Origin of the sequence: Pseudomonas sp. BW16M2, from assembly GCF_014268865.1 — a bacterium.
GTDB classification, from domain to species: domain Bacteria; phylum Pseudomonadota; class Gammaproteobacteria; order Pseudomonadales; family Pseudomonadaceae; genus Aquipseudomonas; species Aquipseudomonas peradeniyensis.
Map to the genome: position 1 here is coordinate 110,961 of NZ_JABWRI010000010.1, position 56,486 is coordinate 167,446.

Below are 56,486 nucleotides of genomic sequence, written 5' to 3' on the forward strand. Positions count from 1 at the left end.
ACTTGAATCAGGACCGCTCGAGCGCGCTCACCAGGTCATGGAACGCTTCACGGTTGGAGTCATTCAAGCCCATGAGGATCTTGTGCGCCTCCAGCACCTTGGAACGCACCACGCTCTCGTCCTGATCCTGGGACGGCAGGTCGGTCAGGCATTCCGGGCACGGCACCGGGCGGTCGACGATGTTGAACACCTGGTCGAAGCCCATGGACTGCAGCAGGCGGGAAATGTCCGGGTTGGTGGTGACCACGGTCGGCAGCAGGCCGACTTTCTGCCGGGACAGGATCGACAGCTTGGCCAGCAGGCCGAGGGTGGTGCTGTCGATGCTCTCGGTTTCGGTCAGGTCGATGACGATGGCCGAGAAGTTCAGCGCGGTGAAGATCTTCTCGATCGTCGCATCCAGCGCCGAACACAGGGTCAGGCGCACTTCACCGACAAATTTCAGAACGAAGGTCCCGCTCTGCTCGGCGAACTGGATTCTACCAGTACTCATTCAAGGTTCCTGCTCAACACCAATAGGGCGATATCATCCGGCATCTCCCCAAGCGTAGCCAATTCGAATCGTTGGCGCAGCCCCTCCAGGCTACCACCCGCCGCCTTGACGATTTCCGGCAAGGCCGCTTCCTTATCTTTGAGTGTGTCCCCGGGCAAAAGGTCCAGAATGCCATCGGACATCAGGGTGAGGCTGAACTGCGGTGGCAGCTCCAGCACCTGGTCCTGGTAGCTGGCCTCGTCGAACAACCCCACCGGCAGGCCGCGGCCTTCCAGGTAGCGGGCCTGGCCCGGGGTGTACAGCACCGGCAGCGGCAAGTGGCCGCCGACGCTGTAGGTGAGCAGGCCGGTGTCCTCGTCGATGACGCCACCGACCATGGTCACATGCTTGCCCAGCTTGCAGTTGATCAGCCCGCGGTTGATGTGGCTGAGCACCTGCGAAGGCTTGAACTCGCGCATCTTGCCGCCACGCTTGAATTCGAACAGCAGGCGCGTGGTCATGAACTTGAGCAGCACCGTGACGAACGCCGACGAGGCGCCGTGGCCGGAGACGTCCGCCAGGTAGAAGGCAATGCGCCTGTCATCCACGCGGAAGTAGTCGGCGAAATCGCCCGACAGGTACAGCGATGGGATGATCTGGTGCTCAAAGGCGAACTCGCCGGCCACCCAGGGGTTTTCCGGGAGCATGTTCATCTGCACCTGGCGACCGGCGGTCTGGTCCTCCTGCAGCAGGTGCAGGCTGGCCTCCAGCTCGCGGTTGGCGGCTTCGAGCTTCTCCCGGTAGCGTTGGTTTTCCAGCACCAGGCGCGAGCGGTCGAGCGCGCGGCGCACCGAGTGCTCGAGCACGGCCAGGTCTTCCAGGGGCTTGATCAGGTAGTCCGCCGCGCCCAGGCGCAGGGCTTCGACCGCGTCGCTCATGACGCCGGCACCGGACACCACGATCACCGGCAGCTGCGGCGCGCGCTCGCTGATCCGGCGGATCAGTTCGAGGCCGCCCATCTGCGGCATGCGCAGATCGCAGATCACGAGGTCGGGCTGGTGTGCTTCGAAGACCTGGAGGCCCTGCTGGCCGTTGCCGGCCTGGAGGACGCTGAAGCCGCTGTCTTCCAGATAGGCGGCGAGACTGGCACGGACCACCTCGTCGTCATCGATGATCAGCAGCGTTGCACTGGGTTTCTGCATGTGGGCGAACGGCGCCAGATTTGGGTTGGCGTAGCGGCTGTGAAGGACCGACAGACGGCTACTGGAATGCTCTCTAGCCACTCTCTATTTGAGTTGTAGGACAAGAAGACTGGTCCGGCAAATAGCGAGGTGCCCTGTAAGGCGCTGACGGTACTCCCATCCGCCTGGCGTTTCAAGCATGGCAAGGAAGACTTCCGCGCACTTTACAGGGCAAATCACCCGGCGTTATAAGAAAGCACATCGGCGCAACCTGACGAAAGGATGCAAGCATGTCCCAGCCTCCCGTGGATTACAGCGAAAAACGCGATTTCATACGCATGCGCATTGAAACCGAGGTCAGCCTGCTGCACGCCGGCCAGGTGATCAGCGCCGTGTGCATCGACCTCTCCAGCAGCGGCATGCAGGTCCAGGCACCGCAGCGGTTCAAGGTGGGCGACCAGCTCGAGGTGCGCATCGACTCCGACCATGCCGCCCTTGCCGGCTTGCATGCCAGCACCGAAGTGGTGTGGATCGCCGACCAGCCCGGCGGCGCGCAGAAGTTCGGCCTGCGCATCCTGGCCATGCATTGAACTGTTACGAAAAAGGCGACCCGAAGGTCGCCTTTTTCGTGAGCCGGTCGATCAGAAGTCGTCTTCGACCTGGCCGTCCTTGACCTTGAACTCGCGGTTCTGCAGGTAGGCGTTGCGCAGGAAGATGTACTTGTCGCCCTGGATCAGTTTCTCTGCCGACAGCAGGCTGGCGCGGGTGTCGATCACGTCCACTGCCATGAGCGAGTTGCGAGTCGGCACATGGTCGATGTAGCGGTAGGGTTCGGTGTAGGTGTCCGGGTACTTGGCCAGGCCGTCACGCACGGTGCTCGGGCCAAGGAACGGAATGACCACGTACGGCCCGCTGGGCACGCCCCAGTAGCCGAGGGTCTGGCCGAAGTCCTCGTCGTTGCGCTGCAGGCCCATCTTGGTGCCGACATCGAAGAAGCCGCCCAGGCCGAAGGTGGTGTTGACGATCAGCCGCGCCGTGTCGATGCCCGCCGCTCGAGGCTTGAGCTGCAGCACGTTGTTGGCCAGGTTGGTGACGTCGCCCAGGTTGCGGAAGACGTTGTGGATGCCATCTTCGAGGAACTGCGGGGTGACGTACTGGTAACCCTGGGCCAGCGGCTTGAGGGCATAGGTGTCGAGGACATCGTTGAACCTGAAGATCGGTCGGTTGACCGACTCCCACGGATCCTCCTCGGTGGCCGCCTGGGTGGCTGCCACGGGCGCCAGCAGCAAGCTGGCGCAGACACAGGCCTGGGTGACTCGCTCGATCACTCCGGCACCGATCCTACGCATAGATGTTTCTCCATCGGATTTCACGGCGGCAACGGCCTTTGGCGCGCTGCTCGATAGGGCGCAAGTATACTGGCTTGCTGGCTGAACGGTAGTTTTACATATCTCTGTCAAGATTTCGTGAACAACTGTAGTCGTCATCCCTTGGTCACAATCGCCGGTTAGCCTGCGGGGTATTTAGGGACGTTGCCATGCAAGACGCACCCGCCTTCACCGCCGTGCTGTTCGGACTGCGCGGCTGCCTGGTCCAGGCAACCGACGACGGCCCCCTGCCCGCCCCCGGCGCCCTCGATTCCCTTCACCATCTGCGCTCGCAGGCGGTGCCGTGCATCTGGCTCGACGAACTCAGCGCCAACCAGGGCAAGCGCCTGAGCAGCGTGCTGCCCGACTGGCTGCCGGGCCATCTGGTCAATGGCTGCAAGTGGCCGGCGCCCAACGCCTGCTGGCAGGCGCTGATGAGCCTCGACAGCCAGCGCCTGGAAGGCTGCGTGCTGGTCAGCGGCGAGCCGCGGCTGCTGCAGGCCGGGCTCAACGCCGGCCTGTGGACGGTGGGTCTGGCGGCCTGCGACCTGGGCTCCAGCCAATGGCAGGCCATGACCCGGCAGGAACAGGAGCGCACCCGTGGCAAGGCGACCCTGGCGCTGTTCGGCCTGGGCGTGCACTCGGTGATCGATCACCTGGAATCCCTCGACACGTGCCTGGCGGACATCGCCCAGCGCCGGCACAAGGGCGAGAAACCCTGATACATCCCCGTTGATGCGGGTCATGCAAAGCTGCGGCAGGTGGATTACGCTAGAAGGCAGGCCAGAACCTTTACCGTGTCGCCGAGGTCCATGGCTTGCCAAGTCATTGATGGAGAACGAACAATGCCTGCCCGCGAACTGCAAGAGCAACTCGATAGCCTGCGCGAGCAACTGGACCGCAATCCACCGCTCTCGCTGGAAGAGCGCGACCACCTGCATGAACTGATGCAGCAGATCGAAGCCCAGATCAAACTCGAAGAAGCGACCAAGGACAACAACCTGGTCGATGGGGTCAATACCGCCGTCGAACGCTTCGAGGCCGATCACCCGGACCTTACCGCCATCCTGCGCAATATCGCCAATCACCTGCACAGCATGGGAATCTGAACCGAATGGGGCCGCAAACGCGGCCCCATGACATTACTGACGCACCAGTCGCAGATTCTGCGGGCTGATCGCCCCGGTGCTGCGGTACGGGTTGATATCCAGCCCGCCACGACGCACATACCGCGCATACACCGTCAGGTGCTCAGGCTTGAGCAGGTTCTTCAGGTCCAGGTAGATCCGCTCCACGCATTGTTCGTGGAAATCGGCATGCTGGCGGAAGCTGATCAGGTAGGTCAGCAGGCTGGCATGATCCAGCGCCTGCCCCTTGTACTCCACCACCACGCTACCCCAGTCCGGCTGGCCGGTGACCGGGCAGTTGGATTTGAGCAGGTGGCTGTGCACCGTCTCTTCCACCACGCGCTCCGACGAGCAACGCAGCAGCTCCGGTTGCGGCTGCTCGTAGTTGCTGATGTTCACATCCAGCGCGTCGATGCACTGGCCCGGCAGCGCGGTCACGCCCTGCCCCTCGACCTCGGCCAGGGTGCTGACCTTGACCGCGACAGGCTTGCCGGCTGCGGCGGACAGGTCCTGCACCAGGCACGCCTGCAACGCCTCCAGCGACTCGAACACCGTCTGGTTCAGCGAGTTGAGGTACAGCTTGAAGGACTTGGACTCGATGATGTTCGGCGAATCGCACGGGATGGCGAACTCACCGATGGCCACTACCGGCTTGCCCGAAGGCAGCAGCCAGGACAGCTCGAAGCAGTTCCAGAAATCCACGCCCTGCCACGGCAGCGCGTCGCCGCTCACACCCAGCTCGGCCCATTTGGCCAGGCGGGGAATCGGGAACAGCAGCGCGGGGGTGTAGGTGGCGATGTATTCGCTGGACTTGCCCAGCGGGGAATGTTCGGCGGCGGGATGCATGGAAACTGACCTGAAGGTTCGAAATTGCCCCTAGTCTACCGGTTTTGCACCCCGCCTTGGAGCCGTTGTCACTCGATGGTCAGCGGCCCGACCATGCCTGCCTGATAGTGGCCCGGCACGTTGCAGGCGAACTCGATGGGCGCCGACTTGCGGAAGGTCCAGGTCAGTTCGGCGCGCTGGCCGGGCTGTACCAGCACGGTGTTGCCGCCGCCATGGCCGTGGCCAGCGCCCATCTGGCCGTGATCCATCTGACCATGGTCCATGCCTTCGTGGTTCATGCCGGCGGTGAACATCTTGCCCTGCATGGCGATCATTTCCTTCTGGTGCTCGGCGTGCATGGCCTTGTCGCCCAGGTTGAACTCGTGGGGCAGCTTGCCTTGGTTGACCAGCACGAAGCGCACGGTCTCGCCGGCCTTGACCTTGATGCTCTTGGGTTCGAAGGCGATGTCCTTGAGCACCACCTCGACGGTGCGGGTGGCCTTGGCCGCCTCGGCCGGCTCGCCGAAGGCGAAGGATTTGCCGCTGTCGGCGAAGCTCGGCAGGCTGACCAGTGCGAGGGCGGCGGCGATAAACAGGTGTTTCATGGGTGACTCCGGGTCGTTCTGGGAGAATGAGGCCATTCTCGAAAAGGCTGGCTGGCAGCTGGCTGACAGGAAGATTACAACTTTGTCAGCTTGGGCAGGCCGCCGGATCGTCACGTATCATTTCGGCATCACCTTGGCCCTAACCGTTGGTAAACACATGAAACTGCTGATCGTCGAAGACCAGGCCAAGACCGGCCAGTACCTGAGCCAGGGCCTGAGCGAAGCCGGCTTCGCCACTGAGCTTGCCAACGACGGCGACACTGGCCAGCACCTGGCCCTGACCGGCGACCACGACCTGCTGATCCTCGATGTGATGCTGCCGGGGCGCAACGGCTGGCAGATCCTCCAGGCCGTGCGCCAGGCCGGGCTGGACACGCCGGTGCTGTTCCTCACCGCCCGCGATGCCGTCGAGGACCGTGTCCACGGCCTGGAGCTGGGCGCCGACGATTATCTGGTCAAACCATTCGCCTTCTCCGAACTGCTGGCCCGGGTACGCAGCCTGCTGCGCCGGGGCGCCAGCGCCAGCCAGGACACCTGCCTGAGCCTGGCCGACCTGCGCCTGGACCTGATCCGCCGCCGCGCCGAGCGGGCCGGCCAGCGCGTCGACCTGACCGCCAAGGAATTCGCCCTGCTCGAACTGCTGCTGCGCCGCCAGGGCGAGGTGCTGCCCAAGTCGCTGATCGCCTCGCAGGTGTGGGACATGAACTTCGACAGCGACACCAACGTCATCGAGGTGGCCATCCGCCGCCTGCGCCTGAAGATCGACGACACCCACACCACCAAGCTGATCCATACCGTGCGCGGCATGGGCTACGTGCTCGAGGAGCGCCAGGACTGATGCGCCGCCTGTCCCTCGGCAGCCGCCTGGCGCTGCTGTTCGCCGCCTGCACCGCCAGTGTCTCGCTGGGCGCCGGCCTGCTGTTCAGCCGCGCCAGCGAGCAGCATTTCGTCGAACTCGACCAGCAGCTGCTCAGCGGCCGCCTGTCACTGATGCGCAGCCTGCTCGACGGCGTCACCAGCCCCGAGCAACTGGCCACGCGCCTGCCAGGGCTGCTCAACGAGCTGAGCCACCAGTCCGACCTGGCCTTGCGCGTGCGCGCGGTCGACGGCACCACCTGGTTCGCCAGCCGCAGCGACCTGCCCGACGCCCCGGACCAACCCGGCCTGGCCACCCTGCATACCCAGGGCATCGACTACCGCGGGCTAAGCCTGCCGCTGGACGAAGCCCGACCTGCCTCGCCGCAGCTGACCCTGTTCCTCGACATCACCCATCACCAGCACTTCCTGCAAGGCATGCAGCGCCTGATCTGGCTCACGGTCGGCCTCAGCGCGCTGGTCACCGCGCTGCTGGGTGCCTGGGCCGTGCGCCGTGGCCTGAAGCCGCTGCGGCGGATGGGCAAGGTCGCCGCCAGCGTCAACGCCCGCTCGCTGACCACCCGCCTGCCGGCCGCCGAGATGCCCGAAGAGCTGGCCGAACTGGCCGGCACGGTCAATGCCATGCTGCAGCGCCTGGACGACGCCTTCCAGCGCCTGTCGGCATTCTCCGCCGACATCGCCCACGAGTTGCGCACGCCGCTGTCCAACCTGCTGACCCACACCCAGGTCACCCTCACCCGCCCGCGCAGCCTCGAGGAGTACCGCGAGGCCCTGCATGGCAACCTTGAAGAGTTGCAATGGATGGCCCAGCTGGTCAACGACATGCTCTACCTGGCCAAGGCCGACCATGGCCTGCTGATGCCCAATAGTCAGGCGCTGGACCTGGCGACCGAGGTCGATGCGCTGCTGGAGTATTACGCGCCGCTGGCCGAGGAGGCTGAAGTCAGGCTGTCTCGCGAGGGCCAGGCGCATGTCGAAGGCGACCGGCACATGCTGCGCCGCGCCTTGTCGAACCTGCTGGACAACGCCCTGCGCTTCACCCCGGCGGGCGGCGAGATCCGTGTGAGCCTTGCGCCGGGGTTGCGCATCGAGGTGGCCAACAGTGGCCCGGCGATCGCCCCGCAACTGCTGGAGCGGCTGTTCGACCGTTTCTATCGGGCAGACCCGGCGCGCCAGGAAGGCAGCAGTGAACATGCAGGGCTCGGGCTGGCCATCACCCGCTCGATCGTGCAGGCCCACGGCGGGAAGATTCGGGCGGAGTGCGAAGGTGGGTGGACGCGGTTCGTGATCGAGTTGCCTGCATAAGGGGCTGCTGCGCAGCCCATCGCCGGCAAGCCGGCTCCCACAGGGATAGCGCAAGGCTTGAGATCTAAGCGGGCGGGGTGGGAGCCGGCTTGTCGTGGCGACGAACCGCGGCGAAAGGGGCGCAAAGCGCCCCCGGTGTTGCCATGCCTTACTCGTAACGCAACGCCATCGCCGGTTCGATCTGCGAGGCGCGATACGCAGGGTAGATGGTCGCCAGGAAGCTCATCACCAGCCCGGCCACGCAGATGATCGCCACGTCGCCCCACTGCAGCTCCGACGGCAGGCTGCTGATGAAGTAGATGTCGGAGGTGAAGATGTGCTGGCCGCTGACCCGCTCGATCCAGCCGACCACCGCGCTGACGTTCAGCGCCAGGAGCACGCCGAGCACACCGCCGATCAAGGTGCCGACGATGCCGATCAGGCTGCCCTGGACCATGAACGTGCCCATGATCTGCGCCGGCGTCGCGCCGATGGTGCGCAGGATGGCGATATCCGCGCCCTTGTCGTTCACCACCATCACCAGGGTGGCGATGATGTTGAACGCGGCCACGGCGATGATCATCATCAGCAGCAGGCCAATCATGGTCTTTTCCATCTTCATGGCGCTGAACAGGCTGCCCTGGGTATGCGACCAGTCATCGGCACGGTAGCCTTCACCCAGCCCGGCGGCGATGGCCTTGGACACCTGCGGCGCGGCGTACAGGTCGTGCAGTTTCAGACGCACGCCCTGCACCTGGCCCGGCGCCCAGCGCTGCATCTCGCCGGCGTCGGCGATATGGATATAGGCCTGGGAGCCATCCAGTTCGGCGCCGACCTTGAAGATGCCGACCACGGTCAGGCGCTGCATGCGCGGGGTGATGCCCCCCGGCTCCTTGCTGATCTCCGGGACGATCAGGGTCAGCTTGTCGCCGGTGTTCAGGCGAAAGCGTCGCGCCGTCAGTTCACCGATGACCACGCCGTACTCGCCCGGCACCAGGTCCTGCAGGCTGCCCTGGACGATATGCTGGGTGACGATGGAGACCTTGCCCTCCTCGGCCGGGTCGATGCCGGCAACCTGGATCGGCTGCATCGCCCCCTTGTACGAGAGCATGCCCTCCATCTCGGTGATCGGCGCCGCGGCCATCACCGCCGGATTGCCTTCGGCGGTGCTGGCGACCTTGCGCCAGTCGTCCAGCGGCTGCGCGCCGAGGATCGCGGCATGGGGCACCAGGCCGAGCACGCGCGAGCTCATCTCGCGCTGGAAGCCGTTCATCACCGACAGCACCGTGATCATCGCCAGCACGCCAAGCGACAGCCCGATCATCGAGGTCATGGAGATGAACGAGATGAAGTGGTTGCGACGCTTGGCACGGGTGTAGCGAGCACCGATGAACAAGGACAAGGGTCTGAACATGAACAGGGATACCCAATCTAAGTGTGAACCGGAGCGCCTCAAGGCGCCCCGCGCAAGCGATTTAGATCGCCACCAGGCGCCCGTCTTCCAGGCTCAGCACGCGGTCCATCTGGCGCGCCAGGTTGAGGTCGTGGGTCACCACCAGGAAGGCGGTCTGCGAATGCGTGGACAGCTCTCGCATCAATTCCTGGATACCCATGGCCGTATGGTGGTCGAGGTTGCCGGTGGGCTCGTCGAGCATCACCAGGCCCGGACGATTGACCAGGGCGCGGGCGATCGCCACGCGCTGGCGCTCGCCACCGGACAGCTCGGCGGGTTTGTGATTCAACCGATGCCCCAGGCCGACGCGCTTGAGCAGCGCCTCGGCGCGCTCGCGGGCCTCGGTGATCGGCGTCTTGCCGATCAGCAGCGGCATGCAGGCGTTTTCCAGGGCGGTGAACTCCGCCAGCAGGTGGTGGAACTGGTAGACGAAGCCCAGGGCGCGGTTGCGCAGCAGGCCACGGGCCCGCTCGCCCAGCGCCGACAGCTCCTCGCCGGCCAGCCAGACGCTGCCCTGGGTCGGCGTGTCGAGGCCGCCGAGCAGGTTGAGCAAGGTACTCTTGCCCGAGCCCGAGCTGCCGACGATGGCCACCCGCTCGCCCGGGTGCAGCTCGAGGTTCAACCCCGACAGGACCTGGACCGACTCCGGGCCTTCCTCGTAGCTCTTGCCCAGGTTGCGGCAGCTCAACACGGCTTTATCACTCATGCGCGACTCACTCATAACGTAGCGCCTCCGCCGGCTGGGTGCGCGAGGCGCGCCAGGCCGGATACAGGGTGGCGAAGAAACTCAGGACCAGCGCCGCACCACAGACCATGTACACGTCCTGGGCCTGGATCTGCGACGGCAGGTAATCGATGAAGTACACGTCGGCATTGAGGAACTTGTGCCCGATCAGGGTCTCGATGCCGGCGATGGCCGCACTCACGTTGAGCGCGCCGAGGATGCCCAGCACCGCGCCGATCAGCGTGCCGACCACGCCGATCACCGTGCCCTGGACCATGAAGATGGCCATGATCTGCCCGGGCGTGGCGCCCAGGGTGCGCAGGATGGCGATGTCGCCGCGCTTGTCGTTGACCACCATCACCAGGGTGGAAATGATGTTGAATGCCGCCACCGCGACGATCAGCAGCAACAGCAGGCCGATCATGGATTTCTCCATGCGGATCGCCTGGTACAGGTTGCCGTGGGTGCGGGTCCAGTCACGCGGGTAGAACTCCTGCTCGCCCAGTTGCTGGGCGATGGCCCAGGCGGCACGCGGGGCCTGGAACAGGTCGTCGAACTTCAGGCGCACGCCCTGGACCTGGTCGGCCTTCCAGCGGTGCAGGCGTGACAGGTCGGCGATGTTGGTCAGGCCCAGGTAGCCGTCGATCTCGCCGGCGCCGACATGGAAGGTGCCGACCACGGTGAAGCGCTTCATGCGCGGGAACATCCCCGCCGGGGTGACGCTGACCTCGGGGGCGACGAAGGTCAGCTTGTCGCCGATACCCACGCCCAGCTTCTGCGCGGCCTTGTCGCCGATCATGATGCCCCACTCGCCCGGGGCCAGCTTGTCGAGGCTGCCGTCGAGGACGAACTTGTCGATGATCGACACCTCGCGCTCGCGGGTCGGATCGATGCCGTTGAGCAGCACCTTCTGCACCTTGCCTTCATGGGTCAGCAGGCCCTGCATCTGGGTGAACGGCGCGACCGCCAGCACCTGCGGATTCTGCTTTACTTTAGAGGCGAGGGCCTGCCAGTCGTTGATCGGCTGGCCGGTCTCCAGCGTGGCGTGGGGGATCATCCCCAGCACGCGGGTACGCATCTCGTGGTCGAACCCGTTCATCACCGAGAGCACCACGATCATCACCACCACGCCCAGGGCGAGGCCGATCATCGAGGTGAGCGAAATGAACGAGACGAAGTGATTGCGGCGCTTGGCACGGGTGTAGCGCGTACCAATGAATACGAATAGAGGTCTGAACATGTCGGGGCTTGTTCGGATGAAAGGGAACGTCCTTGTGGCGAGGCGCCTACGGCGGCTTTACACTCGGACCACCGCCGTAACCTTGGGTTCGCCATGACGACATTAGACGAAGAAGATCGCCGCGAATACTACCGCATCGAAGATCGGATCGCACTTCAAATCAGCCCCCTCAGCGCGGCCGAAGCCCTTGAAACAGAACTGTTGCAGGATGATTCAGAGCTGTTCAACCTGCTCAGCGAGCTGCACCTTTCGGACTTCGAGTCGCAGCACCTGCTGCGCCAGCTGAGCGAGAAGGACCGCACCCTGGCCGCCTTCCTGCGCGCCCAGAACAAACGCCTCGACCTGCTCAGCGCCGTGGTCGCCCAGAGCCTGATCGGCGAGATCGGCCAGCCGCAAGCGGTGATCATCTCCGAAGGCGGCATCGAGTTCGCCCAGGCGCAGAAGATCGCCCCCGGCACCCGGGTCAAGGTGAAGATGGTGCTGATGCCCCGCGCCCACGGCCTGCTGCTGCGTGGCCGAGTCACCCACTGCGACCCGCGCCCCGACGGCGACTTCGAGGTCGGTACCGAATTCATCGACATGACCGACGCCCAGCGCCAGCTGCTGGCCCGCTACATCCTGCAGCGCCAGCAACAGCAACGACGCCAGGCGCTGGAACAGAACGATCCCGCTTCCTGAAGCCCTTTTCTCTGATTTGAAGGAACGAACGTGACCTTGATCTATGGCCACCGCGGCGCCAAGGGCGAAGCGCCCGAGAATACCCTGCAGAGTTTCCGCCAGTGCCTGTCCCATGGCGTGGACCGCTGCGAACTCGACCTGCACCTGTCGGCCGACAACGAGCTGATGGTGATCCACGACCCGACCCTCAAGCGCACCACCGGCCGGCGCGGCAAGGTGGTCGAGCACACGGCGGCCGAGCTGGTCACCTACGACGCGCGCAAGGGCGGCCCGGGGCATGTGCAGCCCTGCCCCATCCCGCGGCTCGAGGAATTGTTCGAGAAGTGCCCGTTCGAGCACTGGCAGCTGGAGGTCAAGAGCGCCTCGCGCACCCGCGCCGCCAGCACCGTGCTGGCGATCCGCGAACTTGCCCAGCAATACGGGCTGCTGGACAAGGTCACCATCACCTCGAGCTCACGGGAAGTACTGGGCGCCGCCCAGGAGCTGGTGCCCGACATCAAGCGCGGACTGGTTGCCGAGTACGCCTGGCTCGACCCGCTGAAGGTCGCGCAGAACTACGAGTGCGAGATGCTGGCGTTGAACTGGACGCTGTGCACCCCCGAGCGCCTGATCAAGGCGCAGCGCCAGGGCCTGCACGTGTCGGTATGGACGGTCAACGAACCGGCGCTGATGCGCCGGCTCGCCGACTTTGGCGTGGACAGCCTGATTACAGACTTTCCCGGTTTGGCCAGGACCACCCTCGGGTAGGGCTGAAATCGGTCTCCCCGACCGGCTCAGGCCACCGGTCGGAGCCGCTCAAAAAAGCCGGTTCAGACCATCGTAGGCAGCTACCCGGTAGGCCTCGGCCATGGTCGGGTAGTTGAAGGTGGTGTTGACGAAGTACTTCAGGTTGTTCTGCTCGCCCGGCTGGTTCATCACCGCCTGGCCGATGTGGACGATCTCCGAGGCCTGGTAGCCGAAGCAGTGCACGCCGAGGACCTCGAGGGTTTCGCGGTGGAACAGGATCTTCAGCATGCCTTGCGGCTCGCCGGCGATCTGCGCGCGGGCCATGCTCTTGAAGAAGGCCTTGCCCACTTCGTAGGGCACCTTGGCCTGGGTCAGTTCCTGCTCGTTCTTGCCGATCGAGCTGATCTCCGGAATGGTGTAGATGCCGGTCGGCACGTCGTTGACGAAACGCCAGCTGCCGTTGTCGACGATGCTGCCGGCGGCCGAGCGGCCCTGGTCGTGGGCGGCGCTGGCCAGGCTCGGCCAGCCGATCACGTCACCGGCGCCATAGATGTTCGGCACGCTGGTGCGATAGGTCTCGTCGACCTCGATCTGGCCACGGCTGTTGACCTTGATGCCGATGTTCTCCAGGCCCAGCTTGTCGGTGTTGCCGGTACGGCCGTTGCACCAGAGCAAGGCGTCGGCCTTGATCTTCTTGCCCGACTTCAGGTGCAGGATCACCCCGTTGTCCAGGCCTTCGACGCGGTCGTATTCCTCGTTGTGGCGCACGGTGATGTTGTTGTTGCTGAAGTGGTAGCTCAGCGCCTGGGAGATTTCCGAGTCGAGGAAGCTCAGCAGCTGGCCGCGGTTGTCGACCAGCTCGACCAGCACACCCAGACCGCTGAAGATCGAGGCGTACTCGCAACCGATCACCCCGGCGCCGTAGACGATCAGCTTGCGCGGGGTGTGGCTCAGGCTGAGGATGGTGTCGCTGTCGTAGACGCGCGGGTGGTGGAAGTCGATGTCGGCCGGACGGTACGGGCGCGAGCCGGTGGCGATGATGATGTGCTTGGCGTTGAGCTTCTCGACCACGCCGTTGGGGCAGACCACTTCGACGGTCTGCTCGTCGGCGAAGCTGCCGGTGCCGACGAACACATCGACGCGGTTGCGCGCGTAGTAGCCGGTGCGCGAGGCAACCTGCTTGCTGATGACCTTCTCGGCGCTCTTGAGCACGTCGGGGAAGGAGAACCAGCGCGGCTCGCCGATGGCGCGGAACATCGGATTGGTGTTGAACTGCATGATCTGCCGCACGGAGTGACGCAGCGCCTTGGACGGGATGGTGCCCAGGTGGGTGCAGTTGCCGCCGACCTGGCGACGGCTGTCGACCATGGCCACCTTGCGCCCTGCTTTGGCGGCGTTCATTGCCGCGCCTTCTCCGGCCGGACCGGAACCCAGCACCACTACGTCGTAGTTGTAGACAGCCATGCGTACTCCTTCAGAACTGGCCCGCCGGCCGGATGGCCGCGGGGCGCGATCATGTCGCCGGGGCGCCATGAGAAAATTCGGGTGCAGTCTAATCAAGCGTGAACGCCGCGCACATTAACCCTTGGTCGCGTCGTAGGCCATTATTGCCTGCACTACATGTCGTTTCGCCGTATCCGTGGCGTTGATCATCCGTGGCTTGCCTTTCACTCGCCTTTCACCACCCGCGCGAAAGCCGGCGTGGAACGGGAGACGAAGCCACCCTCGCCCCGGGTCACCAGCACCGCGGCGATGCCGTGGGCGATGGCGAAATCCCAGCCCTGCTGCGGCCCGAGGATCAGCAGCAGGGTCGAGTAGCCGTCGGCCTGCAGCGCCGAGGCGTCGAGCACCGTCACCGCCGCCAGGTCGTGCTCGACCGGGCGCCCGAGACGGGCGTCGAAGGTGTGCGAATAGCGCCGGCCATTGTCCTCGAAATAATGCCGATAGTCACCCGAGGTCGACACGGCCATGTCCTCCACGTCGATGACCTGGCGGGCGATCTGGCGGTCCTCGCGCGGCAACTCCAGGGCCACCCGCCAGGCACTGCCGTCGGGCTTGCGGCCCACGGCCTTGAGCTCGCCGGTGGCTTCGGCGAGAAACGCCTCGATACCCATGCCGCGCAGGCGCTTGGCGATCAGGTCGACGGCGTGGCCGGCGGCGATGCTGTTGAAATCCAGTTCGATGGGGGCGTCCTTGCACAGGGCCTCGCCCTCGATGCGCAGGTGGCGGTAGCCCACGCGCTGGCGAGCACGGGCCAGCGCCTGCGGGTCGGGCACGTGCATCTCGCGGGCCTGGGGGCCGAAGCCCCAGAGGTCGAGCAGCGGCTCGACGGTAAGGTCGAAGGCGCCCTGACTCTGCTCGGCCAGGTGCTGACCGAAGCTGGCCAGCTCGAACAGGTCGGCGTCGATGGGCAGGCACTGGTTGGCCGCAAGCTGGTTGAAACGGCTGACGGTGGAGTCGCCGCGGTAGGTGGAGTAGCGGGCATCGATGGCCTGGAGGATGGCCTCGACCTCGGCCTGGACCTGCTCGGGCGCCGGACCGCCGGGTTGGCGCACGTACTGGATGCTGTAGCTGCTGCCCATGGTCGGGCCGCCGAAGCGCTCGAGGGTGGGGGTTGGCTCACAGGCGGACATCAGGATGAGGATGAAGATTAAAAGCGCGCGCAATCTTTAGATCTCAAGTGTCAGGACCGGCCCTATCGCGGGGCAAGCCCGCTCCCACGCTGGTGATGCTTGTCGCTCAATTTCCTGCGCGGCTGCACTGCCGGCTCACTACTTACTAAAATCGCACATCTGCCGGCGTGGGAGCGGGCTTGACCCGCGATAGGGCCATCGAATCCTGCAAAAAAAACGGGAACCCGAAGGTTCCCGTTTTTTCAACGCATTACAAGCGGATCAGCGTGGAAACGCTGGCGGGTTCACACCGGCCATGTCTTCCATCACGCGCACCACCTGGCAGCTGTAACCGAATTCGTTGTCGTACCAGACGTACAGGACAACGCGGTTGTCGTTGCAGATGGTCGCCTCGGCGTCGACCACACCGGCGTGGCGCGAGCCGACGAAGTCGGTGGACACCACTTCCTGGGAGCTGACGTAGTCGATCTGCTTGTGCAGTTCCGAGTGCATGGCGGTCTGGCGCAGGTACTCGTTCAGCTCTACGCGGGTGGTGGCCTTCTCGAGGTTCAGGTTGAGGATGGCCATCGACACGTTCGGCGTCGGCACACGGATGGCATTGCCGGTCAGCTTGCCCTTGAGCACCGGCAGGGCCTTGGCGGCGGCGGTGGCGGCACCGGTCTCGGTGATGACCATGTTCAGCGGCGCGGCGCGGCCACGACGGCTGCCCTTGTGGAAGTTGTCGATCAGGTTCTGGTCGTTGGTGAACGAGTGAACGGTTTCGACGTGGCCGTTGACGATGCCGTACTGGTCGTTGATGGCCTTGAGCACCGGCACGATGGCGTTGGTGGTGCAGGACGCCGCCGAGATGATCTTGTCATCGGCGCTGATGTCGCCGTGGTTGATGCCGTGCACGATGTTCTTCAGCGCGCCCTTGCCAGGTGCGGTGAGGATCACGCGGGCAGCGCCCGGGCAGGCCAGGTGCTGGCCGAGGCCGTCGGCGTCACGCCATACGCCGGTGTTGTCGACGATCAGCGCATCATGGATGCCGTACTGGGTGTAGTCGACTTCGCTCGGGCTCTTGGCGTAGATCACCTGGATCAGGTTGCCGTTGGCGGTGATGGTGTTGTTGGCTTCATCGATGACGATGGTGCCGTCGAACGGACCGTGCACCGAGTCGCGGCGCAGCAGGCTGGCGCGCTTGACCAGGTCGTTCTCGGCGCCCTTGCGCACGACGATGGCGCGCAGGCGCAGGCCGTCGCCGCCACCGGTCTTCTCGATGAGGATGCGCGCCAGCAGGCGGCCGATGCGGCCGAAGCCGTACAGGACGACGTCGGTGCCCTTGCGTGCGGAAGCGTTCTGCTGACCCACGACGTCGGCCAGTTCGTCACGAACGAACTGCTCGGCGCTGCGGCCGTTGCCTTCGACCTTGAACTTGTTGGCCAGCTTGCCCAGGTCCACCGAGGCGGCGCCCAGCTTCAGCTCGCTCATGGCCTTGAGCAGGGGGAACGTCTCGTGGACGGACAGCTCGGTCTCGTCGGTCTGACGGTGACGGGCAAAGCGGTGGGCTTTGAGGATCGAGATAACCGAACGGTTGATCAGGCTGCGGCCATAGATCGAGCTCACCACGTTGTTGTTGCGGTAGAGCTGACCGATAAGCGGGATCATCGCTTCAGCCAGGGCTTCACGATCGATCCACTCACCAAGACACTGGTCGGGCTTCTGAGTCACGGTAACCTTCCACATGTAGGGGAACAAAAAAGGGGCTACATTATGACGCCCCTCGGCGTATCGGGCAATGAGCGCCTGTCGCCGACGCCAGACCCCGTCGTCATGCCCTCGCGAGCCTGACAGCGAGCCCCGTCACCGGTACAATCGACCTCTTTGCCGCAACGCTTGGAGTCCGATCTCCCGTGTCAGTTCTGCGCCTACCGCAAATGTCGGCCACGGCCGGCAAACAAACCTGGGGCAACCTGCCCGGCGCCGCCTTGAGCCTGGCCATCGCCGAGGCGGCCAGTACCGCCGGTCGCTTCACCTTGCTGCTGACCGCCGACAGCCAGGCGGCCGATCGCCTCGAGCAGGAGCTGCGCTTCTTCGCGCCGGCGCTGCCGGTGCTGCCGTTCCCCGATTGGGAAACCCTGCCCTACGACCTGTTCTCGCCGCACCAGGACATCATCTCCCAGCGCATCGCCAGCCTCTACCGGCTGCCGGAGCTGGACCACGGCATCCTCGTCGTGCCGATCACCACCGCCCTGCACCGCCTGGCCCCCACGCGCTTCCTGCTGGGCAGCAGCCTGGTGCTGGACGTCGGCCAGAAGATCGACGTCGAGCAGATGCGCACGCGCCTCGAGGCCAGCGGCTACCGCTGCGTCGACACGGTCTACGAGCATGGCGAGTTCGCCGTGCGCGGCGCGCTGATCGACCTGTTCCCCATGGGCAGCAAGCAGCCGTACCGCATCGACCTGTTCGACGACGAGATCGAGACCCTGCGCACCTTCGACCCGGAGTCGCAGCGCTCGATCGACAAGGTCGACTCGATCCGCCTGCTGCCGGCGCGCGAGTTCCCCATGCAGAAGGACGAGGTGACGCGCTTCAAGGCGCGCTTCCGCGAACGCTTCGACGTGGATTTTCGCCGCAGCGCGATCTTCCAGGACCTGACCAGCGGCATCATCCCCGCCGGCATCGAGTACTACCTGCCGCTGTTCTTCGAAGAGACCGCCACCCTGTTCGACTACCTGCCGACGGACACTCAGGTGTTCTCCCTGCCGGGCGTGGAGCAGGCCGCCGAGCACTTCTGGAACGACGTGCGCGGGCGCTATGAAGAGCGCCGCGGCGACCTCAGCCGGCCGCTGCTGCCGCCGGCCGAGCTATTCATGCCGGTGGAGGACTGCTTCGCCCGCCTCAAGCAATGGCCGCGGGTGGTGATCGGCGCCGACGACGTCGAGCCCGGCGTCGGCCGCGAGCGCTTCCCGGCCCGCGCCCTGCCCAACCTGGCCATCGAGGCCAAGGCCAACCAGCCGCTGGCGGAGCTGTCGAGCTTCCTCGACCAGTTCCCCGGTCGCGTGCTGTTCACGGCGGAATCGGCGGGCCGGCGCGAAGTGCTGCTGGAACTGCTCGAACGCCTGAAGCTGCGCCCGCACACCGTCGACGGCTGGGCCGACTTCGTCAGCGGCGGCGAACGCCTGGCGATCACCATCGCGCCGCTGGACGACGGCCTGCTGCTGGACGACCCCAGCCTGGCCCTGGTCGCCGAAAGCCCGCTGTTCGGCCAGCGCGTGATGCAGCGCCGACGCCGCGAGAAGCGCGGCGAGGCGGCCAACGACGCGGTGATCAAGAACCTCACCGAGCTGCGCGAAGGCGCGCCGGTGGTGCACATCGACCACGGCGTGGGCCGCTACCTGGGCCTGGCGACCCTGGAAATCGACGGCCAGGCCGCCGAGTTCCTCACCCTCGAATACGCCGAGGGCGCCAAGCTCTACGTGCCGGTGGCCAACCTGCACCTGATCGCCCGCTACACCGGCAGCGACGACGCCCTGGCGCCGCTGCACCGACTGGGCTCCGAAGCCTGGCAGAAAGCCAAGCGCAAGGCCGCCGAACAGGTGCGCGACGTCGCCGCCGAGCTGCTCGACATCTATGCCCGCCGCGCCGCGCGCAAAGGCTACGCCTTCGCCGACCCGGCCGCCGACTATGCCACCTTCAGCGCCGGCTTCCCGTTCGAGGAAACCCCCGACCAGCAGGCCGCCATCGAGGCGGTACGCGCCGACATGCTCGCCGGCCAGCCGATGGATCGCCTGGTCTGTGGCGATGTCGGCTTCGGCAAGACCGAGGTGGCCATGCGCGCCGCCTTCATCGCCGTGCACGGCGGGCGCCAGGTCGCATTGCTGGTACCCACCACCCTGCTCGCCCAGCAGCACTACAACAGCTTCCGCGACCGCTTCGCCGACTGGCCGGTGAAGGTCGAGGTGATGAGCCGCTTCAAGTCGGCCAAGGAAGTCGCCAGCGCCGCGGCGGAACTGGCCGAAGGCAAGATCGACATCCTCATCGGCACCCACAAGCTGCTGCAGGACGACGTGCGCTTCAAGGACCTGGGCCTGGCCATCATCGACGAGGAACACCGCTTCGGCGTGCGTCAGAAGGAACAGCTCAAGGCGCTGCGCAGCGAGGTGGACATCCTCACCCTGACCGCCACGCCGATTCCGCGCACGCTGAACATGGCGGTGTCGGGCATGCGCGACCTGTCGATCATCGCCACCCCGCCGGCCAGGCGCCTGTCGGTGCGCACCTTCGTCATGGAACAGAACAAGAGCACGGTCAAGGAGGCGCTGCTGCGCGAACTGCTGCGCGGCGGCCAGGTGTACTACCTGCACAACGACGTCAAGACCATCGAGAAGTGCGCCGCCGAACTGGCCGAACTGGTGCCCGAGGCGCGCATCGGCATCGGCCACGGGCAGATGCGCGAGCGCGAACTCGAACAGGTGATGAGCGACTTCTACCACAAGCGCTTCAACGTGCTGATCGCCTCGACCATCATCGAGACCGGCATCGACGTGCCCAGCGCCAACACCATCGTCATCGAGCGCGCCGACAAGTTCGGCCTGGCCCAGCTGCACCAGCTGCGCGGCCGGGTCGGGCGCAGTCACCACCAGGCCTACGCCTACCTGCTGACGCCGCCGCGCCAGCAGATCAGCGCCGATGCCGAGAAACGCCTGGAGGCCATCGCCAACACCCAGGATCTGGGCGCGGGCTTCGTCCTGGCCACCAACGACCTGGAAATCCGCGGCGCCGGCGAGCTGCTCGGCGAAGGCCAGAGCGGGCAGATCCAGGCGGTCGGTTTCACCCTGTACATGGAAATGCTCGAGCGCGCGGTCAAGGCCATCCGCAAGGGCGCCCAGCCGAACCTCGAGCAGCCGCTCGGCGGCGGCCCGGAGATCAACCTGCGCCTGCCGGCGCTGATCCCCGAGGACTACCTGCCCGACGTGCATGCGCGCCTGATCCTCTACAAGCGCATCGCCTCGGCGGCCGACGAAGAGGGCCTCAAGGACCTGCAGGTGGAAATGATCGACCGCTTCGGCCTGCTGCCCGAGCCGACCAAGAACCTGATGCGCCTGACCCTGCTCAAGCTGCAGGCGGAAAAGCTCGGCATCAAGAAAGTCGACGCCGGCCCCAACGGCGGCAAGCTGGAGTTCGAGGCCGAGACCCCGGTCGACCCGCTGACCCTGATCAAGCTGATCCAGGGCCAGCCCAAACGCTACAAGTTCGAAGGCGCGACCCAGTTCCGCTTCCTGGTACCGATGGAACGCCCCGAAGAACGTTTCAACACCCTGGAAGCGCTGTTCGAGCGCCTCACCCCACAAAATCCATAAGGAAGCTTCATGCGTGCCATCCGTTGCCTGACCCTGCTGCTGGCCCTGCTCGCGCCAGCTGCCTTCGCCGCAGGCCCCTACCAGGTGGAAATGATCCTGGTGCGGCAGAACGCCGTGCCGGCGATCACCAGCCCGTTCGCCCCGGAAGACTGGAGCGCCGGCGCACCGCGCCTGGAAAAGGGCGCCGAGCGCCCGACCGGCCTGGGCGACGAAGTCACCCGCCTGCAGGCCACCGCCGACTACACCGTGCTGCTGCACAAGGCCTGGCAGCAGGACGGTGATACCGTCGCCGTGAGCGCCGGTGACGAGCAGTTTGGGCACTTCCCCATCGAAGGCAACCTGAGCATCAGGGAAGATCGCTTCATCGCCGTCGATGCCAACTTCTGGGTCAACCAGCTCGACGGCAACGGCAGCGTGATGCAGAGCGAACAGCTCAAGCAGAGCAACAGCAACATGAAGGCCGGCCAGCTGACCTTCTTCGATGGCGGGCACCTGGCGCTGCTGCTCAGGGTTTCGCCGGCCGGCATGCGCAAGATCCCGCTGCCGGATCCGGAAATGATGGAGCAGTGAAACCGTGAACGCCGATGTGCAGAAGCTGGCGGCCGAGAACCCGAGCTGGAAGCGCGATTTTTCCGCGGCCACCCTGCAACGTGGCGAACGCTACGCCGAACAGGGCCTGGTGCAGATCCAGTCCCACGGCGACTCGCGCATCGCGTCCACCTGCCACGGCAGCGGCGGCAATGTCTACCGCCAGCGGATCATCATCACTGCCGGCCCCTCCGGGCAGTGCCATGTGCGCGGCGACTGCACCTGTCCGGTCGGCACCAACTGCAAGCACTGCGCCGCAGCGCTCTATACCCTGGCCAACAGCTACGGACACGTCGCGGCCAACGGCGACCAGCTGCCCCATCACCTGCAGCACTGGCTGCAGGGGCTGGAGCCGCCCACATCCCGACAGGGCGACGCCGAAGACAAACGCGGCCGCATGGTCTGCTACCAGCTGGCGCTCAACGACGACCACAGCAGTTGCGCATTGCGCGTGCGCAAGGGCACCCGGGAAGAGCACGGCATTCGCTACAGCCGCATCCAGTCGCTGTACGAACTGCTCTACGAGCCGCCGAAGTTCGTCAAGGAAGATGACCTGCGCATCCTTCGTCAGCTCTCGGCGCAGACCGCGCCCTACGGCCACGAGCGCGGCTATGCGCTCAAGGGGCTCGAGGGCGGCGAGTTGCTGCAGCGGGCGCTGGACACCGGACGTCTGATGTTCATCGAAGACCTGCCCCTGCTGACCCAGGGCGCGCCTCGCCAGGCGGACTTCCGCTGGGTGCGCCTGGACAGCGGCGACTATAGGGGCATGTGGTACAACGGCGAGCAACCACTCAATTGCGTGCTGCCGCTGGTGCCGCTGTACTACTTCGACATCGTCACCCATGAGGTCGGCAGCGTTTCCCACGACCTGGATCCGCACACCGCCCTGCAGCTGTCCCTTGCTCCCGATGTACCGGAACACCTCATCGTGCCCCTCAGCCACAAGCTCAACGCCCTCAATCATCACCTGCCGACGCCCACCACCGTGCAGCAGGAGCAGCTCGACGACATCCAGCCGACCCCGCACCTGACCCTCGGCAGCCTCGAATTCAGCGCCTACACGCCCAAGACCGGACGCATGCAACGGCAGATGCAGCACCGCGCCGCGCTGGCGTTCGACTACGACGGCCTGCGCGCCAGTGGCGGCGACGACAAGCCGCTGAGCCGCCTGGTGGGCAGCACCAGCCAGCGCATCCGCCGCCAGCCCCAGGCCGAGCAGACCCTGCGCAAGGCATTGCGCGAGTATGGCTTCAAGCCCGCCACCCGCCAGAGCAAGGCCCTGCCCGACAGCGCCGGCGAGATGCTCCAGCTGCCTGACGACGAAGCCTGGCTGCGTTTCGCCCGCGAAGGTCTGCCACGCCTGCGTGAAGCGGGCTGGGCCATCGATGTGCACCGCGACTTCGCCTTCAACCTGCACGAGGTCGACGACTGGTACGCCACCATCGATGAAGCACCGGGCCACGAGTGGTTCGACCTGGAACTGGGCATCGTCGTCGAGGGCCAGCGCCACAGCCTGCTGCCGATCGTCCTGCAGCTGCTGCGCGCCAGCCCCGAGCTGCTGCGCCCCAGCGAACTGGCGCGGCGCAGTGACGATGAACACCTGCTGATCGACCTCAACCGCGCCCGCCACGACAGCCCGGCGCTGCGTGTCGCCCTGCCCTACGGGCGGATCAAGGCGGTGATGGGCACCTTGGGCGAGTTGTACCTGCACGACGACGCCAGCGGCCCGAGCCTGCGCCTGGAACGCGCCGACGCCGCGCGCCTGAACGACATCGACCATCTGCCGCTGCAATGGCAAGGCGGCAGCCATGTCCGCGATCTGGGCCGGCGCCTGCGCGACGCCCGCGACCTGCAGGTGGTGCCGCCCAAGGGCCTGAACGCCACCCTGCGCCCCTACCAGCAGCAAGGCCTGAATTGGCTGCAGGCCCTGCGCGAAATGGGCACCGGCGGCATCCTCGGCGACGACATGGGCCTGGGCAAGACCCTGCAGACCCTGGCCCACCTGCTGCTGGAAAAGGAAGCCGGGCGCCTGGCCCACCCGGCACTGGCGGTGATGCCCACCAGCCTGGTACCGAACTGGCTAGACGAAGCCCGGCGCTTCGCCCCCGACCTGCGCGTCCTGGCCCTGCACGGCCCCGGCCGCAACAAGCACTTCGCCAACCTGGCCGACTACGACCTGGTGCTGACCACCTACGCCCTCGTCCCCCGCGACCTCGAGCACCTCAAGGCCCAGCCCTGGCACCTGCTGGTGCTGGACGAGGCGCAGAACATCAAGAGCAGCACCAGCAAGGCCGCCCAGGCCGTGCGCGAGCTGCAGGCCAGCCAGCGGCTGTGCCTTACCGGCACGCCGATGGAGAACAACCTCGGCGAGCTGTGGTCGATCTTCCACTTCCTGATGCCCGGCTGGCTGGGTGACAGCAAGCGCTTCACCCAGGACTACCGCACCCCGATCGAGCGCCACGGCGACGCCGAGCGCATGACCCACCTGGCCAGCCGCATCCGCCCGTTCCTGCTACGCCGCACCAAGGAGCAGGTGGCCACCGAACTGCCGGCCAAGACCGAGATGATCCACTGGGTCGAGCTCAGCGACGCCCAGCGCGACACCTACGAGGCGGTGCGGGTGGCGATGGACAAGAAGGTCCGCGACGAGATCGCCCGCAACGGCGCCGCCCGCAGCCAGATCGTCATCCTCGACGCGCTGCTCAAGCTGCGCCAGGTGTGCTGTGACCTGCGCCTGGTCAAGGGCACCGAGACCAAGGGCACGTTCGCCGACAAGGGCAAGCTGGGCAGCCTGCTGGAGATGCTCGAGGAGCTGCTCAGCGAGGGGCGCAAGGTGCTGCTGTTCTCGCAGTTCACCTCGATGCTGGCGCTGATCGAGTTCGAGCTGGAGAAGCGCGGCATCCGCTACAGCCTGCTGACCGGCGACACCCGCGACCGCCGCGCGCCGGTGCAACAGTTCCAGAACGGCGACAGCGAGGTGTTCCTGATCAGCCTCAAGGCCGGCGGCACCGGACTGAACCTGACCGCCGCCGACACCGTGATCCACTACGACCCGTGGTGGAACCCGGCCAGCGAAAACCAGGCCACCGACCGTGCCTACCGTATCGGCCAGGACAAGCCGGTGTTCGTGTTCAAGCTGATCACCCGGGGGACGGTGGAGGAGAAGATCCAGCAGTTGCAACAGGAGAAGGCGGCGCTGGCGGCCGGGCTTCTCGATGGCGGCCAGGCCGGGCAATGGCGACTGGGGGATGACGAGATCGAGGCGCTGTTCGCACCGTTGCCGGGTAAACGAAGCAAATAAAAGCCCGCGCCCACGAGCCCTCAGGACTTCGTGGGAGCGGGCTTGCCCCGCGATGAGGCCGGCGAGGTCAATCGACCAGCTGGGCTTCCTTCAACGCCCCCAACGCCTCCAGCCAACGGGGCTGCTGACGGTAATCGGTACGCGCGAAGCCCTGCCCGCGCATCCGCGCGATCCGCGGCGACGGCTTGACCTTCATCCGCTGCGCCGCGCTCAACGCCAGCTCCGCCGCCGCCCGGTCGTTGCACACCAGGCCCATGTCGCAGCCGGCGCTCAGGGCCGCCTCGATGCGGCTGGCGGCATCGCCCACCACGTGGGCGCCGGCCATGGACAGGTCGTCGCTGAAGATCACCCCGTCGAAGCCCAGCTCGCCCCGCAGGATGTCCTGCAGCCAGCGCCGGGAGAAGCCGGCCGGCTGGTTGTCGACCTGCGGATAGATCACGTGGGCCGGCATCACCGCCGCCAGCTGGCCACCCAGGCGGGTGAACGGCACCAGGTCGGCGGCGCGCAGCTGCTCCAGGCTGCGCTCATCAACCGGGATCGCCACATGGGAGTCGGCTTCGGCCCAGCCGTGGCCGGGGAAATGCTTGCCGCAGGCGGCCATGCCCGCGGCGTTCATGCCGCGGATGAACGCACCGGCCAGCTCGGTGGCACGCTGCGGATTGCCTTCGAAGGCGCGGCTGCCAACCACGGCGCTGCGCTGGTGATCGAGGTCCAGCACCGGAGCGAAGCTCAGGTCCAGGCCCACCGCCAGCACCTCGGTGGCCATCAGCCAGCCGCACTGCTCGGCCAGGTACTCGGCATTGGCGTTGTCGGCGATCGCGCGCATGGCCGGCAGGCGCACGAAGCCCTGGCGCAGGCGCTGGACCCGCCCGCCTTCCTGGTCCACGGCGAGGATCAGCTCGGGGCGAATCGCGCGGATCGACGCGCACAGCTCGCGTACCTGGCGCGGGCTGTCGATGTTGCGGGCAAAGATGATCAGGCCGGCCACTTCGGGCTGGCGCAGCAGATGGCGGTCTTCGGCGGTCAGCCATTTACCGGCGATATCCACCATCAGGGAGCCTTGCAGGCTGGCAGTCATAGGGAATCCTTCATGGGAGGTCCAGAGGCGCTTCGCCGTGGCGCGGGCGCACGCAAACATCGGACAACGAAGTGCCCGATGGTTCAGTGGCGAAGCGGCCGTGCTGGCGGAAAATGCGGCGGGAGACAAGGTCAGACATGCGCGCTAGCTTAGCGCAAGCGCCCTGCCCCGCCCAGTACTCAGGCCTTGGCGGGGGCGGCGGACTTGCTGCGTGGACGCAGCTGCGCCGTGGCCATGGCCTCGTCGGTGACGCCACTGTCGGCGCGCATGCCGGCGGCCAGGAACGGCACCATCAGACGCATGACCTGCTCGATCGAGGTGTTGATGCCGAAATCGGTCTCGGCGATGGCCCGCAGGGCCTTGATCCCCGACATGCTGAACGCCGCGGCGCCGAGCATGAAGTGCACGCGCCAGAACAGCTCCAGCGGCGGGATGCGCGGCGCGGCCTCGTTGACCAGCAGCATGTAGCGGCGGAACACCTTGCCGTACATGTCTTCCAGGTAGCGCCGCAGGTGCCCCTGGCTCTGGCTGAAGGCCAGGCCCAGCAGGCGCATGAAGATCGACAGGTCGTTGTTGCTGCGCGGCTGCACGGCCAGGGCCTGTTCCACCAGCATCTCCAGCAGCTCCTCGAGCGAGGCTTTCTGCTCGGGACGCGCCTGGCGGCGCTCCAGCTCGCGCTCCAGGCTCGCGCAGAACGGCCCCAGGAAGCGCGAGAACACCGCCTGGATCAGGGCCTTCTTCGAACCGAAATGGTAGTTCACCGCCGCCAGGTTGACCCCGGCCTTGCTGGTGATCAGCCGCAATGAGGTTTCCGCGAACCCGCGCTCCGCGAACAGCTGCTCCGCCGCATCGAGGATGCGTTCAACGGTTTCCGATTGGGCCATGACTACTCCGCCTGACAAACAGTTGTTTGAAACATACGTTTCAGGCCTGCCGATGTCAAGGCTGGGTGACCGGTCGGTCGCCATTTAAAAGCGCCAAGAGTCAGGCTGCAAGCGACAAGATGCGTCGGCGTTTCGATCTTTCTTGGTCCGGGTGGGTTGCAGGCCGCGAGCCACTGTATATAATTCCAGTCACTGTATAAAAAGACAGAGCCCTCGCCCATGCTGAAACTGACGCCACGCCAAGCCGAGATTCTGGCCTTCATCAAGCGCTGCCTCGAAGACAACGGCTTCCCGCCGACCCGCGCCGAGATCGCCCAGGAGCTGGGCTTCAAGTCGCCCAACGCCGCCGAGGAACACCTGAAGGCCCTGGCCCGCAAGGGTGCCATCGAGATGACCCCCGGCGCTTCCCGCGGCATCCGCATTCCCGGCCTGGAGCCGAAAAGCGACGACAGCGGCCTGCCCATCATCGGCCGGGTCGCCGCCGGCGCGCCGATCCTCGCCGAGCAACACATCGAGGAATCCTGCAACATCAACCCGGCCTTCTTCCATCCCCGCGCCGACTACCTGTTGCGCGTGCACGGCATGAGCATGAAGGACATCGGCATCTTCGACGGCGACCTGCTGGCCGTGCACACCACCCGCGAAGCCCGCAACGGCCAGGTGGTGGTGGCCCGCATCGGCGACGAAGTGACCGTCAAGCGCTTCAAGCGCGAAGGCAGCAAGGTCTGGCTGATCGCCGAAAACCCCGAATTCGCCCCCATCGAAGTCGACCTGAAGGAACAGGAGCTGGTGATCGAGGGCTTGAGCGTCGGCGTCCTGCGCCGCTGAACCAGGAGGCGTCATGCAGCCGTTCACCCATGCACCCCAGCAAGCCCAGCTGCCGCTGTTCGAGGCCTTTCTCGCCCAGCCGGTGCTGCCCGGCCTCAAACCCGCTCCAGCAGCGCGCAAGAGCAGCCAGCCCGAGCTGTTCAGCGAACTGGCCCTGCGCGGCGCGCCCGGGCATTGCCAGAGCCTGCTGGCGCCGGTCCTGCGCGAACTCAGCGAAGAAGACGACAGCCGCTGGCTGACGCTCATCGCCCCGCCCGGCAGCCTCACCCAGGCCTGGCTGCGCGATGCAGGCCTCAACCGTGAACGTATCCTGCTGCTGCAACCTGGCGGCAACCAGACCGCCCTGCAACTGGCCTGCGAAGCCTTGCGCCTGGGCCACAGCCACACCGTGGTCAGTTGGCTGGGCACCCTCAACGGCAGCGCCCGGCAACAGCTTCAGCGCGCCGCCGCCAGCGGAAACGCACAAAGCCTGAACATCCGCCTCGGCTGATGTTCAGGCTTTGCCTGTCAAACGCTTGAAACCCTGGGCAGGTAACCTGCCTCAGTGAAGGACCCGCGGCCCCTCTTCACGCTCGAAGTCACCCTCGACGAGGCGGCCGGCCATCTGCACACCGACGCTGAGCATGGCCTTGGCCACTTCCACATGCTGTCCTTGCAGGAATGCCTTGGCATCCTCGGAAAAATCCAAGGTCACCAGGGAGCCTTCATCCTCGGCACGGCGCAGCTCGATCCGGCCATCAGGCAACTCGACAATTTCTAGAAAGGACGTTGACATAAAGGGCCTGCTTTTCACGAAAGGCCATCAGTGTACCAGCCATGGCGGCGGTCAGCACTCACTCAGCGCTTCGCGGAATCGTCTCACCAGGCTTTTCAAGTTCTGCCGCCAGGCTTCGAGCTCCTCGCGGGAAAGCTCGGCCGGCTCGGGCTCGTCCAGATTGACGGCCTGGATCAGCGGCTGGGTGACATCGCCCTTCACGGCTTTCTTCGCGACCGGCGGTCGGAACAAATCGGCATAAGCGGCCAGCAGGCGCGCCAGCCAGGTTTCCGGCTGGCGGGCCAGTTCGAGCAGCTCGGCCATTTCCGGTATCGCCACGCTTTGTAGCACCTCGTCGCTGAACAGCAGCTCGGCCCGTGACGCCGAGGCCTGGGGCAGGCGGTAGAAGCCGGCGATCTCGTGGCACAGCCCCAGCAGCGCGCCATACAGGTGGAACAGCGCCGATTCGCGTTCGGCCTGGAGCAGGCCCTGGGCGTTCATGGCCTGGCTGTCGCCGGCCTTGGCCATGGATTCCAGGGCGAGGCCGGCGAAGAACAGTTTCTGGTTGGTGCGGGTGTAGAGTTCCTGGGCCATTTTCCATGACCTCCCATGGGCAACAAGGCGATATCGCAGTTTCGGGGCTGCCAAGCGTTACCGCAAGCACAAACGATCGCGGGGCAAGCCCGCTCCCACGAGGTCCAAGCAGAACCTCGTGGGAGCGGGCTTGCCCCGCGATGAGCCTGAGACTCAGATCAGCGCTTGTCTTCGACCTTCCACGCCTTGCCGTCGTAGAACGCCTTCCAGCCGGTCGGCTTGCCGTCGACCTCGGATTGCACGTACTGCTCCTTGGTCTTGCGGCTGTAGCGAATCACCGTCGGGCGACCGTCCGGGTCCTTCTGCGGCGCTTCGCAGAGGAAGTGGTACTTCGGATCGATCTCGTGCTTGTGCGGGACGATCTCCAGCACCAGCGGCGCGCGGGTTTCGCGGTTCTTCGGGAACTGGCTGGCGGCCAGGAACAGCCCCGAGGCGCCGTCGCGCAGCACGTAGGTGTCGTCGACCTTCTCGCACTTGAGCTCCGGCATGTCCACCTTGTCCATCTTCGGCGGCGCCGCCTCACCGCTCTTGAGCAGCTTGCGGGTGTTCTTGCAGGTGGCGTTGGTGCAGCCGAAGAACTTGCCGAAACGGCCGGTCTTGAGCTGCATCTCGCTGCCGCACTTGTCGCACTCCAGGCTCGGGCCTTCGTAGCCCTTGATGCGGTAGCTGCCTTCCTCGATCTCGTAGCCGGCGCAGTCCGGGTTGTTGCCACAGATGTGCAACTTGCGCTTCTCGTCGAGCAGGTAGGCGTCCATCGCCGTCGAGCAGATCGGGCAGCGGTGCTTGCCGCGCAGCACCAGCGACTCGGATTCACCCTCGTCGTCGGCGGCGATCTCGTCGCCCGGCACCAGGTTGACCGTGGCCTTGCAGCGCTCCTTCGGCGGCAGGCTGTAACCCGAGCAGCCGAGGAACACGCCGGTGGAGGCGGTACGGATCATCATCGGCCGGCCGCATTCCTTGCAGGCGATGTTGGTCAGGGTCGGCTGGTTGGCGCGCATGCCGTGCTCGCTGGACTCGGCGGTCTGCAGCTTCTTGCTGAAGTCGCCATAGAACTCGTCGAGGACGTTCTTCCAGTCACGCTCGCCCTGGGCCACATCGTCGAGGTTCTCTTCCATGCCGGCGGTGAAGCCGTAGTCCATCAGGTTAGCGAAGCTCTCGGACAGGCGCTCGGTGACGATGTCGCCCATCTTCTCGGAGTAGAACCGGCGGTTGTGCAGCGTCACATAACCGCGATCCTGGATGGTCGAGATGATCGCCGCATAGGTCGACGGACGACCGATGCCGCGCTTTTCCATTTCCTTGACCAGGCTGGCTTCGGTGAAGCGCGCCGGCGGCTTGGTGAAGTGCTGGCTGGGGTCGAGCTGGATCAGCTTGAGCGCCTCGCCCTGGGCCATTTCCGGCAGCACGTCGTCCTCGCCCGGCTTGCTCTGCTGCGGCAGGACGCGGGTGTAACCGTCGAACTTGAGGATGCGGCCCTTGGCACGCAGCTCGAACTCGCCGGCCACCACGGTGACGCTGGTGGACAGGTATTGCGCCGGCGGCATCTGGCAGGCCAGGAACTGGCGCCAGATCAGCTCGTACAGGCGCTCGGCGTCACGCTCCATGCCGCTGAGCTTGGTCGGATGGGTGTTCACGTCCGACGGACGAATCGCCTCGTGCGCCTCCTGGGCGCCTTCCTTGCTGCCGTAGACGATCGGCGCGGCGGGCAGGTATTGCTTGCCGAATTCTTTCTCGATGTAGCTGCGCGCCATCTCGACGGCGTCGGTCGACAGGTTGGTCGAGTCGGTACGCATGTAGGTGATGTAGCCGGCCTCGTACAGACGCTGGGCCATCATCATGGTCTTCTTCACCCCGAAGCCCAGGCGGTTACTCGCGGCCTGCTGCAGGGTGGAGGTGATGAATGGCGCCGACGGCTTGCTGCTGGTCGGCCGATCCTCGCGCTTGCTCACGCTGTAGCTGGAAGCCTTGAGCTTTTCCAGCGCGGCCATGGCCTGGGCTTCGTTGAGCGGCTTGAAGGCCTCGCCCTTCTCGCGGGCCACCTCGAAACGCACCTTGGCGTTCTTGGCGGTGCCCAGGTCGGCGTGAACTTCCCAGTACTCTTCCGGGTTGAACGCGCGGATCTCGCGCTCACGCTCGACCACCAGCTTCACCGCCACCGACTGCACACGGCCGGCGGACAGGCCGCGGGCGATCTTGGCCCACAGCAGCGGCGAGACCATGTAGCCGACCACGCGGTCGAGGAAGCGCCGCGCCTGCTGGGCGTTGACCCGGTCGATATCGAGCTCGCCCGGCTGGGAGAAGGCTTCCTGGATCGCCTTTTTGGTGATCTCGTTGAACACCACGCGCTTGTAGCGGCTGTCGTCACCACCGATGGCTTCGCGCAGGTGCCAGGCAATGGCTTCCCCCTCGCGATCCAAGTCGGTTGCGAGATAGATGGTGTCGGCATCCTTGGCCAGGCGGCGCAGCTCCTCGATCACCTTCTCCTTGCCGGGAAGGATCTCGTACTTGGCCTTCCAGCCCGCCTCCGGGTCGACGCCCATGCGCGCGACCAGGGTGCGGCGCGCCTTCTCCTTCGGCGACAAGGCCGGAGCCTCGGCCGCGGCCTTGCCGCGCTTGGCCGCCGGTTCCTTGCTCGCACTGGCGGAACCGCTGGTGGGAAGGTCACGGATGTGGCCGATACTCGACTTCACCACGTACTGGCTGCCCAGGTACTTGTTGATGGTCTTGGCCTTGGCCGGGGATTCCACAATGACCAGCGATTTGCCCATGGATCGGAGTATTCCTGAATCTGAAGATGAAAAACGCGTCAGGTGCCGGACGCGGCACCGCTATATATAGTGGCAAAAGAGTGAGGTCAAGCGTGGTCGATCACTCGTGCGCCTTGCCAAGCCGCTCGCCCAGCCTCTCTTCGGCCTTGACCAAAGCAAAGCGTGGCACCTGCTCGCCGTCAACCTCGACGGACTCCTGGAACATCGAAAGTGGCCTGACCCAGAAGCTGTAGTCACCATACAGGCACTGGTAGAAGACCATCCACTCTTCGCTCTCGGAATGCCGCGCCGCGCTGAACACGCGGTATTCAGGGCCTTTGTAATGCCGGTACACACCAGGTTGTATCTGCATGTCACTCGCCCTCTTGAACAAATCCTGTAAAAAACAAAAACCGGGGCACATGGCCCCGGCTGCTGTCCCGCGACGCGATCAGACGCGTTCGAAGACAGTGGTGATGCCTTGGCCCAGGCCGACACACATGGTGGCGACGCCCAGGGTACCGCCATTCTGCTTCATGACGTTGAGCAGGGTGCCGGAGATCCGCGCACCGGAGCAACCGAACGGGTGGCCCAGGGCGATGGCGCCGCCGTGCAGGTTAACCTTCTCATCCATCTTGTCGAGCACTTTCAGGTCCTTCAGCACCGGCAGGGCCTGTGCGGCGAAGGCTTCGTTGAGCTCGAAGAAGTCGATGTCGGCGATGGTCAGGCCAGCGCGCTTGAGGGCTTTCTGCGTCGCCGGAACCGGGCCGTAGCCCATGATCGCAGGGTCGACACCGGCCACCGCCATCGAACGGATCACCGCCAGTGGCTGGATCCCCAGGTCCATGGCGCGCTGGCCGGACATGACGATCATGCACGAGGCGCCGTCGGTGATCTGCGAGGAGGTACCCGCGGTGACGGTGCCACCTTTGGGGTTGAACGCAGGCTTGAGCGACGCCAGGCCTTCGAGGGTGGTTTCCGGGCGAATGGTCTCGTCGTAGTCGAAGACCTTCAGGAAGCCGTTTTCGTCGTAACCCTGCATCGGGATGATCTCGTCCTTGAACTTGCCCTCGACCGTCGCCTTGTGGGCGAGCTGGTGCGAACGCAGGCCGAACAGATCCTGTTGCTCACGGGTGATGCCGTGCATCTTGCCGAGCATCTCGGCGGTCAGGCCCATCATCCCGGAAGCCTTGGCGGCGTGCAAGGACATGTGCGGGTTGGGGTCGACGCCGTGCATCATGCTGACGTGGCCCATGTGCTCGACACCACCGACCACGAACACGTCACCGTTGCCGGTCATGATCGCCTGGGCGGCGGTGTGCAGCGCGCTCATCGACGATCCGCACAGGCGGCTGACGGTCTGGGCGGCGGAGGTGTGCGGGATCTGGGTCATCAGCGAGGCCATGCGGGCGATGTTCCAGCCCTGCTCCAGGGTCTGGTTGACGCAGCCCCAGATCACGTCCTCGACTTCCTTCGGATCGACCTTGTCGTTGCGCTCCAGCAGCTTGCTGATCAGGTGCGCGGACATGTCCTCGGCACGGGTGTTGCGGTGCATGCCACCCTTGGAACGGCCCATCGGCGTGCGACCGAAGTCGACAATCACCACGTCTCTTGGATTCAGGCTCATATCAATATTCTCGCTCTAGCTCGTTGGGCGCTCAGTTGAAGAAGCGCTGGCCGTTCTTGGCCATTTCGCGCAGCTTCGCAGTGGGGTGGTACAGCGGCCCCAGGTCGGCGTACTTGTCGGCCAGTGCGACGAACTCGGCGACCCCGATCGAATCGATGTAGCGCAGCGCGCCACCGCGGAAGGGAGGGAAACCGATGCCGTAGACCAGGCCCATGTCGGCTTCGGCGGCGGTCTCGACGATGCCGTCTTCCAGGCAGCGCACGGTCTCCAGGCACAGTGGCACCATCATCCAGTTGATGATGTCCTCGTCGCTGACTTCACGCTGTTCGAAGATGACCGGCTTGAGCACGTCGAGCACGCTGGCGTCGGCGACTTTCTTCGGTTTGCCGCGCTTGTCGGTCTCGTAGGCGTAGAAGCCCTTGCCGTTCTTCTGGCCCAGGCGGTTGGCCTCGTAGAGGGCGTCGACGGCGGAGCGACGGTCGTCCTTCATGCGGTCCGGGAAGCCCTCGGCCATCACGTCGCGGCCGTGGTGGCCGGTGTCGATGCCGACCACGTCCATCAGGTAGGCCGGGCCCATCGGCCAGCCGAACTTCTCCATGACCTTGTCGATGCGCACGAAGTCGACGCCGGCGCTGACCAGCTTGGCGAAGCCGCCGAAGTACGGGAACAGCACGCGGTTGACCAGGAAGCCCGGGCAGTCGTTGACCACGATCGGGTTCTTGCCCATCTTCTTGGCGTAGGCAACGGTAGTCGCGACCGCGACTTCGCTGGACTTCTCGCCGCGGATGACTTCGACCAGCGGCATCATGTGCACCGGGTTGAAGAAGTGCATGCCGACGAAGTTTTCCGGACGCTTGAGCGCCTTGGCCAGCAGGTTGATGGAGATGGTCGAGGTGTTGGAGGCCAGGATGGCATCTTCCTTCACCTGGCCTTCCACTTCAGCCAGTACCGCTTGCTTGACCTTCGGGTTCTCGACCACGGCCTCGACGACGATGTCGACGTTGGCGAAATCGCCGTAGGACAGGGTCGGACGAATGGCGTTGAGCGCCTCGGCCATCTTCGCCGGGGTCAGGCGACCCTTCTCGACGCGCTTGCCGAGCAGCTTGGAGGCCTCGTTCAGGCCCAGCTGGATGGCTTCCTCGCGGATGTCCTTCATCAGGATCGGCGTGCCCTTGACCGCCGACTGGTAGGCGATGCCGCCACCCATGATGCCGGCGCCGAGCACGGCGGCCTGCTTCACGTCGTGGGCGATCTCGTCGTGGGCCTTGGCCTTGCGCTTGAGCTCCTGGTCGTTCAGGAACAGGCCGATCAGGCTCTCGGCGACCGAGGTCTTGGCCAGCTTGGCGAAGCCTGCGGCCTCGACTTCCAGGGCCTTGTCACGGCCGAAGTTGGCAGCCTTCTGGATGGTCTTGATGGCCTCGACCGGCGCCGGGTAGTTCGGGCCGGCCTGGCCGGCGACGAAGCCCTTGGCGGTCTCGAACGCCATCATCTGCTCGATGGCGTTGAGCTTGAGTTTTTCCAGCTTGGACTGGCGCTTGGCCTTGTGGTCCAGCTCGCCGCTGATGGCGCGCTTGATCAGGTCCAGGGCACCGGCCTGCAGCAGCTCGGGCGCCACCACGGCGTCGACGGCGCCGACCTTCAGGGCGTCCTCGGCACGATTTTCCTTGCCCGAGGCGATCCACTCGATGGCGTTGTCCGAGCCGATCAGGCGCGGCAGGCGCACGGTGCCGCCGAAGCCTGGGTAGATGCCCAGCTTGACTTCCGGCAGGCCGATCTTGGCGCTGCTGGACATGACCCGGTAATCGGCGGCCAGGCACATCTCCAGGCCGCCACCCAGGGCGATGCCGTTGATGGCGACGACGGTCGGCACCTGCAGGTCTTCGAAGTCATTGAAAATGCGGTTGGCTTCCAGGTTGCCGGCGACCAGTTCGGCCTCGGGCAGCTTGAAGTTGTCGACGAATTCGGTGATGTCGGCGCCGACGATGAACACGTCCTTGCCGCTGCTGACGATCACGCCCTTGATCGAGGCATCGCCCTTGATCACGTCCACGGCCTGACGCAGCTCGTTCAGAGTGAGACGGTTGAACTTGTTGACGGACTCACCCTTGAGGTCGAACTTCAGTTCGACGATGCCGCTTTCAAGAGCCTTAACCGTGATGGCTTTACCTTCGTAAATCATCAACTGATCTCCACGATATGGAAGCTGAACAGTACACGTCGAACGCTGGCGCAAGAGCCGGTCTACCGGTCCCTCGCCCCAGGCACACCCGTCGACGCGCTAATCGGGATTCTGTAAGAGCCGTCTGACATACAAACGCTCAATTCATACGCCCGTTTGACTTGGGTGTGCACACATTCTCCGAAATGGACGGCGTTGTCAAATGCTCGCGAACACCGTGAAAACGCGACTTTCCAGTCATCTTCTACCCGCCGGGTACGAAACATGATGACAGTGATCGCCGACCATTCATGTCAGCGATAGACCATCACCGACCGCGGACGGCGCTTTTTTCTAAACGCATCCGCCAACGATGGCTACACTGGGTCTGCATGAAAGTGTTTCCGGCCTGCCTGGCCTTTTTCTGCGCTGCAGAACGCAAAACGGCGCGCAAGAGCATGGTTGCTCCTGCGCGCCGTTTTGCGTTGGTCAAGTTCAGGCGAGGGTATCGAGGGCCTGGGCAATATCCTGCAAAACAGATTTATCGCCGCGCTCGCTCCAGTACAGGGCGATCATGCGCCGGTCGGCCTCGACCTTGTAGACGGTTTCCGGCAGGCGGGCGAAGACCTCGGCCAGGCGCGGCTCCTCGCAGGGTTCGCGCCACTGGTTCCACCACACGCCCGGGGTGATCTGCCAGTAGCACCAGCAGTCCTCGCGGCCCTTGCGCCGCGCCCGATGGTATTGCGGACAGGGGCTGGGCGGCTCCTTTTCCAGCCAGTGCGGCCACTGCTGCGGCGCCAGCTGCATGGCCAAGCCCATGCGCCGCCCTTCAAGGCGCAGACTCATCTGCTCGCCCTGCTTGCGCGACTGGCGCAGCCAGGCCAGCGGGCTGAGCATCAGCGCAAGGATTGACACCACCAGCCATACCGTCATATCTGTAGACCTTATAAAGCGTTGCAAATGAGCGGGTTATCCAGGTTTCACGAACGCCCGGCCCGAAAGCGACCATACTTCTACTATCGCGATTGTCAGGAGTACTGCACATGTCCTACGAACATCTTCTGGTCGCCGTCGACCTGACCGAAGAATGCGACCCGGTGATCAAGCGGGCCAAGACCATCGCCCTGGCCAGCGGCGCCAAGGTATCCCTGGTGCATATCGTCGAACCCATGGCCATGGCCTTCGGCGGTGACGTGCCGATGGACCTTTCGCAGTTGCAGCAGCAACAGTTCGACCAGGCCAAGGAGCGCATGGAACGCCTGTTCAACAAGTACCCGGACATCCAGCGAGGCGATTCGCACCTGGTTTATGGCCAGCCGCGCCAGGAGATCCATGAACTTGCCAAGAAACAAGCCTGTGACCTGATCGTGGTCGGCAGCCATGGCCGTCATGGCCTGGCGCTGCTGCTGGGCTCCACCGCCAATGACGTGCTGCACGGCGCGCCGTGCGATGTGCTGGCGGTAAGGCTGCAGAAGAAAGAATAAGTCAACCTGCTCCGGCCTCTTCGCGGGTAAACCCGCTCCCACAGGTTGGTCACCGCTCCTGAGGCAGTGGTAACTCTGTGGGAGCGGGTTTACCCGCGAAGAGGCCGGGACAGGAAATCAGCCTTCCAGCTCGGCCCAGCGCTCCACCAGCACGTCCAGCTCGCCCTGCAGCTTCTCCAGCTTGGCCAGCACTGCGGTGGTTTCATCGATCGGACGCTGGTAGAAGTTCGAGGCATTGACCTCTTCCTGTACCTCGGCCATCTGCTGTTCCAGCGCATCGATCTGCCCTGGCAGCGCTTCCAGCTCGCGCTGCAGCTTGTAGCTGAGCTTCTTCTTGCTGGCATCGGCAGCGGGCGCGGCGACGGCCGCAGGCGCTTGCTCTTCCACCGCCTTGGCCACCACCGCGCTGTTGAGCTCGGACTTGCCGCCCTTGCTCTCGGTCACGCCCAGCAGCTTCGGCGAACCACCCTGGCGAATCCAGTCCTCATAGCCGCCCACATACTCGCGCACACGACCCTCACCCTCGAACACCAGGGTGCTGGTCACCACGTTATCGAGGAAGGCCCGGTCGTGGCTGACCATCAGCACCGTGCCCTTGTAGTTGGACAGCACTTCCTCGAGCAGCTCGAGGGTCTCGACATCGAGGTCGTTGGTCGGTTCGTCCAGCACCAGCAGGTTGGCCGGCTTGCTGAACAGCTTGGCCAGCAGCAGCCGCGCACGCTCGCCACCGGACAACGCCTTGACCGGCGTGCGCGCACGCTGCGGGCTGAACAGAAAGTCGCCGAGGTAGCTCAGCACGTGGCGGTTCTGGCCATCGATCTCGATGAAGTCGCGACCTTCGGCCAGGTTGTCGATGACGGTCTTTTCCAGGTCCAGCTGATGGCGCATCTGGTCGAAGTAGGCCACTTCCAGCTTGGTGCCGCGCTCGACCTTGCCAGACGTCGGCTCCAGGTCACCGAGCATCAGCTTGAGCAGGGTGGTCTTGCCGGTACCGTTGGCGCCGAGCAGGCCGATGCGATCTTCGCGCTGCAGGACCATGGAGAAGTCCTTGACCAGTTTCGGGCCATCCTTGTGGGCGAAGCTGACGTCCTCCAGCACCATCACCTGCTTGCCGGACTTGTCCGCCACCTCGATAAGGATGTTGGCCTTGCCCTGGCGTTCGCGGCGCTCGCCGCGCTCCACGCGCAACGCCTTCAACGCACGTACACGGCCTTCGTTGCGGGTACGCCGGGCCTTGATGCCCTGGCGGATCCACACCTCTTCCTGGGCCAGGCGCTTGTCGAACAGCGCGTTGGCGGTGGCCTCGGCGGCCAGCTCGGCCTCCTTGTGCACCAGGAAGCTGGCGTAGTCGCCGTTCCAGTCGATCAGACCGCCACGGTCCAGCTCGAGGATGCGCGTGGCCAGGTTCTGCAGGAAGGAACGGTCGTGGGTGATGAACAGCACCGCGCCGTTGAAGCCGTTAAGGGCTTCTTCCAGCCAGGCGATGGCACCGATGTCCAGGTGGTTGGTCGGCTCGTCAAGCAGCAGCAGGTCGGGCTCGGACACCAGTGCCTGGGCCAGCAACACGCGACGGCGCCAGCCGCCGGAAAGCTCGGCCAGGGTCTTGTCGGCCGGTAGCTGCAGGCGGCTCAGGGTGCTTTCCACCACTTGCTGCAGGCGCCAGCCGTCGCGGGCCTCCAGCTCGTGCTGGACATGCATGAGCTTTTCCAGGTCCTCGTCGCCGTGGATGTTCTGGCTCAGGTGGTGGTACTCGGCCAGCAGCTCGCCCACGCCATCCAGGCCCGCGGCCACCACGTCAAAGACGCTGCGCTCGTCGGCCACCGGCAGTTCCTGCGGCAGTTCGCCGATCTTGAGCCCCGGCGCGCGCCAGATATCGCCGTCGTCGGGCTTCTGCTCGCCCTTGACCAGGCGCAGCATGCTCGACTTGCCCGTGCCGTTGCGGCCGATGATGCACACCCGCTCGCCACGGGCGATCTGCCAGGACACTTTGTCCAACAGCGGCATGGCGCCGAACGCGAGGGACACATCGCTGAATTTGAGCAGGGTCATGATCATCTCCAAAAACCGGGCGCGCATTCTACCTGACTTGACCCTTCACGGCATCAAAAGCCCATCGCCGGCAGCAGGGCGTCGGATAACAACTCGATACAAGCACAGTGCTTTCACCGGCCACCGGCAAACGGCTAAGCTAGGCAGTAATACCCAACAGTGCTGGCTCCGCCGTCACTTTCCATGGTTCTACTGCCCGGACGTATCATGCGCAGCCGCCTGTTACAAATTGCTTCCTGCCTGCTGCTCACCGCCACCGCCGCGAGCGCCGCACAGGCCATCGACATTTCCCAGCAGCGTCAGTACTACGACGAGGCCAAGCGCGCCCTGGCCAAGGGCGACAAGGGTCCTTACCTGCGTTACGCGCAGGCGCTGCGCGACTACCCGCTCACGCCCTACCTCACTTACGACGAGCTGACCGCCCGCCTGAAGAGCGCCAGCAACGAGGAGATCGAGGGCTTCCTCAAGGCCCACGGCGACCTGCCCCAGGCCAACTGGATGAAACTGCGCTGGTTGCGCTGGCTGGCCGAGCGCGGCGAATGGAACACCTTCACCCGCTACTACGACCCCAAGCTCAACTTCACCGAACTGGACTGCCTCAACGGCCAGTACCAACTCTCCCATGGCCTGCGCGCCGAAGGCTTCGCCACCGCCGACAAGCTGTGGAACGTCGGCAAGTCGCAGCCCGCCGCCTGCGATACCCTGTTCTCCATGTGGGCGGCCGAAGGCCAGCTGACCGAGGCCAAGCGCTGGCAGCGCGCCAAGCTGGCGGCCCAGGCACGCAACTACGGCCTGGCCAGCAGCCTGGTCAAGACCCTCACCACCCTCGGCCCCCAGGGCAAGCTGCTGATCGACGTGGCGCAGAAGCCCGAGCTGCTCAACCAGCCGTCGCGCTTCACCCCGGTCAACGAGGCCATGTCCGACGTGGTCAGCCTCGGCTTGCGCCGTCTGGCCCGCCAGGACCCCGAGCAGGCCATGGCGCTGCTCGACGACTACGCCCAGCGCATGCACTTCTCCCGTGACGAGAAAGTCGCCATCGCCCGCGAGATCGGCCTGACCCTGGCCCGGCGCTACGACCCGCGCGCCCTCGACCTGATGACCCGCTACGACCCCGAGCTGCGCGACAACACCGTCAGCGAATGGCGCCTGCGCCTGCTGCTGCGCCTGGGCCGCTGGGAGGACGCCTACGAGCTGACCAAACGCCTGCCCCAGGACCTGGCCAGCAGCAACCGCTGGAAGTACTGGCAGGCGCGCAGCCTGGAGCTGGCGCAGCCGAACAACCCGCAGGTCCCGCTGCTGTACAAGACCGTCGCCCGCGAGCGCGACTTCTATGGTTTCCTCGCCGCCGACCGGGCGCAGACGCCCTACCAGTTGAACAACAAGCCGCTGGCGCTCAGCCAGGCGGTGATCAACAAGGTCCGCAATACCCCGGGCGTGCGTCGCGCCCTGGAGTTCCATGCCCGCGGCCAGATCGTCGAGGGACGCCGCGAGTGGTACCACGTCAGCCGTCACTTCAACCGTGACGAGATGGTCGCCCAGGCCCGCCTGGCCTATGACATGCGCTGGTACTTCCCGGCCATCCGCACCATCAGCCAGGCCCAGTACTGGGACGACCTGGACATCCGCTTCCCCATGGCCCACCGCGACACCCTGGTGCGCGAAGCCAAGGTCCGCGGCCTGCATTCGAGCTGGGTATTCGCCATTACCCGCCAGGAAAGCGCCTTCATGGAGGACGCCCGCTCCAGCGTCGGCGCCAGCGGCCTGATGCAGCTGATGCCGGGCACGGCCAAGGAGACCGCACGCAAGTTCAGTATCCCGCTGGCCTCGCCGGCCCAGGTATTCAACCCGGACAAGAACATCCAGCTCGGCGCCGCCTACCTGAGCCAGGTGCACGGCCAGTTCAACGGCAACCGCGTGCTGGCCTCGGCCGCCTACAACGCCGGCCCCGGGCGCGTGCGCCAGTGGCTCAAGGGCGCCAAGCACCTGAGCTTCGATGTGTGGGTCGAGTCGATTCCGTTCGACGAGACGCGCCAGTACGTGCAGAACGTGCTGTCGTATTCGGTCATCTACGGGCAGAAGCTCAATTCACCGCAGCCGCTGGTGGATTGGCATGAGCGGTATTTCGACGATATGTGATCGGGACGCCATCAGCCCGCGCCCACGCAACGTGGGAGCGGGCATGCCCCGCGATGGCTCTATTCGAGGACCTCGACGTCCATCCCCACCTTAAGCTCCCCCTCGCCATCCACCGCCAGGTTCTGGCCAAACAGCACATCCCCTTCCTTCTCGCGGAACGTCTTGAGCGTGGTCAACGGCTCACGGTCCGGGCTGCGCTCGCCCGTGGCGGGATCGAGGGTGGTGAGGATGCAGCGCACGCTCGGTTTGAGCACGCGAAAGGTCATGTCGCCGATACGGATGCGCTTCCAGCGGTCCTCGGCAAAGGCCTCGGCCCCCTCGACCACCAGGTTCGGGCGAAAACGCAGCATCTCCATGGGGCGCCCCACCCGACGGCTCAGCTCATCCAGTGAAGCCTGGCCGATCAGCAACAGTGGAAAACCATCGGGAAAGGCTGCCCGGTCACTGTTCAGGCCGTAGCCGCTGGGCAGGTAGCGGGCCCGCTGTTCGGGGCAGTGCACCAGCCTTACCGCCTTGCCCAGCAGCTCGCTGAGCCAGGCCGCGGCGGCATCGCCGGCATCGGGTACGCGCAAGGTGTCGCGCCAGATGGTAACGCCGCGCAGGGCGTCGTCGGCCGGCGGCACGGGAACCTCCAAGAGTGCCTGCCCCGGCGCCTGGAGCAGCAGTTGGCCCTGATCGCCATAATCGGCGCCAACCTGCCCCAGCCGAGGCCAGGCCCGCTGGGTCAGGAAGCGGCCATCCCCCTCCTCCACCACCAACCAGCGGCGGTCACCGTCCAGGCCCAGATTGGCGACCGCGGACGCTTGCAGGCCCTGGGCCCGCCCCGATTTCACCGGGTATCGATACAACGCACTCAGAAACATCCTTGCTCACCTGGCATCCGTGGAAATGCCAAGCTTACACCTAGGCGTGATCCATGTTCAGACGCTGACGCACCACATCCACCAGGCGGTCGGGCTGGAACTTGGACAGGAAGTTGTCGCAGCCGACCTTCTTGACCATGGATTCGTTGAAGCTGCCGGACAGCGAGGTGTGCAGCACCACGTAGAGGCCGCGCAGGCGCGGGTCGTTGCGGATCTCGGTGGTCAGCCGGTAACCATCCATCTCAGGCATTTCGGCGTCGGTGAAGATCATCAGCAACTTCTCGCAGACATTCTCCCCGGCGTCGGCCCAGCCCTTGAGCAGGCGCAGGGCCTTGAGGCCGTCGCTGGCCACGTGCAGCTTCACCCCCAGTTGCGACAGGGTGTCGCGCAACTGCGCCAGGGCCACGCTGGAGTCGTCCACCAGCAGCACTTCGCGGCCACGGGCACGGGCCAGCACCGGGTCTTCCAACTTGTCGCGGGATACCTTGGCGCTGTACGGCACGATCTCGGCCAGCACCTTCTCCACGTCGATGACCTCCACCAGCTTCTCGTCGACCTTGGTGATCGCCGTGAGGTAGTGTTGGCGACCGGCGCTGGCCGGTGGCGGCATGATGGCTTCCCAGTTCATGTTGACGATACGATCGACGCCGCCCACCAGGAACGCCTGCACCGAACGGTTGTACTCGGTGACGATGATGGTGCTGTCCGGCCCGGGCTGCAGCGGGCGCATGCCGATCGCCTGGGACAGGTCGATCACCGGCAGCGTCTGGCCACGCAGGTTGACCACGCCACAGACGAAGGAATGACGCTGTGGCATGAGGGTCAGCTTGGGCAGTTGCAGCACCTCCTGGACCTTGAACACGTTGATGGCGAACAACTGCCGGCCAGCCAGGCGGAACATGAGGATTTCCAGGCGGTTCTCACCCACCAGTTGCGTGCGTTGGTCTACCGTGTCGAGAATGCCAGCCATTGGAAAGCCCCCAGGCGTGAGTCGGTAAAAAATGAATGCATCCCCCTGTATCGGCGGATGCGCGCGCAGCTTGACCCCTGATGGAAAAAGCCGTGCCGAGTGATTGATATCACTTTACCATCATGCTTTACTGCTGCCACATCCCGCCGCGTCCGTCGCTCGCAACGAACGACCCACCTGAATCCTCATCAGGGAATCCCCTAGTAGCAATCGGGTGCAACCTGATGTTCGCAATATCCATTAGCCATTAATGTGACGCCATTCTCACTGCATGAACGGAGTCAGGCTTTTGCGAGCGATCATCTTGGTACGGCCAATCCCTGACCACGGGGCGCCATGATGGATAGCACACCACTGCACAACGCCGCCGTGGCGGCCTTCCTGCAAGATGCGCAGGTCCTGCTGGCCAGGTCCCAGGAATGCCTGCAGCACCTGGAACTGATCGCCAACGACCCGGACGCCTGCCACAGCCTCACCACGGCACTCGACACCCTCGCCCGCCGCGCCGACGCGCTCGGCCTGCTCGAGGTCGCCCACTATGCGTTCGCCTTGCAAAAGCTGCTCGCGCCCACCTGCGCCCAGCAGCACCTGCACGGCAGCAGCCTGCCTGCACTGGACGCCTGCCTGACCCTGCTCGACTGGCAACTGGAGCTGCTCGACCCGCAGACCGGCCAGCTGGGCATGGACACCGACGAACAACGGCTGCTGCTGGGCGAACTGGCCACCTCCCTGGGCCAGCCGTCCACGCAGCTGTGCGCGGACTGCCAGCAGACGGGGGTGTACTGCGCCCACCCTCATACGGCAGACAACGGCATCGACGCATCCGACCGGCAACACTAGTGCGGCCAACTGAGTCACAACTAAGGTCGGCTCAGGGTGAAACTTGCAAAGTTGGACAAGTTTTTCCAAATGTTTTTGCGCAGCGGGATTATTAGTTGCCCCAGGCGCATTGGAAACATCATTTAATAATGGCACTCTGCTAGCCAAGCCCTCGACCACCAGGCCCGCCACAGCCCGGAAAATACGAGGTTTCAAGCAGTTATCCCCCCGCGACCAAATTCAATCAAAGTGATAACATGCGCGCATTCGAACATGCGCGCCCAGGTTATCGGGCGATTGGATCCGTATTCCGCACTTGATTGAACGCGGGGCGGTAAAACCTCTGGTCAGACGTGTGCAATGCCCCTAACCGCTATAACTCAGTGGCTTCCCTATCTATGCTCCCACGCTTGAAGTTTCTCCAGCGTTGCCGCTCCAGCGTTGCCCTGCTGCGCTGGACGACCGCGCTGCTGTGCGTTGCATCGCTGGCGGCGAACCTGGTGGTATACCTGAGCACCCAGCCCCTGTCGGCCAGCCTGCTGCTGCTGCAACTGCTGGCGATGCTCGGTGTCGGCTGGCACCTGCGCCACTGGGCGCGCTCGATCAGCCTGCGCCCGGCGGAACTGGCCACGCGCATGCTCAAGGTGCAGGAGAGCGAACGCCAGCGCCTGAGCCGCGAGCTGCACGACGATATCGGCCAGCTGCTGACTGCCGCCAAGCTCCAGGTCGACTGGCTGCAACGCCGGGTGCCGACCGAGCTGCAGGAGCACTGCAGCACCTTGCGCAGTACCCTGGACCTGACCCTGAGCAACGTGCGCGACGTTTCCACCATTCTCAACCCGCGCCAGCTGGCCAGCCTGGGCCTGGAGGCGAGCCTGCGCGCGCATCTGCTACGCACCCTGGAAAACACCGAGGTGCACTGGAGCCTAGAATGCAAGCAGCGCCTGGGGGGCATCAGCGAAGAGGTGGCCATGGCCGCCTTCCGCATCACCCAGGAGGCGGTTACCAACATGTTGCGCCACGCCGACGCCCGCAACCTGGTAGTTCGCCTGCAACGCACCTCGGCCGGCCTGGCCCTGTCGATCCACGATGACGGCGGCGGCTTCGTACCGGCCCAGTCTCCCGCAGAATACGGCCAGCGCGGCATGGCCGGCATGCAGGAGCGGGTGACCGCCCTGCAAGGCAGCCTGACCATCACCAGCCAGCCCGGCCAGGGCACCCAGATCGAAGCCCTCTTTCCGTGGCCGCCCCGCAGCCAAGAACGCGCCAGGACCCCTGCCCCCGATGACCTGTAGATTACTGCTGGTGGACGACCACTCCCTGATTCGCGCAGGCGTCAGGGCACTGGTATCGGACATCCCCGGTTACACCGTGATCGGCGAGGCCGATGACGGCAGCCAGCTTCTGGACCACGTCCAGCGTCTGGCGCCGGACATCGTCCTGCTGGACATTTCCATGCGTTCGACCAGCGGCCTGGACGCGCTGACGCAGTTGCGCGCAAACGGTTGCACCTGTAAGGTCCTGATCCTGTCGATGCACACCGACCCGGAACTGATCATGCGCGCCCTGGAAAGCGGCGCCCACGGCTACCTGCTCAAGGACACCACGGCCACCGAGCTGGAACAGGCGCTTACCGCGCTGCGCAACGAAGAACGCTACCTCAGCCCGGCCATCGCCCACACCGTCATCAACCAGGCGCTGCTGCGCGCCCAGAGCGGCCGCCAGCCGAGCAGCGAAGGTCACAACCTGACCGGTCGCCAGCTGGAGATCCTGCGCCTGATCGTGCGCGGCAAGTCGACCCGAGAGATTGCCGCCGGCCTGGGCCTGTCGATCAAGACCGTGGAGACCCACCGCTCGCAGATCATGAAGCGCCTGCAGATCTACGACGTGGCGGGGCTGGTGCTGTTCGCCGTACGCGAGAAGATCATCAGCCTGGACGACTGAGCAGCGGCGAGTCCGTCGGCAGGTGCACGCGCAACGCTCGTGGCATGGCCTCGAAGCGCAGGCTGGCGGCCTGCAGCGGCTCGCCGTCGAGGTTCATGTCCAGCCCCTGGGCGCCCTTGATTTCCACCCAGGGCAAACGCGCGCGGACGAACAGTCCGTCGCCGGCCAGCAGGTCGCGCAAGGCCCCCGCTACCTCCTGCGGCGCCGGCAGGATGCCGATATCCAGCAGGCCGTCATCTACGGTCGCCTCCGGGCACAGCACGTGCCCGCCGCCGGCCTGGCGGCCATTGCCGATGCCCAGCGCCAGCAACTCGCCCTGCCATTGGAAGCCAGGCCCCTGCAGCTCGACCGAGGCAGCCTGCAGTTCGCTGAAGCGTGACAGGCCGGTGAACAGGTAGGCCGCCGCGCCCAGCACTTTCTTCAGGTCTTCCGAGGTGTTGGCCGTGACCTGGCTGCCGAAGCCCCCGGTGGCCATGTTCAGGAACAACTGGTCGCCCACCCGCCCCAGGTCGATCGGCCGCGCCGGCACCTCCAGCAGGTCGAGCGCCGCCTGCGGTTCGAGGGGCACGCCGGCCGCCCTGGCGAAGTCGTTGGCGGTGCCCAGTGGCAGCAGCGCCAGGCTGGCCTGGGTCCCGGCCAGGCCCATGGCTTCGGCCACGTCGCGCAAGGTACCGTCACCGCCCCCGGCCACCACCTGGCCATAGCCGGCCGCCAGCGCCTCATCGACCAGGCGCTGGGCGTCACCGCCCTCCCAGGTCAGGCGCACATCCAGGGTCCAGCCCCGCTCGCGCAGCTGGCCCACCGCGGCTCGCACCTCTTCGTTGCCAGCCTGCTTGCCATGCAGGATCAACAGTGCCTTGCGCTCGCTCATGCCGTTCTCCCCGAATAGAAATGCCCTACCGCAATCTCGACCACTACACCGAGCAGATTGCTCCCTGCAATGCCGAAAAACCGCCGCTTCACACAAATACCATTGAAAGCCGGGCGCCACAGGTGCATCATCTGACAAATATTTGGCCATCACGGACGAAGCCGACTCGAAAAGTCATTTTATTGACTTTGCGCCGCCAGACGCCTGACAGGTCGTGATTTCCTTGCATTGCGCTGCCCCCGGCGCCCTGATTCGAGGCTGTGACTATGAGCGTTCTGATCCCCTGCATCATCGCTGGCGGCGCCGGCACCCGATTATGGCCGGTCTCCCGCGAGGCCATGCCCAAACCCTTCATGCGCCTGCCCGATGGCATGAGCCTGCTGCAGAAGACCTTCAGCCGCGCCAGCAGCCTGCCCGGCGTCGAACGCGTGCTCACGGTGACCAACCGCGAAGTGGTGTTCCGTACCCAGGACGAGTATCGCCAGGTCGGCACCCAGCGCATTGCGCTGGACTTCATCCTCGAACCCTTCGGGCGCAACACCGCCCCCGCCATCGCCGCCGCGGCGCTGCACTGCGCCCGCCTGCATGGCGAGGACAGCCTGCTGCTGGTACTGCCCGCCGACCACCTGATCCAGGACCAGGACGCCTTCGAGGCGGCCGTCCAGCGGGCCATGACCCTGGCCGCACAAGGCTGGCTGACCACCTTCGGCCTGCTGCCGACCCGCGCCGAAACCGGCTTCGGCTACGTCGAACTGGGCCAGCCGCTCGACGGCGACAGCTACCGGGTCGCCCGCTTCGTCGAAAAGCCCGACACCGACACTGCCCAGGCCTACCTGGACGGTGGCCGGCACCTGTGGAACGCCGGCATGTTCTGCCTGCGCGCGGGCACCGTGCTGCAGGAGCTGCAGGCCCATGCCCCCGAGGTACTGCACAACGTGACCCACTGCCTGGCGCAGAGCCCGTTCAAGGAGGGGACGTGCGGCCAGCAGGTGGAACTCGACGCCGACAGTTTCGCGCTGGCCCCCGACATCTCCATCGACTACGCCCTCATGCAGCCCTCTACCCAGGTGGCCGTGGTGCCCTGCGCCATCGGCTGGAGCGACATCGGCAGCTGGGAAGCGGTGCGCGAGCTGCGCCCGGCCGACAGCCAGGGCAACCACTGCAACGGCGAAACCGTGCTGCACGACGTGAGCAACTGCTACATCGACTCGCCACGCCGGCTGGTAGGCGCGGTGGGCCTGGACAACCTGATCGTCATCGACACCCCCGACGCCCTGCTGATCGCCGATGCCGCGCGCAGCCAGGAGGTCAAGGTGATCGCCCAGCAACTCAAGCGCCAGGGCCACGATGCCTACCGCCTGCACCGCACCGTGACCCGCCCCTGGGGCCTGTACACCGTGCTCGAGGAAGGACCGCGCTTCAAGATCAAGCGCATCATGGTCCGCCCCGGCGAATCGCTGTCGCTGCAGATGCACCATCACCGCAGCGAGCACTGGATCGTGGTCAGCGGCATGGCCTGCGTGACCAACGGTGAAGAGGAGTTTCTGCTCGACACCAACGAGTCGACCTTCATCAAGCCCGGCCGCAGCCATCGCCTGACCAATCCCGGCGTCATCGACCTGGTGATGATCGAGGTGCAGAGTGGCGAGTACCTGGGCGAAGACGACATCGTGCGCTTTACTGATATCTATGGACGCGCCCCGGCAGCAGCAGCACCTGCTTGACTGCCAGAGGGCGCGTATTGCCATCCAGGGCCGACACCCGGCCAACCGCGAGGATTCGGGCTCATGCGCATACTCTGGACCCTGCCCTACCTGCCCTGGCCCACCACCAGCGGCAGCAAGACCCGGCAATTCCACCTGCTGCGCGCCCTGGCGCAGCATGGCCACCGGATCACCTTGCTGGTGCAGTCGAAGGTACCCTTGAGCGACGCGGCGCGCGAGGCCCTGGAACCCCTGGTGGAGCGCCTGGTGGTGCTGCCCCGGCGCGCACTGCACAGCCCGCTGAACCTGTTGGCCTCGCCCATCATCGACTACCCCATGCGGGCCATCATCAATGGCCTGGCGCCCTGCCTGAGGCACCGCTTCGAGCAACTGCTGGACGAACCCTGGGACGTGATCCAGATCGAGCACAGCTACAGCTTCCAGCCGTTCGAGAAGGCCTTGCAGGCCCGTGGCCTGCCCTACATGCTCAGCGAGCACTACCTGGAGTCGGTGATGGGCGCCGCCTGTCACGACCGCCTGCCCCTGTGGCTACGGCCGCTGAACGCCTTCGACCGGTGGCGCTACCGGCGCTGGGAGCAGCGGGTACTGCGCCAGCCCACCGAGGTGGTGGCGGTCAGCGCCCACGACGCCGAGCTGATCGGCCAGATCAGCGGGCGCCCGGTGAACGTGGTGGTCAATGGCGTGGACTGCGACCACTATCAGGACGTGCGCCCCACGCCGCACAGCCAGCGCCTGCTGTTCGTCGGCAACTTCGAGTACGGCGCCAACCTGGAGGCCATCGAATGGGCGCTGGAGGAAATCCTGCCCCAGGTGTGGATGAGCAACCCGGCGGTGCGCCTGGCCATTGCCGGGCACGCCTTGCCGGCGAGCTGGAAGCTGCACTGGAATGACCCGCGCATCGAGTGGGTGGGCTATCGCCCCGACCTGCGCGAGCTGCAACGCCGCTCGGCGCTGTTCTTCGCGCCGCTGCGCCATGCTGGCGGCTCCAAGGTGAAGATCCTCGAGGCGATGGCCGCCGGGTTGCCGGTGATCACCACCAGCAAGGGCGCCTCGGGCCTGGCCATGAACAACGGCGAGCACTACCTGGGCAGCGACGACAGTGGCCAGCTGGCGCTGCTGGTCACCCAACTGCTCAACCAGCCATGGCGCATGTGCCAGCTCAGCGAGGCCGGGCGCCAGTTCGCCCGCCAGCGTCATGACTGGAGCGTCGCCGCCCAGCAGCTGGAGAACGTGCACATGCGCCTGACCCAGCTGGCGCCGGCTGGCGCGGCGGCCGCCGCTAGCGTGCTAGCCAAGTAGTTCGCTGAACGGAATGAACGTCACCGCATCACCCTGTTGCGGCGTCGTGCCTTCGAGCACTTCCACCACGCCATCGGCCCATGCCGCGCTGCGTAGCACGCCGGAGCTCTGGTTCTTGTAGATACGCACACGACCCTCCTCGATACGCGCCCGCAGGTACTCGCGCCGCGTCCCGGCCTTGGGCCAGTCGAAGCCCGCCGGCACGCTGAAGCGCAGCGGCGCGACATGGGCCACGCCCATTCGACGCAGCAGGTAGGGCCGGGTCAGCAGGCCGAAGGTGACCAGGGTCGAGGCCGGATTGCCCGGCAGGCCGATCACCGGCACCCCCTGGTAATGGCCGAAGGTCAGCGGCTTGCCCGGCTTGATCGCCAGCTTCCACAGCGCCAGCTCGCCCGCCTCGCGAAGGGCCAGGCCGAGGAAATCGGCTTCGCCCACCGACACGCCGCCGGTGGACAGGATCAGGTCGACATCGCCCAGCCCGGCCAGGCACTGGCGGGTGCGCGCCAGATCGTCCGGGAGGATGCCGGCATCGACCACCGTGCAGCCCAGGCGCTGCAGCCAGCTGACCAGCAGGCGTCGGTTGCTGTTGTAGATCTGCCCGGGGCCCAGGGCCAGGCCCGGCTCGACCAGTTCGTCGCCAGTCGACAGCACCGCCACCCGGGGCCGGCGTCGCACTTCGAGCGTGCCAAAGCCCAGGGTCGCGGCCAGGCCGAGCTGGATCGGGCCCAGCCGCGTGCCGGCGCTCATCACCTGTTCGCCGACACGGGTTTCCTGGCCCTTGGGGCGCACGTTCTGCGCCAGCGCCAGGGGCTCGAGAAAGCGCACCCGGCCGTCTTCAAGCACCTCGGTGTTTTCCTGCATCTCGACGCAATCGGCGCCTTCCGGCAGCGGCGCGCCGGTGAAGATCCGTGCGCAGGTGCCAGGCTCCAGGGGCTGTGGCGCATGCCCGGCGAAGATGCGCTGGGTCACCCGCAGCGGTTCGCCCTGCCAGTCGGCCAGGCGCAGGGCGTAGCCGTCCATGGCACTGTTGGGCCACGGCGGCAGGTCGAGGCCGGCCACCAGCTCATGGGCCAGGACCCGCCCTTCGGCCTCGGCCAGCGCTACCTGTTCGGTCTCGGCGATGGGCGCCGTGTCGGCCAGCGCCAGCAGGCGCTCCAGGGCCTCTTCCACCGGCATCAAGGGCCGGGCCACCTCAGCCACGGCTGTCACAGGCCGCCGCCTGCTTCAGGTGCGGCACGAAATTGCACGGCCGGTGGCGGGCGTCCAGCTGCTCGGCAAGGATGCCGTCCCAACCCGTGCGCACGGCGTTGGTCGAACCCGGCAGGCAGCAGACCAGGGTGCCGTTGGCAAGCCCCGCCAGGGCGCGGGACTGCACGGTGGAGGTGCCGATATCGGCCACCGAGATCTGCCGGAAGAGCTCGCCAAAGCCCTCGACCTGCTTGTCCAGCAGGCACGCCACGGCCTCCGGGGTGCTGTCGCGGCCGGTGAAGCCGGTGCCACCGGTGATCAACACCACCTGCACCTGGTCGTCGGCGATCCAGGTCGCGACCTGGGCGCGGATCTTGTACAGGTCGTCCTTGAGCAGCACGCGCTCGGCCAGGCGATGGCCGGCGGCGCCCAGGCGATCGACGAACAGCTGGCCGGAGGTGTCGGTGTCGAAGGTGCGGGTGTCGCTGACCGTCAGCACGGCGATGTTCAGCGCAACGAAAGGGGTATCTGCCTTGGCTTTCATGGGAGTCCGTCGCAGGGTAACTGGGAATGTGCGCTGTTATATCACAGGCCGCCCGCGGCGTTGTTCTTGGTCAATGCCGCCGCGATGGCGCTATGCTGCACTGTGCAAGGAACTTGCGTGGACGCCCTGCGTCTTAATGACATCTAGCACCATCGCACTGGAGAAACACGATGATCCAACGGACCCTTCCCGCCTTCCTGCTTGCCCTGGGCCTGGGCGCCCTCGCCGGCTGCGCCTCGCCAACCGTCATCACCCTCAACGACGGCCGCGAGATCCAGGCGGTGGACACCCCTTCCTATGACGAAGACTCCGGCTTCTACGAATTCGAGCAGCTCGACGGCAAGCGCACGCGCATCAACAAGGACCAGATCCGCACCGTCAAGGAGCTGTGATCCAGTCCCGCTTTTTAGCGCAACTCCTTTTTGCAACAAGGGGTTGCGTTGAAAAAAGCGATGCAGTAGCATTTTGCACATCGGAGTGTAGCGCAGCCAGGTAGCGCGTCTCGTTCGGGACGAGAAGGCCGCAGGTTCGAATCCTGTCTCTCCGACCATATCCCGCAAAAAACCCGCCTCGAGCGGGTTTTTTGTTGCCTGCGAAACAGGAACCTACCGGTGGGAGCAGCTGTGCGCCGATGCGACTTACCCCGCGACAGGGCCTGCCCGCCCCATCGCGGGGCAAGCCCGCTCCCACGCTCAACTCAGACGCTCAGCTTACGCGGTTACTCCGGCAACACCGGCACGTACAGCAGTTGCAGGCGCGCACTGCTCCACTCACGGGTCTTGTTGGTCAGCTCTAGGTCGTTGTTCAGCTTCTGGCCGTAGGTCGGCACGATCTCCTTGAGCTTGGCTTGCCACTCGGCACGCTTGATCCGGTCCTTGAAGGTCTTCTCCAGCACGCTCAGCATGATCGGCGCGGCGGTCGAGGCGCCGGGCGAGGCACCCAGCAGCGCGGCAATGCTGCCGTCCTCGGCGGCCACCACTTCGGTGCCGAACTGCAGCACGCCACCGTGCTCGGGATCCTTCTTGATCACCTGCACCCGCTGGCCGGCCTGGAGCAGCTTCCAGTCTTCGTTCTTGGCGTTGGGGAAGTACTCGCGCAGGGCCGCCATGCGGTCATCGAAGCTAAGCATCAGCTGGCCCATCAGGTAGGTGCTCAGGTCAATGTTGTCGATCCCGGCGTGCATCATCGGGCTGATGTTGTGGGTAGTCAGCGAACTGAACATGTCCAGCAGCGAGCCGTGCTTGAGGTACTTGGTGGAGAAGGTCGCGAACGGGCCGAACAGCAGCACTTCCTTGCCATCGATCACCCGGGTGTCCAGGTGCGGTACCGACATCGGCGGCGCGCCGACCGAGGCCTTGCCGTACAGCTTGGCCTTGTGACGGGCAACCAGGTCGGCATTGTCGGTCATCAGGAACTGGCCACCGACCGGGAAGCCTGCATAGCCTTCGGCCTCCGGAATACCGGACTTCTGCAGCAGCTTGAGCGCGCCGCCACCGGCACCGATGAAGACGAACTTGGCCTTGACCGCCGATTCCTTGCCGCCGTTGGCCAGGTCGGCCACCACCACGTTCCAGCTGCCATCGTCATTGCGCACGATGTCGCGCACTTCATGGCTCAGGTGCAGTTGCACATTGGGGTTGCGGGTCATCGAGGCGAACAGCTGGCGGGTGATCTCGCCGAAGTTCACGTCGGTGCCGATGGCCATGCGGGTCGCGGCCACCTTCTGCGCAGGATCTCGGCCTTCCATCACCAGCGGCACCCACTTGCGAATCTGCTCGTGATCCTCGGTGATTTCCATGCCGCGGAACAGCGAGCTGTGTTGCAGGGCTTCGACGCGCTTGTGCAGGAAGTCGACGTTGTCGTCACCCCAGACGAAGCTCATGTGCGGCACATTGTTGATGAACGAGCGCGGGTTGCTCAGCACACCCTGCTCGACCTGGTAGGCCCAGAACTGCTTGGACACCTCGAACTGCTCGTTGACGTTGACCGCCTTGCTGATGTCGATGCTGCCGTCCTTGCCGACGCTTGTATAGTTCAGCTCGCAGAACGCCGAGTGGCCGGTGCCGGCGTTGTTCCAGGCATTGGAGCTTTCCTCGGCGACCTGGTCCATGCGCTCGTAGACGTCGACCTTCCAGTTCGGTTCCAGCTCGGTGAGGTAGGTCCCAAGACTCGCACTCATGATGCCGCCGCCGATCAGCAGGACATCGACGGACTTCTGTGGCTCCGCGGGCTTGGAGCAGCCGATGACGCCCAGGCACAGGAGCGTCAGCAGGATTTTTTTCATTAGCTCAATCCAATTGAAGTGAAGGACTGGCAGTCGTTGCCCCCGGCGTGCACGCCCGGATGTTGTTGTTCTGGTCAGCAGGAGTCTTGCGGAATCGGGGCACGATCGCCTCGGGCCGTGGCCCGGGGCGCCGTAAAGCAGGGAGTGTGCCAGGTTGGTCTGGGCCACGGCTGATGCCGCCCATAACGTCCCTGGCCACCAAGTGGATGGCGACAATCCGCCACAGGCATCTGATACGGCATGTGAAACTGGCGGATTTCCCCACCCTCAAAAGCATCGCGGGGCCAGCCCGCTCCCACGATGGCGTGGGAGCGGGCGGGGGGGGGCGGGGGGGGCGGGGGCCCCCCCCGCGATGGCGATTTCAAGCGGTCAGGCGGGAGGTGACCTCACCCAGCTGTCCCGACAGACCGTGCAAGCGCTGTCCAGCCTGTTCGGTATGCTGCACGGCCTCCTGGTTTGCAGTGGCGATGCGGGTGATCTCGACCAGGTTGCGCGAGATGTCCTCGGCGACGCTGGTCTGCTCCTCGGCGGCGGTGGCGATCTGCCGGTTCATGTCGCGGATCGCCTCCACCGCCGTGGTGATGCGCTGCAGCATCTGCCCCGCCTGCTGCACCTGCTCGGCGCCCTCCTCGCTGCGCTGCTGGCCGCTCTCGATGGCCTTGACCGCCTCCACCGCGCCCGACTGCACCGCTTCGATGATCTGGTGGATTTCGGCGATCGACGCCGCGGTGCGCTGGGCCAGGCTGCGCACCTCGTCGGCCACCACCGCGAAGCCGCGCCCGGCCTCGCCGGCACGGGCGGCCTCGATGGCGGCGTTGAGCGCCAGCAGGTTGGTCTGCTCGGCGATGCCGCGAATCACTTCGAGCACCTTGCCGATGCGCGTGCTGTCGTGCTCCAGGTGACGGATCACCGCCGCGGTACCGGCGATTTCGCGGTTGACCACGGCGATGGTGTCGATGGTCCGCTGCATGACCTGCTCGCCGGCCTGGGCGCTGTGGTCGGCCTCGTCCGCGGCGCGGGCGGCGTCGGCGGCGTGGCGCGCCACTTCCTGGGCGGTGGCCGACATCTCGTGCATGGCCGTGGCGACCTGGTCGGTGCGCTGGAACTGGTCGTGGGTGCCATGGGCCATGTCACCGGCGATGCTGCGCAAGCGGTCGCTGGCGCTTTCCAGCTCCTCGGCATTGTCCTTGAGGCGGCCGACGGTGTCGGCGAGGAAGTCACGCAGGGTGTTGGCGGCCAGCGCCAGGCGCCCCAGCTCATCCTCGCGGCGGCTGTCGACACGGGCGGCGAAACGCCCCTGGCTGAGCTGGGCGACATAGTCGATCAGCTGGCGAATCGGCTCGACCAGGCTGCGGTTGACCAGCCACAGGCTGAACAACCCGACCAGCACGGCCGAGCCCAGCATCACCAGCACGCCCAGCCACACCGTGCGTTCGGCACTGGCGCTGATGGCGCCGGCACGCCCGTGGGCGTCGGCGCGCAACTGCTCCACCAGCGCGCTCATCTGGTCGCTGGTGGCACGGTCCACGCCCTTGACCGCCAAGTCGCCCGCCACCGGGTCGCCGCCGGCGGCCAGGAACGCCTGGCGTCCCTGCGCATAGGCCGAGCCCAGCTGCCGGTGGCTGGCCTTGAGCTGCTCCAGCCGCGCCTTGAGCGCCGGCTCGCTGCTGTCGATCAGTTGCCCCAGCAACTGCTGCACCTGCTGCTCGCGGGCCTGGAACTGCTGCCAGTACTTGTCCAGCTCCGCCGGCTGGCGACCACGCAGCAGCACGTTCTTCCACTCCTGCACCTGGATCTTGAACTGCAGGTTGGCTTCGTCGATCAGCTGCGAGGCACGCAACGGCCCGTCCACCAGCTCGGCATAGCCGCGCACGCTGGACGAAAGGAACTGGAAGCACACCAGGGCGATCAGCAGGATCGCCACCAGGCTGCCACCGAGCAGGGAGAGAATTTGCACTCTGAGGGATTTACGCAAGATTGCGGATCTCGGAACAAGGAAGAGGGAAAACGGCGCACGACGGCACCGCCGACGGAGGCATCCTTGTCCTCGTTCGCTGGCCCGAAAACGCCGCCATCGGGCGATGGCAACCAGGGCGAGCACCTGCGCAACGGCCGAGGCAGATAGTCTCAGGCAATTGCTACAAAATTGTTACAAAACAGTGACAGCGATGGCCGCTCAGGCCGGGTTGAACTGCAGAGCGGCCAAGCGTGCGTAGAGTGGGCTTTGCTCGATCAATTGTCGATGGCTGCCGACTGCCGCCAGTCGGCCTTTATCGATCACCGCGATGCGATCGGCATGCTGCACCGTCGCCAGGCGGTGGGCGATGACCAGCGTGGTGCGCCCGGCCATCAGCTGCGGCAACGCCTGCTGGATCAGGTGCTCGCTCTGCGCGTCCAGGGCGCTGGTGGCTTCGTCCAACAGCAGGATCGGCGCATCAACCAGCAACGCCCGGGCGATCGCCAGGCGCTGACGCTGGCCGCCGGACAGCCCTAGGCCGCCCTCGCCCAGCAGCGTCTGGTAGCCCTGGGGCAACTGGGCGATGAACTCATGGGCATGGGCGCTGCGCGCCGCCGCCTCGACCTCGGCCAGGCTGGCGTTGGGCCGACCGTAGCGGATGTTGGCCTCGACCGTGCCACGGAACAGCGCCGGCTGCTGGGCCACCAGGGCGAACTGGCGACGCAGCTCGGCCGGCTCCAGCCCGGTGATCGGTTGGCCGTCTAGCAGAATCGCACCACCCTGCGGGTCGTAGAAGCGCAGCAGCAGGTCGAACAGGGTCGACTTGCCGGCCCCCGACGGCCCAACCAGGGCCACGGTCTCGCCCGGGCGGATGTGCAGGCTAAGACCATCGATGGCCGCCGCCGTGAGGCGCGACGGGTACGCGAAGCGCACGTCGCTCAGCTGGATATCGCCCGTGGCGCGGCCCTGCGCCAGCCCCTGTGGTTGCGCCGGCGCCAGGATCGCCGTCTGTGCCGCCAACAGCTCGGCGATGCGCTCGGCGGCGCCGGCGGCCCGTTGCAGCTCGCCGATCACCTCGCTCAAGGTGCCGAAGGCGCTGCCGACGATCAGGCTGTAGAACACGAAGGCGGCCAGCTCGCCGCCGGAGATGCGCCCGGCGATCACGTCCATGCCGCCAACCCAGAGCATCACCCCTACCGCCCCGAGCACCAGCACGATCACCAGGGTAATCAGCCAGGCGCGCTGGGCGATGCGCCGGCGTGCCA

General features: G+C 65.6%; 49 protein-coding genes and 1 tRNA gene (1 of these 50 only partly in view). 21 read left to right on the forward strand and 29 right to left on the reverse strand.

The genetic code is table 11. The annotated features are described in order from the left end of the window. Positions 1-7 precede the first annotated feature (7 nt). Together rssC and rssB are read right to left on the reverse strand one after the other, a co-directional pair. A complete protein-coding gene (rssC, locus tag HU735_RS11785) occupies positions 8-490 on the reverse strand; it encodes an anti-sigma factor antagonist RssC (RefSeq protein ID WP_023631332.1) in 483 nt (160 codons plus the stop codon). Next, positions 487-1,671, reverse strand: a complete 1,185-nt coding sequence (gene rssB, locus HU735_RS11790; protein WP_028692716.1) for a two-component system response regulator RssB — start codon at positions 1,669-1,671, stop codon at positions 487-489. Before rssB ends, rssC begins: the two co-directional genes overlap by 4 nt. A gap of 269 nt (positions 1,672-1,940) precedes the next feature. On the opposite strand from rssB, the gene HU735_RS11795 reads away from it, so the two are divergent. Beyond that, entirely contained in the window at positions 1,941-2,240 is a 300-nt protein-coding gene (locus HU735_RS11795) for a PilZ domain-containing protein (RefSeq protein ID WP_050704859.1), read from the forward strand. Between the two features lie 51 nt (positions 2,241-2,291). Here HU735_RS11795 and HU735_RS11800 read toward each other — a convergent pair whose 3' ends face one another. Continuing rightward, a complete protein-coding gene (locus HU735_RS11800; protein ID WP_186713673.1) occupies positions 2,292-2,999 on the reverse strand; it encodes a VacJ family lipoprotein in 708 nt (235 codons plus the stop codon). Positions 3,000-3,187: 188 nt separating this feature from the next. On the opposite strand from HU735_RS11800, the gene HU735_RS11805 reads away from it, so the two are divergent. After that, positions 3,188-3,739: a phosphonoacetaldehyde phosphonohydrolase-related protein gene (locus tag HU735_RS11805; protein WP_186713674.1), complete on the forward strand. Its 552-nt coding sequence runs from the start codon at positions 3,188-3,190 to the stop codon at positions 3,737-3,739. Positions 3,740-3,862: 123 nt separating this feature from the next. Beyond that, entirely contained in the window at positions 3,863-4,126 is a 264-nt protein-coding gene (locus tag HU735_RS11810) for a DUF4404 family protein (RefSeq protein ID WP_050704856.1), read from the forward strand. A gap of 33 nt (positions 4,127-4,159) precedes the next feature. Here HU735_RS11810 and queF read toward each other — a convergent pair whose 3' ends face one another. Both queF and HU735_RS11820 read right to left on the reverse strand, forming a co-directional pair. Continuing rightward, positions 4,160-4,990 (reverse strand): NADPH-dependent 7-cyano-7-deazaguanine reductase QueF, encoded by an 831-nt coding sequence (gene queF, locus HU735_RS11815; protein WP_186713675.1) that lies wholly within the window; start codon positions 4,988-4,990, stop codon positions 4,160-4,162. A 68-nt stretch (positions 4,991-5,058) separates the two neighbouring features. Next, complete coding sequence (locus HU735_RS11820) at positions 5,059-5,574, reverse strand: cupredoxin family protein (protein ID WP_186713676.1); 516 nt, start codon at positions 5,572-5,574, stop codon at positions 5,059-5,061. A gap of 157 nt (positions 5,575-5,731) precedes the next feature. Here HU735_RS11820 and HU735_RS11825 point away from each other — a divergent pair, with 157 nt between their 5' ends. Beyond that, positions 5,732-6,412 carry a heavy metal response regulator transcription factor gene (locus tag HU735_RS11825; RefSeq protein ID WP_186713677.1) on the forward strand — a complete coding sequence of 227 codons (681 nt, stop codon included), beginning with the start codon at positions 5,732-5,734 and terminating at the stop codon, positions 6,410-6,412. After that, entirely contained in the window at positions 6,412-7,755 is a 1,344-nt protein-coding gene (locus tag HU735_RS11830; RefSeq protein ID WP_186713678.1) for a heavy metal sensor histidine kinase, read from the forward strand. Before HU735_RS11825 ends, HU735_RS11830 begins: the two co-directional genes overlap by 1 nt. A 148-nt stretch (positions 7,756-7,903) precedes the next feature. On the opposite strand, the gene HU735_RS11835 is transcribed toward HU735_RS11830, so the two are convergent. From HU735_RS11835 to HU735_RS11845, 3 genes are all read right to left on the reverse strand, one after another. Further along, a complete protein-coding gene (locus HU735_RS11835; protein WP_186713679.1) occupies positions 7,904-9,148 on the reverse strand; it encodes a lipoprotein-releasing ABC transporter permease subunit in 1,245 nt (414 codons plus the stop codon). A 61-nt stretch (positions 9,149-9,209) separates the two neighbouring features. Beyond that, positions 9,210-9,893 carry a lipoprotein-releasing ABC transporter ATP-binding protein LolD gene (lolD, locus tag HU735_RS11840; RefSeq protein WP_186713680.1) on the reverse strand — a complete coding sequence of 228 codons (684 nt, stop codon included), beginning with the start codon at positions 9,891-9,893 and terminating at the stop codon, positions 9,210-9,212. Between the two features lie 7 nt (positions 9,894-9,900). After that, complete coding sequence (locus HU735_RS11845) at positions 9,901-11,151, reverse strand: lipoprotein-releasing ABC transporter permease subunit (protein ID WP_186713681.1); 1,251 nt, start codon at positions 11,149-11,151, stop codon at positions 9,901-9,903. A 93-nt stretch (positions 11,152-11,244) separates the two neighbouring features. On the opposite strand from HU735_RS11845, the gene HU735_RS11850 reads away from it, so the two are divergent. After that, positions 11,245-11,829, forward strand: a complete 585-nt coding sequence (locus HU735_RS11850) for a PilZ domain-containing protein (RefSeq protein ID WP_186713682.1) — start codon at positions 11,245-11,247, stop codon at positions 11,827-11,829. A gap of 30 nt (positions 11,830-11,859) precedes the next feature. Next, a complete protein-coding gene (locus HU735_RS11855; RefSeq protein WP_186713683.1) occupies positions 11,860-12,576 on the forward strand; it encodes a glycerophosphodiester phosphodiesterase family protein in 717 nt (238 codons plus the stop codon). Between the two features lie 48 nt (positions 12,577-12,624). Here HU735_RS11855 and sthA read toward each other — a convergent pair whose 3' ends face one another. From sthA to HU735_RS11870, 3 genes are all read right to left on the reverse strand, one after another. Then, complete coding sequence (sthA, locus tag HU735_RS11860; protein WP_023631920.1) at positions 12,625-14,019, reverse strand: Si-specific NAD(P)(+) transhydrogenase; 1,395 nt, start codon at positions 14,017-14,019, stop codon at positions 12,625-12,627. A gap of 203 nt (positions 14,020-14,222) precedes the next feature. Further along, positions 14,223-15,221: an FAD:protein FMN transferase gene (locus HU735_RS11865; protein WP_186713684.1), complete on the reverse strand. Its 999-nt coding sequence runs from the start codon at positions 15,219-15,221 to the stop codon at positions 14,223-14,225. Between the two features lie 228 nt (positions 15,222-15,449). After that, positions 15,450-16,913, reverse strand: a complete 1,464-nt coding sequence (locus HU735_RS11870) for a glyceraldehyde-3-phosphate dehydrogenase (RefSeq protein WP_186713685.1) — start codon at positions 16,911-16,913, stop codon at positions 15,450-15,452. Between the two features lie 167 nt (positions 16,914-17,080). On the opposite strand from HU735_RS11870, the gene mfd reads away from it, so the two are divergent. The 3 genes from mfd to HU735_RS11885 are packed head-to-tail and all read left to right on the forward strand — an operon-like array spanning position 17,081 to position 24,419. Further along, positions 17,081-20,530, forward strand: a complete 3,450-nt coding sequence (gene mfd, locus HU735_RS11875; protein ID WP_186713686.1) for a transcription-repair coupling factor — start codon at positions 17,081-17,083, stop codon at positions 20,528-20,530. Positions 20,531-20,539: 9 nt separating this feature from the next. Beyond that, positions 20,540-21,100 (forward strand): CsiV family protein, encoded by a 561-nt coding sequence (locus tag HU735_RS11880; protein WP_186713687.1) that lies wholly within the window; start codon positions 20,540-20,542, stop codon positions 21,098-21,100. 4 nt (positions 21,101-21,104) lie between these two features. Beyond that, positions 21,105-24,419 carry an SNF2-related protein gene (locus tag HU735_RS11885; protein WP_186713688.1) on the forward strand — a complete coding sequence of 1,105 codons (3,315 nt, stop codon included), beginning with the start codon at positions 21,105-21,107 and terminating at the stop codon, positions 24,417-24,419. Between the two features lie 67 nt (positions 24,420-24,486). Here HU735_RS11885 and nagZ read toward each other — a convergent pair whose 3' ends face one another. Both nagZ and HU735_RS11895 read right to left on the reverse strand, forming a co-directional pair. Continuing rightward, positions 24,487-25,485 carry a beta-N-acetylhexosaminidase gene (gene nagZ, locus HU735_RS11890; RefSeq protein ID WP_186713722.1) on the reverse strand — a complete coding sequence of 333 codons (999 nt, stop codon included), beginning with the start codon at positions 25,483-25,485 and terminating at the stop codon, positions 24,487-24,489. Between the two features lie 191 nt (positions 25,486-25,676). After that, on the reverse strand, positions 25,677-26,381 hold the full coding sequence (locus HU735_RS11895; RefSeq protein WP_028692735.1) for a TetR/AcrR family transcriptional regulator: 705 nt from the start codon (positions 26,379-26,381) through the stop codon (positions 25,677-25,679). Positions 26,382-26,600: 219 nt separating this feature from the next. Between HU735_RS11895 and lexA the strand changes: the two genes are divergently transcribed. Both lexA and sulA read left to right on the forward strand, forming a co-directional pair. Then, positions 26,601-27,209 (forward strand): transcriptional repressor LexA, encoded by a 609-nt coding sequence (lexA, locus tag HU735_RS11900; protein WP_050704834.1) that lies wholly within the window; start codon positions 26,601-26,603, stop codon positions 27,207-27,209. Positions 27,210-27,222: 13 nt separating this feature from the next. Further along, complete coding sequence (gene sulA, locus HU735_RS11905) at positions 27,223-27,699, forward strand: SOS-induced cell division inhibitor SulA (RefSeq protein WP_050704833.1); 477 nt, start codon at positions 27,223-27,225, stop codon at positions 27,697-27,699. 51 nt (positions 27,700-27,750) lie between these two features. Here the strand turns inward: sulA and HU735_RS11910 are convergent, their stop codons facing one another. From HU735_RS11910 to HU735_RS11940, 7 genes are all read right to left on the reverse strand, one after another. Beyond that, positions 27,751-27,984 (reverse strand): hypothetical protein, encoded by a 234-nt coding sequence (locus tag HU735_RS11910; RefSeq protein WP_023630868.1) that lies wholly within the window; start codon positions 27,982-27,984, stop codon positions 27,751-27,753. A 51-nt stretch (positions 27,985-28,035) separates the two neighbouring features. Further along, positions 28,036-28,557 carry a DUF6586 family protein gene (locus HU735_RS11915; protein WP_186713689.1) on the reverse strand — a complete coding sequence of 174 codons (522 nt, stop codon included), beginning with the start codon at positions 28,555-28,557 and terminating at the stop codon, positions 28,036-28,038. A gap of 158 nt (positions 28,558-28,715) precedes the next feature. Continuing rightward, on the reverse strand, positions 28,716-31,325 hold the full coding sequence (gene topA / locus HU735_RS11920) for a type I DNA topoisomerase (RefSeq protein WP_186713690.1): 2,610 nt from the start codon (positions 31,323-31,325) through the stop codon (positions 28,716-28,718). Positions 31,326-31,425: 100 nt separating this feature from the next. Further along, positions 31,426-31,677 carry a DUF1653 domain-containing protein gene (locus HU735_RS11925; protein WP_186713691.1) on the reverse strand — a complete coding sequence of 84 codons (252 nt, stop codon included), beginning with the start codon at positions 31,675-31,677 and terminating at the stop codon, positions 31,426-31,428. 78 nt (positions 31,678-31,755) lie between these two features. Further along, positions 31,756-32,931 (reverse strand): acetyl-CoA C-acyltransferase FadA, encoded by a 1,176-nt coding sequence (fadA, locus tag HU735_RS11930; RefSeq protein WP_050704829.1) that lies wholly within the window; start codon positions 32,929-32,931, stop codon positions 31,756-31,758. A gap of 31 nt (positions 32,932-32,962) precedes the next feature. Then, on the reverse strand, positions 32,963-35,110 hold the full coding sequence (gene fadB / locus HU735_RS11935) for a fatty acid oxidation complex subunit alpha FadB (protein WP_186713692.1): 2,148 nt from the start codon (positions 35,108-35,110) through the stop codon (positions 32,963-32,965). Positions 35,111-35,584: 474 nt separating this feature from the next. Then, positions 35,585-36,022 carry a hypothetical protein gene (locus HU735_RS11940; RefSeq protein ID WP_186713693.1) on the reverse strand — a complete coding sequence of 146 codons (438 nt, stop codon included), beginning with the start codon at positions 36,020-36,022 and terminating at the stop codon, positions 35,585-35,587. A 110-nt stretch (positions 36,023-36,132) separates the two neighbouring features. Between HU735_RS11940 and HU735_RS11945 the strand changes: the two genes are divergently transcribed. After that, positions 36,133-36,573 carry a universal stress protein gene (locus HU735_RS11945; RefSeq protein WP_050704826.1) on the forward strand — a complete coding sequence of 147 codons (441 nt, stop codon included), beginning with the start codon at positions 36,133-36,135 and terminating at the stop codon, positions 36,571-36,573. A 117-nt stretch (positions 36,574-36,690) separates the two neighbouring features. Here HU735_RS11945 and HU735_RS11950 read toward each other — a convergent pair whose 3' ends face one another. After that, a complete protein-coding gene (locus tag HU735_RS11950) occupies positions 36,691-38,622 on the reverse strand; it encodes an ATP-binding cassette domain-containing protein (protein WP_050704847.1) in 1,932 nt (643 codons plus the stop codon). 207 nt (positions 38,623-38,829) lie between these two features. Here HU735_RS11950 and HU735_RS11955 point away from each other — a divergent pair, with 207 nt between their 5' ends. Further along, complete coding sequence (locus tag HU735_RS11955) at positions 38,830-40,758, forward strand: transglycosylase SLT domain-containing protein (RefSeq protein ID WP_186713694.1); 1,929 nt, start codon at positions 38,830-38,832, stop codon at positions 40,756-40,758. Between the two features lie 59 nt (positions 40,759-40,817). On the opposite strand, the gene HU735_RS11960 is transcribed toward HU735_RS11955, so the two are convergent. Further along, complete coding sequence (locus tag HU735_RS11960) at positions 40,818-41,621, reverse strand: MOSC domain-containing protein (protein WP_186713695.1); 804 nt, start codon at positions 41,619-41,621, stop codon at positions 40,818-40,820. Between the two features lie 40 nt (positions 41,622-41,661). Continuing rightward, positions 41,662-42,591, reverse strand: coding sequence for a chemotaxis protein CheV (locus HU735_RS11965; RefSeq protein WP_050704823.1), 930 nt, complete (start codon positions 42,589-42,591; stop codon positions 41,662-41,664). 339 nt (positions 42,592-42,930) lie between these two features. On the opposite strand from HU735_RS11965, the gene HU735_RS11970 reads away from it, so the two are divergent. The 3 genes from HU735_RS11970 to HU735_RS11980 all read left to right on the forward strand — a co-directional run bounded on the left by HU735_RS11970 (position 42,931) and on the right by HU735_RS11980 (position 45,354). Beyond that, positions 42,931-43,431, forward strand: coding sequence for a histidine kinase (locus tag HU735_RS11970; RefSeq protein ID WP_186713696.1), 501 nt, complete (start codon positions 42,931-42,933; stop codon positions 43,429-43,431). Positions 43,432-43,808: 377 nt separating this feature from the next. Further along, a complete protein-coding gene (locus HU735_RS11975; RefSeq protein WP_186713697.1) occupies positions 43,809-44,705 on the forward strand; it encodes a sensor histidine kinase in 897 nt (298 codons plus the stop codon). Continuing rightward, a complete protein-coding gene (locus tag HU735_RS11980) occupies positions 44,695-45,354 on the forward strand; it encodes a response regulator transcription factor (RefSeq protein ID WP_186713698.1) in 660 nt (219 codons plus the stop codon). Before HU735_RS11975 ends, HU735_RS11980 begins: the two co-directional genes overlap by 11 nt. Here HU735_RS11980 and yegS read toward each other — a convergent pair. After that, positions 45,338-46,225 carry a lipid kinase YegS gene (gene yegS / locus HU735_RS11985; protein WP_186713699.1) on the reverse strand — a complete coding sequence of 296 codons (888 nt, stop codon included), beginning with the start codon at positions 46,223-46,225 and terminating at the stop codon, positions 45,338-45,340. The genes HU735_RS11980 and yegS overlap by 17 nt on opposite strands. A 266-nt stretch (positions 46,226-46,491) precedes the next feature. On the opposite strand from yegS, the gene HU735_RS11990 reads away from it, so the two are divergent. Together HU735_RS11990 and HU735_RS11995 are read left to right on the forward strand one after the other, a co-directional pair. Further along, the gene (locus HU735_RS11990) at positions 46,492-47,949 is read left to right on the forward strand and encodes a mannose-1-phosphate guanylyltransferase/mannose-6-phosphate isomerase (RefSeq protein ID WP_186713700.1); all 1,458 of its coding nucleotides are present in this window, start codon (positions 46,492-46,494) and stop codon (positions 47,947-47,949) included. A gap of 63 nt (positions 47,950-48,012) precedes the next feature. Continuing rightward, positions 48,013-49,248, forward strand: a complete 1,236-nt coding sequence (locus HU735_RS11995) for a glycosyltransferase family 4 protein (RefSeq protein ID WP_186713701.1) — start codon at positions 48,013-48,015, stop codon at positions 49,246-49,248. Here the strand turns inward: HU735_RS11995 and glp are convergent. Next, positions 49,237-50,424 carry a gephyrin-like molybdotransferase Glp gene (glp, locus tag HU735_RS12000; protein ID WP_186713723.1) on the reverse strand — a complete coding sequence of 396 codons (1,188 nt, stop codon included), beginning with the start codon at positions 50,422-50,424 and terminating at the stop codon, positions 49,237-49,239. The two genes, HU735_RS11995 and glp, sit on opposite strands and share 12 nt — an antisense overlap. A 16-nt stretch (positions 50,425-50,440) precedes the next feature. Further along, a complete protein-coding gene (gene moaB / locus HU735_RS12005; RefSeq protein ID WP_028692756.1) occupies positions 50,441-50,980 on the reverse strand; it encodes a molybdenum cofactor biosynthesis protein B in 540 nt (179 codons plus the stop codon). A gap of 170 nt (positions 50,981-51,150) precedes the next feature. Between moaB and HU735_RS12010 the strand changes: the two genes are divergently transcribed. Beyond that, positions 51,151-51,372 carry a YgdI/YgdR family lipoprotein gene (locus HU735_RS12010; protein ID WP_043206706.1) on the forward strand — a complete coding sequence of 74 codons (222 nt, stop codon included), beginning with the start codon at positions 51,151-51,153 and terminating at the stop codon, positions 51,370-51,372. An 81-nt stretch (positions 51,373-51,453) separates the two neighbouring features. Next, positions 51,454-51,530, forward strand: a tRNA-Pro gene (locus HU735_RS12015). Between the two features lie 168 nt (positions 51,531-51,698). Here HU735_RS12015 and mqo read toward each other — a convergent pair. The 3 genes from mqo to HU735_RS12030 all read right to left on the reverse strand — a co-directional run. Continuing rightward, positions 51,699-53,264: a malate dehydrogenase (quinone) gene (mqo, locus tag HU735_RS12020; protein ID WP_186713702.1), complete on the reverse strand. Its 1,566-nt coding sequence runs from the start codon at positions 53,262-53,264 to the stop codon at positions 51,699-51,701. 361 nt (positions 53,265-53,625) lie between these two features. Then, the gene (locus HU735_RS12025; RefSeq protein WP_050704846.1) at positions 53,626-55,242 is read right to left on the reverse strand and encodes a methyl-accepting chemotaxis protein; all 1,617 of its coding nucleotides are present in this window, start codon (positions 55,240-55,242) and stop codon (positions 53,626-53,628) included. 198 nt (positions 55,243-55,440) lie between these two features. After that, on the reverse strand, positions 55,441-56,486 hold the 3' portion of the coding sequence (locus HU735_RS12030; protein WP_186713703.1) for an ABC transporter transmembrane domain-containing protein. It continues 718 nt past the right edge of the window; 1,046 of the gene's 1,764 nt are visible here — the last part of the coding sequence; its start codon lies off the right edge, out of view; the stop codon is at positions 55,441-55,443.

What these genes read in the sequence shown, in the direction of transcription:
- rssC (WP_023631332.1), bottom strand. Translation starts at nt 490, where the DNA reads ATGAGTACTGGTAGAATCCAGTTCGCCGAGCAGAGCGGGACCTTCGTT.
- HU735_RS11965 (WP_050704823.1), bottom strand. Translation starts at nt 42,591, where the DNA reads ATGGCTGGCATTCTCGACACGGTAGACCAACGCACGCAACTGGTGGGT.
- moaB (WP_028692756.1), bottom strand. Translation starts at nt 50,980, where the DNA reads ATGAAAGCCAAGGCAGATACCCCTTTCGTTGCGCTGAACATCGCCGTG.
- HU735_RS11800 (WP_186713673.1), bottom strand. Translation starts at nt 2,999, where the DNA reads ATGCGTAGGATCGGTGCCGGAGTGATCGAGCGAGTCACCCAGGCCTGT.
- HU735_RS11925 (WP_186713691.1), bottom strand. Translation starts at nt 31,677, where the DNA reads ATGCAGATACAACCTGGTGTGTACCGGCATTACAAAGGCCCTGAATAC.
- HU735_RS11805 (WP_186713674.1), top strand. Translation starts at nt 3,188, where the DNA reads ATGCAAGACGCACCCGCCTTCACCGCCGTGCTGTTCGGACTGCGCGGC.
- HU735_RS11895 (WP_028692735.1), bottom strand. Translation starts at nt 26,381, where the DNA reads ATGGCCCAATCGGAAACCGTTGAACGCATCCTCGATGCGGCGGAGCAG.
- HU735_RS11955 (WP_186713694.1), top strand. Translation starts at nt 38,830, where the DNA reads ATGCGCAGCCGCCTGTTACAAATTGCTTCCTGCCTGCTGCTCACCGCC.
- lexA (WP_050704834.1), top strand. Translation starts at nt 26,601, where the DNA reads ATGCTGAAACTGACGCCACGCCAAGCCGAGATTCTGGCCTTCATCAAG.
- HU735_RS11795 (WP_050704859.1), top strand. Translation starts at nt 1,941, where the DNA reads ATGTCCCAGCCTCCCGTGGATTACAGCGAAAAACGCGATTTCATACGC.
- HU735_RS11995 (WP_186713701.1), top strand. Translation starts at nt 48,013, where the DNA reads ATGCGCATACTCTGGACCCTGCCCTACCTGCCCTGGCCCACCACCAGC.
- fadA (WP_050704829.1), bottom strand. Translation starts at nt 32,931, where the DNA reads ATGAGCCTGAATCCAAGAGACGTGGTGATTGTCGACTTCGGTCGCACG.
- HU735_RS11940 (WP_186713693.1), bottom strand. Translation starts at nt 36,022, where the DNA reads ATGACGGTATGGCTGGTGGTGTCAATCCTTGCGCTGATGCTCAGCCCG.
- HU735_RS11850 (WP_186713682.1), top strand. Translation starts at nt 11,245, where the DNA reads ATGACGACATTAGACGAAGAAGATCGCCGCGAATACTACCGCATCGAA.
- HU735_RS11870 (WP_186713685.1), bottom strand. Translation starts at nt 16,913, where the DNA reads ATGTGGAAGGTTACCGTGACTCAGAAGCCCGACCAGTGTCTTGGTGAG.
- HU735_RS11915 (WP_186713689.1), bottom strand. Translation starts at nt 28,557, where the DNA reads ATGGCCCAGGAACTCTACACCCGCACCAACCAGAAACTGTTCTTCGCC.
- glp (WP_186713723.1), bottom strand. Translation starts at nt 50,424, where the DNA reads ATGCCGGTGGAAGAGGCCCTGGAGCGCCTGCTGGCGCTGGCCGACACG.
- HU735_RS11825 (WP_186713677.1), top strand. Translation starts at nt 5,732, where the DNA reads ATGAAACTGCTGATCGTCGAAGACCAGGCCAAGACCGGCCAGTACCTG.
- HU735_RS11810 (WP_050704856.1), top strand. Translation starts at nt 3,863, where the DNA reads ATGCCTGCCCGCGAACTGCAAGAGCAACTCGATAGCCTGCGCGAGCAA.
- fadB (WP_186713692.1), bottom strand. Translation starts at nt 35,110, where the DNA reads ATGATTTACGAAGGTAAAGCCATCACGGTTAAGGCTCTTGAAAGCGGC.
- HU735_RS11960 (WP_186713695.1), bottom strand. Translation starts at nt 41,621, where the DNA reads ATGTTTCTGAGTGCGTTGTATCGATACCCGGTGAAATCGGGGCGGGCC.
- HU735_RS11835 (WP_186713679.1), bottom strand. Translation starts at nt 9,148, where the DNA reads ATGTTCAGACCCTTGTCCTTGTTCATCGGTGCTCGCTACACCCGTGCC.
- mqo (WP_186713702.1), bottom strand. Translation starts at nt 53,264, where the DNA reads ATGAAAAAAATCCTGCTGACGCTCCTGTGCCTGGGCGTCATCGGCTGC.
- lolD (WP_186713680.1), bottom strand. Translation starts at nt 9,893, where the DNA reads ATGAGTGATAAAGCCGTGTTGAGCTGCCGCAACCTGGGCAAGAGCTAC.
- topA (WP_186713690.1), bottom strand. Translation starts at nt 31,325, where the DNA reads ATGGGCAAATCGCTGGTCATTGTGGAATCCCCGGCCAAGGCCAAGACC.
- rssB (WP_028692716.1), bottom strand. Translation starts at nt 1,671, where the DNA reads ATGCAGAAACCCAGTGCAACGCTGCTGATCATCGATGACGACGAGGTG.
- HU735_RS11975 (WP_186713697.1), top strand. Translation starts at nt 43,809, where the DNA reads ATGCTCCCACGCTTGAAGTTTCTCCAGCGTTGCCGCTCCAGCGTTGCC.
- HU735_RS11830 (WP_186713678.1), top strand. Translation starts at nt 6,412, where the DNA reads ATGCGCCGCCTGTCCCTCGGCAGCCGCCTGGCGCTGCTGTTCGCCGCC.
- HU735_RS11910 (WP_023630868.1), bottom strand. Translation starts at nt 27,984, where the DNA reads ATGTCAACGTCCTTTCTAGAAATTGTCGAGTTGCCTGATGGCCGGATC.
- queF (WP_186713675.1), bottom strand. Translation starts at nt 4,990, where the DNA reads ATGCATCCCGCCGCCGAACATTCCCCGCTGGGCAAGTCCAGCGAATAC.
- sulA (WP_050704833.1), top strand. Translation starts at nt 27,223, where the DNA reads ATGCAGCCGTTCACCCATGCACCCCAGCAAGCCCAGCTGCCGCTGTTC.
- HU735_RS11950 (WP_050704847.1), bottom strand. Translation starts at nt 38,622, where the DNA reads ATGACCCTGCTCAAATTCAGCGATGTGTCCCTCGCGTTCGGCGCCATG.
- sthA (WP_023631920.1), bottom strand. Translation starts at nt 14,019, where the DNA reads ATGGCTGTCTACAACTACGACGTAGTGGTGCTGGGTTCCGGTCCGGCC.
- HU735_RS11880 (WP_186713687.1), top strand. Translation starts at nt 20,540, where the DNA reads ATGCGTGCCATCCGTTGCCTGACCCTGCTGCTGGCCCTGCTCGCGCCA.
- HU735_RS11980 (WP_186713698.1), top strand. Translation starts at nt 44,695, where the DNA reads ATGACCTGTAGATTACTGCTGGTGGACGACCACTCCCTGATTCGCGCA.
- HU735_RS11945 (WP_050704826.1), top strand. Translation starts at nt 36,133, where the DNA reads ATGTCCTACGAACATCTTCTGGTCGCCGTCGACCTGACCGAAGAATGC.
- HU735_RS11970 (WP_186713696.1), top strand. Translation starts at nt 42,931, where the DNA reads ATGGATAGCACACCACTGCACAACGCCGCCGTGGCGGCCTTCCTGCAA.
- HU735_RS11990 (WP_186713700.1), top strand. Translation starts at nt 46,492, where the DNA reads ATGAGCGTTCTGATCCCCTGCATCATCGCTGGCGGCGCCGGCACCCGA.
- yegS (WP_186713699.1), bottom strand. Translation starts at nt 46,225, where the DNA reads ATGAGCGAGCGCAAGGCACTGTTGATCCTGCATGGCAAGCAGGCTGGC.
- HU735_RS11820 (WP_186713676.1), bottom strand. Translation starts at nt 5,574, where the DNA reads ATGAAACACCTGTTTATCGCCGCCGCCCTCGCACTGGTCAGCCTGCCG.
- HU735_RS12010 (WP_043206706.1), top strand. Translation starts at nt 51,151, where the DNA reads ATGATCCAACGGACCCTTCCCGCCTTCCTGCTTGCCCTGGGCCTGGGC.
- HU735_RS11845 (WP_186713681.1), bottom strand. Translation starts at nt 11,151, where the DNA reads ATGTTCAGACCTCTATTCGTATTCATTGGTACGCGCTACACCCGTGCC.